49 protein-coding genes and 2 pseudogenes are annotated in these 54,295 nt (G+C 28.9%); 13 read left to right on the top strand and 38 right to left on the bottom strand.

The features are described from left to right. On the bottom strand, positions 1-438 hold a 438-nt coding region (locus tag IPM32_18725), incomplete at its 3' end, for a hypothetical protein (GenBank protein MBK8947279.1). 156 nt (positions 439-594) lie between these two features. Here IPM32_18725 and IPM32_18720 point away from each other — a divergent pair. Both IPM32_18720 and IPM32_18715 read left to right on the top strand, forming a co-directional pair. Then, positions 595-1,263: a response regulator transcription factor gene (locus IPM32_18720; GenBank protein MBK8947278.1), complete on the top strand. Its 669-nt coding sequence runs from the start codon at positions 595-597 to the stop codon at positions 1,261-1,263. A 1-nt stretch (position 1,264) separates the two neighbouring features. Then, the gene (locus tag IPM32_18715; protein MBK8947277.1) at positions 1,265-2,665 is read left to right on the top strand and encodes a HAMP domain-containing histidine kinase; all 1,401 of its coding nucleotides are present in this window, start codon (positions 1,265-1,267) and stop codon (positions 2,663-2,665) included. Between the two features lie 2 nt (positions 2,666-2,667). Here IPM32_18715 and IPM32_18710 read toward each other — a convergent pair whose 3' ends face one another. From IPM32_18710 to IPM32_18700, 3 genes are all read right to left on the bottom strand, one after another. Beyond that, on the bottom strand, positions 2,668-5,562 hold the full coding sequence (locus IPM32_18710; protein ID MBK8947276.1) for an N-6 DNA methylase: 2,895 nt from the start codon (positions 5,560-5,562) through the stop codon (positions 2,668-2,670). Beyond that, entirely contained in the window at positions 5,537-5,746 is a 210-nt protein-coding gene (locus tag IPM32_18705; GenBank protein MBK8947275.1) for a hypothetical protein, read from the bottom strand. Before IPM32_18705 ends, IPM32_18710 begins: the two co-directional genes overlap by 26 nt. A 173-nt stretch (positions 5,747-5,919) precedes the next feature. Then, a complete protein-coding gene (locus IPM32_18700) occupies positions 5,920-6,273 on the bottom strand; it encodes a DsrE family protein (protein ID MBK8947274.1) in 354 nt (117 codons plus the stop codon). A 235-nt stretch (positions 6,274-6,508) separates the two neighbouring features. Here IPM32_18700 and IPM32_18695 point away from each other — a divergent pair, with 235 nt between their 5' ends. Further along, on the top strand, positions 6,509-7,618 hold the full coding sequence (locus tag IPM32_18695) for a T9SS type A sorting domain-containing protein (GenBank protein MBK8947273.1): 1,110 nt from the start codon (positions 6,509-6,511) through the stop codon (positions 7,616-7,618). A 147-nt stretch (positions 7,619-7,765) separates the two neighbouring features. Here IPM32_18695 and IPM32_18690 read toward each other — a convergent pair whose 3' ends face one another. The 6 genes and pseudogenes from IPM32_18690 to IPM32_18665 form a co-directional block, all read right to left on the bottom strand. Next, positions 7,766-9,040, bottom strand: coding sequence for an OmpA family protein (locus tag IPM32_18690; GenBank protein MBK8947272.1), 1,275 nt, complete (start codon positions 9,038-9,040; stop codon positions 7,766-7,768). A gap of 373 nt (positions 9,041-9,413) precedes the next feature. Beyond that, complete coding sequence (locus IPM32_18685) at positions 9,414-10,340, bottom strand: cytochrome c (protein ID MBK8947271.1); 927 nt, start codon at positions 10,338-10,340, stop codon at positions 9,414-9,416. A gap of 80 nt (positions 10,341-10,420) precedes the next feature. Continuing rightward, entirely contained in the window at positions 10,421-11,233 is an 813-nt protein-coding gene (locus IPM32_18680) for a helix-turn-helix transcriptional regulator (GenBank protein MBK8947270.1), read from the bottom strand. A gap of 277 nt (positions 11,234-11,510) precedes the next feature. Continuing rightward, positions 11,511-11,888: an endonuclease domain-containing protein gene (locus IPM32_18675; protein MBK8947269.1), complete on the bottom strand. Its 378-nt coding sequence runs from the start codon at positions 11,886-11,888 to the stop codon at positions 11,511-11,513. A 280-nt stretch (positions 11,889-12,168) separates the two neighbouring features. Next, a pseudogene (locus IPM32_18670) lies at positions 12,169-12,585 on the bottom strand (restriction endonuclease subunit M). Positions 12,586-13,761: 1,176 nt separating this feature from the next. After that, positions 13,762-14,909, bottom strand: a pseudogene (locus IPM32_18665) (restriction endonuclease subunit M). A gap of 282 nt (positions 14,910-15,191) precedes the next feature. Here IPM32_18665 and IPM32_18660 point away from each other — a divergent pair. The 7 genes from IPM32_18660 (at position 15,192) to IPM32_18630 (ending at position 22,726) form a co-directional block, all read left to right on the top strand. Continuing rightward, positions 15,192-15,773, top strand: coding sequence for a TetR/AcrR family transcriptional regulator (locus IPM32_18660; GenBank protein ID MBK8947268.1), 582 nt, complete (start codon positions 15,192-15,194; stop codon positions 15,771-15,773). Positions 15,774-15,784: 11 nt separating this feature from the next. Beyond that, a complete protein-coding gene (locus IPM32_18655; protein ID MBK8947267.1) occupies positions 15,785-16,381 on the top strand; it encodes a TetR/AcrR family transcriptional regulator in 597 nt (198 codons plus the stop codon). 26 nt (positions 16,382-16,407) lie between these two features. Beyond that, complete coding sequence (locus IPM32_18650) at positions 16,408-18,699, top strand: MMPL family transporter (GenBank protein ID MBK8947266.1); 2,292 nt, start codon at positions 16,408-16,410, stop codon at positions 18,697-18,699. A gap of 25 nt (positions 18,700-18,724) precedes the next feature. Beyond that, entirely contained in the window at positions 18,725-19,483 is a 759-nt protein-coding gene (locus tag IPM32_18645) for an outer membrane lipoprotein-sorting protein (GenBank protein MBK8947265.1), read from the top strand. Between the two features lie 168 nt (positions 19,484-19,651). Continuing rightward, positions 19,652-20,890 (top strand): hypothetical protein, encoded by a 1,239-nt coding sequence (locus tag IPM32_18640; GenBank protein MBK8947264.1) that lies wholly within the window; start codon positions 19,652-19,654, stop codon positions 20,888-20,890. An 8-nt stretch (positions 20,891-20,898) separates the two neighbouring features. Next, on the top strand, positions 20,899-22,293 hold the full coding sequence (locus IPM32_18635) for a DUF3943 domain-containing protein (protein MBK8947263.1): 1,395 nt from the start codon (positions 20,899-20,901) through the stop codon (positions 22,291-22,293). A 28-nt stretch (positions 22,294-22,321) separates the two neighbouring features. Beyond that, entirely contained in the window at positions 22,322-22,726 is a 405-nt protein-coding gene (locus IPM32_18630) for a hypothetical protein (GenBank protein MBK8947262.1), read from the top strand. 56 nt (positions 22,727-22,782) lie between these two features. Here the strand turns inward: IPM32_18630 and ccsA are convergent, their stop codons facing one another. The 28 genes from ccsA to IPM32_18490 all read right to left on the bottom strand — a co-directional run bounded on the left by ccsA (position 22,783) and on the right by IPM32_18490 (position 48,359). Next, positions 22,783-23,607 (bottom strand): cytochrome c biogenesis protein CcsA, encoded by an 825-nt coding sequence (gene ccsA, locus IPM32_18625; protein ID MBK8947261.1) that lies wholly within the window; start codon positions 23,605-23,607, stop codon positions 22,783-22,785. A 1-nt stretch (position 23,608) separates the two neighbouring features. Beyond that, entirely contained in the window at positions 23,609-24,271 is a 663-nt protein-coding gene (locus IPM32_18620) for a hypothetical protein (protein ID MBK8947260.1), read from the bottom strand. A gap of 73 nt (positions 24,272-24,344) precedes the next feature. Then, complete coding sequence (locus IPM32_18615) at positions 24,345-24,728, bottom strand: DUF423 domain-containing protein (protein ID MBK8947259.1); 384 nt, start codon at positions 24,726-24,728, stop codon at positions 24,345-24,347. 29 nt (positions 24,729-24,757) lie between these two features. Beyond that, positions 24,758-25,759 (bottom strand): hypothetical protein, encoded by a 1,002-nt coding sequence (locus IPM32_18610; GenBank protein MBK8947258.1) that lies wholly within the window; start codon positions 25,757-25,759, stop codon positions 24,758-24,760. Further along, positions 25,756-26,199, bottom strand: coding sequence for a hypothetical protein (locus IPM32_18605; protein MBK8947257.1), 444 nt, complete (start codon positions 26,197-26,199; stop codon positions 25,756-25,758). The genes IPM32_18610 and IPM32_18605 overlap by 4 nt, the downstream gene beginning before the upstream one ends. A gap of 23 nt (positions 26,200-26,222) precedes the next feature. Then, positions 26,223-26,957 (bottom strand): hypothetical protein, encoded by a 735-nt coding sequence (locus IPM32_18600; GenBank protein MBK8947256.1) that lies wholly within the window; start codon positions 26,955-26,957, stop codon positions 26,223-26,225. Between the two features lie 74 nt (positions 26,958-27,031). Further along, positions 27,032-28,237 (bottom strand): outer membrane protein transport protein, encoded by a 1,206-nt coding sequence (locus IPM32_18595; GenBank protein ID MBK8947255.1) that lies wholly within the window; start codon positions 28,235-28,237, stop codon positions 27,032-27,034. Between the two features lie 115 nt (positions 28,238-28,352). After that, complete coding sequence (locus IPM32_18590) at positions 28,353-29,345, bottom strand: hypothetical protein (protein ID MBK8947254.1); 993 nt, start codon at positions 29,343-29,345, stop codon at positions 28,353-28,355. 164 nt (positions 29,346-29,509) lie between these two features. Further along, positions 29,510-30,115 carry a hypothetical protein gene (locus tag IPM32_18585; protein MBK8947253.1) on the bottom strand — a complete coding sequence of 202 codons (606 nt, stop codon included), beginning with the start codon at positions 30,113-30,115 and terminating at the stop codon, positions 29,510-29,512. After that, positions 30,112-30,984 (bottom strand): protoheme IX farnesyltransferase, encoded by an 873-nt coding sequence (gene cyoE, locus IPM32_18580; protein MBK8947252.1) that lies wholly within the window; start codon positions 30,982-30,984, stop codon positions 30,112-30,114. Before cyoE ends, IPM32_18585 begins: the two co-directional genes overlap by 4 nt. A 28-nt stretch (positions 30,985-31,012) precedes the next feature. Further along, positions 31,013-31,987 (bottom strand): SUMF1/EgtB/PvdO family nonheme iron enzyme, encoded by a 975-nt coding sequence (locus IPM32_18575; protein ID MBK8947251.1) that lies wholly within the window; start codon positions 31,985-31,987, stop codon positions 31,013-31,015. Then, positions 31,984-33,519: a hypothetical protein gene (locus IPM32_18570; protein ID MBK8947250.1), complete on the bottom strand. Its 1,536-nt coding sequence runs from the start codon at positions 33,517-33,519 to the stop codon at positions 31,984-31,986. Before IPM32_18570 ends, IPM32_18575 begins: the two co-directional genes overlap by 4 nt. Positions 33,520-33,699: 180 nt before the next feature. Next, positions 33,700-34,284 (bottom strand): TetR/AcrR family transcriptional regulator, encoded by a 585-nt coding sequence (locus IPM32_18565; GenBank protein ID MBK8947249.1) that lies wholly within the window; start codon positions 34,282-34,284, stop codon positions 33,700-33,702. Between the two features lie 177 nt (positions 34,285-34,461). After that, positions 34,462-34,755 (bottom strand): helix-turn-helix domain-containing protein, encoded by a 294-nt coding sequence (locus IPM32_18560; GenBank protein MBK8947248.1) that lies wholly within the window; start codon positions 34,753-34,755, stop codon positions 34,462-34,464. Between the two features lie 50 nt (positions 34,756-34,805). Continuing rightward, positions 34,806-35,798, bottom strand: coding sequence for a hypothetical protein (locus IPM32_18555; GenBank protein MBK8947247.1), 993 nt, complete (start codon positions 35,796-35,798; stop codon positions 34,806-34,808). Positions 35,799-35,851: 53 nt separating this feature from the next. Next, positions 35,852-36,415 (bottom strand): hypothetical protein, encoded by a 564-nt coding sequence (locus tag IPM32_18550; GenBank protein ID MBK8947246.1) that lies wholly within the window; start codon positions 36,413-36,415, stop codon positions 35,852-35,854. Then, complete coding sequence (locus IPM32_18545; protein MBK8947245.1) at positions 36,408-38,876, bottom strand: ATP-binding protein; 2,469 nt, start codon at positions 38,874-38,876, stop codon at positions 36,408-36,410. The genes IPM32_18550 and IPM32_18545 overlap by 8 nt, the downstream gene beginning before the upstream one ends. Before the next feature lie 61 nt (positions 38,877-38,937). Continuing rightward, positions 38,938-39,522 (bottom strand): hypothetical protein, encoded by a 585-nt coding sequence (locus IPM32_18540; GenBank protein MBK8947244.1) that lies wholly within the window; start codon positions 39,520-39,522, stop codon positions 38,938-38,940. Between the two features lie 2 nt (positions 39,523-39,524). Next, positions 39,525-40,100, bottom strand: a complete 576-nt coding sequence (locus tag IPM32_18535; GenBank protein MBK8947243.1) for a hypothetical protein — start codon at positions 40,098-40,100, stop codon at positions 39,525-39,527. Between the two features lie 12 nt (positions 40,101-40,112). Beyond that, positions 40,113-41,777 (bottom strand): hypothetical protein, encoded by a 1,665-nt coding sequence (locus IPM32_18530; protein MBK8947242.1) that lies wholly within the window; start codon positions 41,775-41,777, stop codon positions 40,113-40,115. A 2-nt stretch (positions 41,778-41,779) separates the two neighbouring features. After that, positions 41,780-42,442: a hypothetical protein gene (locus IPM32_18525; GenBank protein MBK8947241.1), complete on the bottom strand. Its 663-nt coding sequence runs from the start codon at positions 42,440-42,442 to the stop codon at positions 41,780-41,782. Positions 42,443-42,450: 8 nt separating this feature from the next. Further along, positions 42,451-43,530 (bottom strand): hypothetical protein, encoded by a 1,080-nt coding sequence (locus tag IPM32_18520; protein MBK8947240.1) that lies wholly within the window; start codon positions 43,528-43,530, stop codon positions 42,451-42,453. 538 nt (positions 43,531-44,068) lie between these two features. Beyond that, entirely contained in the window at positions 44,069-44,896 is an 828-nt protein-coding gene (locus tag IPM32_18515) for a T9SS type A sorting domain-containing protein (GenBank protein MBK8947239.1), read from the bottom strand. Between the two features lie 94 nt (positions 44,897-44,990). After that, a complete protein-coding gene (locus IPM32_18510; GenBank protein MBK8947238.1) occupies positions 44,991-46,319 on the bottom strand; it encodes a right-handed parallel beta-helix repeat-containing protein in 1,329 nt (442 codons plus the stop codon). A gap of 183 nt (positions 46,320-46,502) precedes the next feature. After that, complete coding sequence (locus tag IPM32_18505; GenBank protein ID MBK8947237.1) at positions 46,503-46,784, bottom strand: hypothetical protein; 282 nt, start codon at positions 46,782-46,784, stop codon at positions 46,503-46,505. A gap of 117 nt (positions 46,785-46,901) precedes the next feature. Beyond that, the gene (locus IPM32_18500) at positions 46,902-47,066 is read right to left on the bottom strand and encodes a hypothetical protein (protein MBK8947236.1); all 165 of its coding nucleotides are present in this window, start codon (positions 47,064-47,066) and stop codon (positions 46,902-46,904) included. A 428-nt stretch (positions 47,067-47,494) separates the two neighbouring features. Then, the gene (locus tag IPM32_18495; protein MBK8947235.1) at positions 47,495-48,058 is read right to left on the bottom strand and encodes a hypothetical protein; all 564 of its coding nucleotides are present in this window, start codon (positions 48,056-48,058) and stop codon (positions 47,495-47,497) included. A gap of 85 nt (positions 48,059-48,143) precedes the next feature. Beyond that, entirely contained in the window at positions 48,144-48,359 is a 216-nt protein-coding gene (locus IPM32_18490) for a hypothetical protein (protein MBK8947234.1), read from the bottom strand. 1,032 nt (positions 48,360-49,391) lie between these two features. On the opposite strand from IPM32_18490, the gene IPM32_18485 reads away from it, so the two are divergent. From IPM32_18485 to IPM32_18475, 3 genes are all read left to right on the top strand, one after another. Further along, positions 49,392-49,682, top strand: coding sequence for a hypothetical protein (locus tag IPM32_18485; protein MBK8947233.1), 291 nt, complete (start codon positions 49,392-49,394; stop codon positions 49,680-49,682). Between the two features lie 210 nt (positions 49,683-49,892). Beyond that, positions 49,893-50,096 carry a hypothetical protein gene (locus IPM32_18480; GenBank protein ID MBK8947232.1) on the top strand — a complete coding sequence of 68 codons (204 nt, stop codon included), beginning with the start codon at positions 49,893-49,895 and terminating at the stop codon, positions 50,094-50,096. Between the two features lie 3,755 nt (positions 50,097-53,851). Further along, positions 53,852-54,049, top strand: a complete 198-nt coding sequence (locus IPM32_18475; GenBank protein MBK8947231.1) for a hypothetical protein — start codon at positions 53,852-53,854, stop codon at positions 54,047-54,049. Positions 54,050-54,295 lie beyond the last annotated feature (246 nt).

Genomic DNA, 54,295 nt, shown 5'->3' with positions numbered 1-54,295 from the left:
ATAGCAGCTATAAGGATAGGTGCTTTTACCTGGATCAGCTTGAACATAATTGACCCATTTGTTTGTAGGTAAATTATATTGTCGGTTTGCTCCTAAAATCAAATACCCTTCTTTATCCAAAAATCTTGCATTTGAATGATATCCGCCTAAAACAAAACCTATATCACTCCAAGCTAATCCATCAGGTACATTTGGGATTCCGGAATTTAATGTATAATCAACTTGTGAACCCACTTTTTTGTGTGCTGATAATATTGGGTAAACTGGTGGATTTCCATCGCTTATTTTTTGTATTTTATATGGGTGACCTGATTGTTTCCAATCATTATGTTGTGCGGAATGACAAGTTTTACAAGCTTCACTTCCGGCATATTCTTGCGCAATTAAAGCAAATGGTAAAACCACTATTATGTAAAAAAAGGTAAAGAATTTTTTCATATTTTCTCCCAAAAAAGTGAAATGAAATTTCTGTAAGTAAAAGTAACGTTTATGTCCTATTTAGTCACCAAAACAATTATTAATAATTTTTCATAATTTCCAAAAAGGATTCTCTATTGAAAAACAGTAATTTTAGGTATAATAATTTGAGATACTATGAAAATTCTAATTGTGGAAGATGAAGAAAGCATTGCAAAATCACTTGTTAAAAACTTTTTAGATGAGGGTTTTGAAACTTCTCTTGCGATTGATGGCGAAGAGGCTTTAGATGTAATTTCTAAAAATAATTTTGACACGATATTACTCGATTGGAGAATTCCAAAAATTAGCGGTATTCAAGTATGTAAAACTTTAAGAGAAAGCGGATTTAATAAACCAATAATTTTAGTTACGGCACTTACGGATATTTCTAATAAAGTTGAAGCTTTAAATTTAGGTGCAGATGATTATATTACTAAACCATTTTCTTTTGATGAAGTTTTGGCAAGAATATTAGCCGTTAATCGAAGATATAACTCAGCGATAAAATCTGTTTTTATTGATGATATTGAATTTGATTTACTTAACAGAGAATTGAAAACTGATAAAAATATAATTAAGCTTTCAGATAAAGAATTCGAACTGTTAAAATATTTTATGGATAATAAAGGAAAAATTCTAAATAAGGAAATTTTATGTAAGGATGTTTGGGAACTTCCATTTATTCCCGAAACAAATATTGTTGAAGTAACAGTAAAAAATTTAAGAAAGAAATTAGAATCTAATTCAGATAAAAAAATTATTCAAACAATTTACGGCGAAGGTTATATTTTTCTAATTGATTAAAATGAAAAAAATCGTACTTACAAAAACTGTTAAACGCACTGCTGTTTGGTATGGTGTTGTTTTAATTTCCTTTTATTTACTTTTTAGTTTATTCACACTTTTTGAACTAGATTATATTTTGGTTGAAGATTTAGATTCAAGATTAACTCATGAACTTGAACATATTTTAAATACAATTTCTGTTGAAAACGATTCTATAAAAATTTTACATAGAAGAGAATTAGAAGAACCGGACTTAAAATTCAAAACCGATAATCCATATTTTCTGCAAGTTTATAATTTGAAAGGTGTACTTTTTCTTAAAAGCGAAAATGTAAATCTTTTAGGAAATATTGATTTAGGTTTTCCTAATAAATTTACACCATATTACTTTGAAGATTTAAAATTTGGGAATGAGCAATTAAGAACAATTTACAAGCAGCTTATAAATCAAAATGGTAAAAGTATTGGTGTTATTCAGTTATCGGCATTTCAATCAAGTTTTAACTCTGTTGTAAAAAGTGTAATTATAGTAAACTTAATTTCATTCCCGGTAATTGTTATAATTGTAACATTGTTAAGTATATTTCTTGCTCAAAAAAGTTACAAACCGATTAACAAAATAATTGAAACTGCAAATTCTATTTCTGCAACAAATCTAAGTGGAAGATTAGATTATTCAGCAGATTCAGAGGATGAACTTGGCAAATTAAAAAATACTCTAAATTCACTTTTTGAAAGATTAGAAAATCAAATTAAAGAAATATCACAATTTACTGATAACGCATCTCATCAACTTATGACACCGCTAACTTCAATTAAAACCGAATTGGATTATATTTTAAAAAGAGATCATGAAATAAATGAGTATAAAGAAACATGTAAAATATTAAAAGATCAAACAGATAGAATGATTGAAATGATTAGAACAATGCTCATTATGTCAAGAGATTGTAATTCTTGTGAAGATAACCAAAGTGTTTTTAATATATCAAGTTTGCTTAAAAATGATATTGCAAAAATTTTTGATTTACCAAGAGTTAATTTTAACATTCAAGAAAATATTTATGTTAGAGGCAAATCCGAATATTTTTCTATTGCCGTTCAGAATCTTATTAATAACGCAATTAAATATTCACCGCAGAATTCAATTGTTGAAGTAGTTTTGCATAAGGAAAACAATAAAATTATTTTGAAAATTATTGATGATGGAATTGGAATAAAAGGTGAAGAAAAAAATAAAGTTTTCCAAAGGTTTTATAGAATTGAATCAGTGAATTCCACTAAAATTAGTGGTTATGGTTTAGGATTAAGTTTAGTGAAATCCGTTATTGAAAGAATGTCCGGTGAAATTGAAATTCTGGATAATAAACCCAAGGGTTCAATTTTTAAAATTAGCTTACCAATGTTAAATATGGACTAATATCATCTATAATACTCTTCCTCTCTCATCCAAAATTGAGGATCTACAATTTTTACTTCTTCATAGGTAAGGTTGTAAAGTTTGTAAACCATTACATCTATTTCATTATCTGTTTTGGTTATTTCTTCTTGAAGCTGATTTATTTTAGTTTTGTACTCGTTAAAATATTCTTCCCATTCGTCCTGTTGTTTTAAAGAAATCTCTACTTTTTGTTTTTTAAGTTCAGTTCGGAATTTCCTAAAATCATAGTCATAAAATGATTGAAGATTTTGACTGATTTTCTCTAAAATAAATGTGTCTTTAATTCTATGAGCAAATTTATTTACTGCTTCTTGAAATTGAATATTAAGTAATAACATTTTGTCAGTTTTATAAATAAATGGCTTTTGGTTTTCTGAGCTAATTAATTTTATTGGGAACAAACGTAAATCATTTAAAATGATTTTTGGGAATAATTTTCTAACTGACTTTGCGGTATTTTTCATGAAATAATAGGAAAGTAAAAAACTATTCAACAAAGCTAAAACATATTTTAATTCAACTTTTTTTTCATCCCTTTCAACTATTGCAATATTGCTCATATTAAATAAATATTCTTCACTTGTAAATGTTGCTATAATTGAATGGGGATATTTTCCCGTAATTTCTCTAATAATTATTTTTTGTCCAGAAAACTTTCTTGGTTCGGCTAAATGTTCGCCAAATCTTAAATATGTGCCAGACCAATTAATACAAAATCTTAATAGATCCTTTCCTTCTAAATATTTGAATGTGTTATTATCATATTTATATTTATAATCAAAGGGTCTATTTTTAACATCTTCTATAGTCTGCTTTGGTTTTCCTTTTCCAGTTTGATAAGCCTTTAATCCAGCTTTAACTTGCAATAATGAGTCAAGAGGAAAAGAGTTATGTTTAATTTTATTTATAATTTTTGAACTTTCTTCATCTGCAAAAACATTGAATTCATAAGCTTCATTTTGTAAAAAACTTTTTTGGTTTTTTGAATGAGAGTATTTAAACTCAGCATTAACACTTATAAACACTTTAAACTCATTTTCAAAACACATTTGTTTATTTGCAATTAGGATAATAGTTTCAACACCAATTCCTTCAAATGAAAAGCCTTCAAGATTTATTATTTGATTTAGTTTACAATTTTCTATTATATATTTTCTTAATCCTTCACCCGAAAAAACCATTAACCAAGAATTTGGTATAATTAAACCATAAGTTCCATTTTTATGAATTAAATCAATTGTCTTTTCAATAAATAACAAATATGTATTTACTTGGTATTTCGCAGAATTATATTTTTGATTAAAGAAATCTTTGTCGGATTGAGAAATTTTTTCTCGAGCAAAAACATAAGGCGGATTTCCAATTACAACATCAAAACCGCCATTGCTCATTATTTCCTTAAATTCTTCATTCCAATTAAATGCTTTATTTCCGGCAACTTTCGGATCATCAATTAATGAATTTCCGCATTTTATATTATTGCTTAGTGTAGAAAGTTTTCTTCCTTTTTTTGCAGTTCTCAGCCACAAAGAAAGTTTTGCAATTTCAACGGCTTCCTCATTTATATCAACACCATAAATATTATTTTCAACAATATCTTTTTCATATTCGGAAATTGTAAACGCTTCTTTCAGCAAAGAGCTTTTATGTTCATCAATCCATTTATGCTCTTTTATTAAAAATTCCAGCGCTTGATTTAAGAATGCTCCGCTTCCGCAAGCCGGATCAAGTATTTTCAGCGATAAAATATATTCTCTGTATTTATCAAGATTATCAAATAATATTTTTGCTTTCTGGTTTAACTTCCCTTTTTGCGTTCTGCTGCTTTCTAAAATTGTTTCGTCAATTTCATCAAGATTTAATTCTTTTTTCTTTTCGGTACACAAAGAGCCAATCGTATTATCAACAATATATTTTGTAATGTATTTTGGAGTGTAAAAAATTCCATCTTTTTTGCGTTTGGATTTTTCACGCTCAACTAAATTGCCTTCCAGTTCTGCGGTTAGTTCTTCAATTTCCGATAAGCTGTGTTCAAAAATATGTCCTAAAATATTTACATCAACTTCACTGCTGAAATCATAAGAAGAAAGTTTTATAATATCGGTAAGTAAAATTTCATCATCGATTTTTACATTATCCAGAATTTCATCTTCTTGAAATAATCCGCCGTTATATGCCGGAAGCGAATATTCTTCGTAAGTATGCCCAACATTTAAATGATTGAAAAATTTTACAAATCTTGTGTAAAGCGGTTTCGCTTCATCCAGAGATTTTAATTGTTTCCATTGATCAACTATTCTGGTTATTGAGTTTGGCGGAACTAATAAACTATCTTCTGCAAAGAGTATGAATAAAATTCTATCTAATAATTTTTGCGAACTTTTGAACAAGCTAAGTTTATCAAATTGCGGATTATTTTTTACAAGGTTATTATAGATTTTATGTTTGAATTGCGAGTAATCTTTGTATAGTTTATCGGAAATATTTTCTTCATGTAATCTTGATTCTTCTTTTACTTTTAACGGAATTCCGTTAAGAATATTTTTACTGTTTAGCAGAAAGTAAAAAAGTTTGAAATCATTTTCTGTTAATGTAAATAGATTGAATTCTTCCCACTCAGTTGCATTATCAATATAAAAATTGAGTTTTTCAAAGTTTGATGTTATTACAAATCTGCATTTGTTTTGATGATTTTTATAATTAAATGCTTGTGTTGTGATTGATTCCAGATTAACCGTTTTTGTTGATTTAAGCTCGATTACGCCGATTGCATTTCCATCTTGAAGAATTGCACCATCCGCTTTTTTAGAATCAGTTTCGTTCTTAAATTCAGTTGTAAGATTGTAATTTTTATCGGGATTTATCGTATATCCCAAAACTTGAACGAATATTTCCCGTAAAAAATCCTTCTTGATAGTTTTCTTCCTTTAAGAGTTTAATGTTTTCTATTCGTTCGGAATCACCGTAAAATTCTCTGAATTTATTATAAGCAGAAGTAACTTCTTTGGAATCTAAATTGGAAAGGTATTTCTTAATTACAGATTTTTGAAAAAGGGACATAAACAAATCTCAAGTTTAACATCAAACTATTTAATAATCAAAAATAAAAAATAGCATTAGAAAAATCATTTACTTCTAAAAGTACACAAATAATTTTTTCAATAATATTCTATATTTTTATTTCACTGTAGCTGTCCCAAAAGTAACCGGTCTGCCATCGGATTCATAACATATTAAAATGTTATAACTTTTTCACTATCAAGAGTCAATCGAACAAGTTCTTTCATATCACTTCTCGCAACACCGTCAAGTAATTTTAATTCAGCAAAACCTCTTGCATCCATGCACGTTCCGCATGCTTTAATTTTCCCTCCTTTTAGAACAACGGCTTTCATCATTCTCTCAATATTATAATATCCTTGAGGAGTTATCTGGTTTGGAATTCCGCAACCAACAGCATCTGCCATTAAAAATATTGCAACTTCTGTTTCAGGACTTTCTTTTTGAATGTTCATTGCAAGACGTAAGGCATTATAAGCTTTTTCGGTTCCGTATGGTGCATCGTTAATAATGATTAGTATTTTCATAAAAACCTTTTTTGTTTTATAAGTTAATTGTAAAAATAGTAAATACATTTTTATAATTGTGAATAAATAAGCTTTTAATTATAGAAGATTAGCTTGAATTTCTAACTTAGAGGATAGTTAAGATTACCTAGTAAAAGTAAAATTAAAATATTAATGGGAAAATTAAATTGATATACGCTTGAAAAAATAAATAAAACTTGTTATCTTTTTTATTTAACATATAGAAAGGAGTAATATGAAATATTTGATACAATATTCTTTTTTCTTCTTAAGTTCTTCATTTCTATTTTCACAAATTACTATTACTCAAAATGATTATACATCATTATATCAAATTGGAAAAACAAATACCGTTTTTGTTGATACACTTTCGGAATCTATTAATATTGGTCAGACTGGCGGAAACAATCAGTGGGATTATTCAAACTTAACCCCTCATTCATTTCGTGAACTTAGCAATATATTAACATCAACCACTCCCTATGCAGATTCTTTTGCTAATTCCGATATAGCAACATATTTCACGATGGATATTAATTTGGGACAAGGACAAACGGGGAAAAGTGAATCATGGACATTTTATGATTTGACAAATGCCGCTGAATTAGGAAGTGTATCTTTAAATACTTTTACTGAAGATGGAAATACTTCAGTAAACGAGTCTGTTTCAAGAAATTTTCCTCCGTTCAAGCAATATGACTTTCCACTCACTTTTGATAAAACTTGGTCTGTAACTGACTCAGTTGTCGACAAATCCTTTTCAGATGGTGAACAATATTTAACTGGTGAGAGTGTTACAACTTATAATATACACATAGATGCATGGGGAACTATGAAATTGCCAAGTGGTAAGGAAGTTGATGCTTTGAGATCAAGGGAGCAAGAAATAAAAACTTCTTTCATTTTTGGTATCCCAATGGGGACAGATATAACTGTTACTTACTTCTTTATAGCAAAGACGGGTGAATCACTATCAATCTTAGCTGATGTTGAGGATCCTCCACATTCAGGTGTAATTAGCGGAAGTATAGGTTGGGGTAATGATGATTTAACAAGTGTCGAAAAATTAGAGTCAATTTCGAATGAATTTTATTTGAAGCAAAATTATCCCAATCCATTTAATCCTTCAACTAAAATAGAATACAGTATATCAAGTCCTTCTTATGTTAAATTAATAGTATATGATGTTCTTGGAAACGAAGTTGCAAGATTAGTTAATGAATTTCAAACATCTGGAAATTACAAATCAGAATTTGACGGATCTAGTTTATCGAGTGGAATATATTTTGCAAAATTAAGTACAGATGTTTTTTTTGATGTAAAAAAAATGACTTTAATAAAGTAGCTATATAAGAAAAATGCTGTCTCAGAAGTGTCATTCTGAACTTGTTTCAGAATCAAGACCTTCGAAATTTTAACAAAAACAGATGCTGAAATAAATTCCATGACAATTTTTTACTTTTGAGACAGCTTCTTTAAAATTTTGGTTTGATTAGAATTTTATAAATTCAACTCTTCTATTATTAGCTTTACCTTCAGGCGTTGAGTTATTATCTACCGGAACTGATTCACCAAAACCTTTGGATTTTAATCTGTCTTCACTAATATTTAATTCGATAATTGCTTTTTTTACAGCTTCAGCTCTTTCTTCAGAAAGTTTTTGATTTGAAAAATCATCACCATCGCTATCCGTATGTCCTTCAATACTAAAATTTAGATATTGATGTTCATTCATCATTTCAACAATTGCATTAATTATTCCCATTGATTCTGGTTTAATTAAGGATTTGTTCACATCGAATAAAATTCCTCTAGTTAAAAATTTACCTTCGGAAATTACTCTGTTATACAGTTTTTTCCCACCTTCCGCTAAACGAATATTTTTAATTGCGGTAACATCAATATTTTTTTTATCATAAAAAGCTTCAATTGAAAACATTTTTGGTTTATAATCTGAGTTTGGAATGTTTAATAGTCTTGATTCATTCAGATACAATTTTAAAGATCTTTTATTAAATGCTAAAGCAATATGTTTCCATTGTCCTTTCCAATTACTACGTACCTCAGATGTTTCTTCTTCAATTTTGCCATTATACTTATACATATTTGCAGAATTCCAATCAATAATAATCGGATCAATTAACCTAGAATCCTTATCTCTTTCTCTTGTTCGTGGTTGTGTCCAAAATTTAATCAAATATCTTTGTTGTCTCGTACTAGCCTTATCGTGAAAGAATGCATCAAATTCTAGGGTAAAAACTTCGGGTAGATATTCATCTTTATCCATTATTGGAGTAATAGTTGTACTTGGTTGTGCAAAATTAATAACTTTATCATTTCCATATTCTGCATTTTCTGCATTACCCGAAATAAGATCCCATCTTGACGGGAATTCACCATTTTCTTCATTAAAAAGATTATCTTCAAATATTATATTATCACCCGATACAAAATCATATTTTGACCATAATTTTAACTTCTTATCATTTTCATTCTTTGTATTAGAGGTTGTTTCCGTATTTAAAGTGATTTTTTCCTCTTTTACACTTTCATTTCCAGCGTCACTTTTTTCATTATTATTTGTTGAACCTTCTTTTATTTCCTTTTCTGTGTTGTCCAGTGTTTTATCAATTGATTCGTTAACATTTTTATCAATTTTCTTTTCCACTTTCTTTTTAACTTTTTCGAGTACATTAAATTGGGCTTGAGTTTTGATTGCAAATGTGAATATTAAAAGTAGAGTAATTATTTGATAATTCAATTTCATTTTTCTTACTCCTATAAATATTAGTTAAAGAATTTTTTTTACAATAATCAATTAAGTTCAATTTTTATAAAAGTTTGGACAAATAACAAAATAATTATTTTGTTAAAACATTGGCACATTCTTACATCGGATAAATATTTGTCAATGGATCATTCTCAAACAAAGTTATAATTATATCTTCACGAAAATTTGGTATCTATCAAAATAAATTGAGAAATACAATTTGTATTGCATATATATGATTAACTTATACAGTGAGTTGAAACCCTCTTCAATTTGGTTAACTGTGTAATTAAATGATTATTTGTCATTTCAATTATTTCATATTCATTTTCAGTACCTATTAAACAATAAAAATGCTATTCGACAAATGTTATTTGATTTTGGGAATAGAATTTAAATAAGACCAAATAGCATTTATTTCTGAATCTGTTAATAGGTTATATGCACTCATCGGATATTTGAATTTAGAACCATTTAAATTATTTCCACTCTTTAAAACTTTTGTAAATAATTCTAAATTCCAATTGCCTAAACCAGATTCATCCATTGTTAAATTTTTGGAATAACTTATTGTTCCATCTTCTGGATTGATAAATTGATTACCTCCGCCAAAGTATCCTTCGGATTTTTCTGGTTCTAAAATATTAACTGTTGAAAAATCTTTACTGTGACAACCAAAACACTCATATTTTGCTGTGGCAAGATATTTACCGTAAGCAATAATATTATCTATTGATGGTGCGATAATTTTTTCTTTGGGATATGGTATGGGTTTAAATGCGACATTCATCAATATTTTAAATAATAGAGTCGGTTCACTTTCACCTGGCGTAGACTTAACAGCATCAACCAATGAATCATCAGATTTCAAAAATGCAACTATAGAAAAAATATCTTCATCTGAGAGATTTGGAAAACGAGACATCCATGGAGGAGTAAGTTTCCCTTCTTTTGTTATTCCGGTTCTTAATAAATAGATAAGTTCGCCATCAGTATAGCGCCCAATACCATTTTTAAAATCCTTTGTGATATTTGGGGCGTAATGTGTTCCTACTGGACTATCTTTATCAAGGATTTTACCACTTAATTTTCCATCCTCAGATTTATGACATAAAGCACAAGTCATTGAAACAATTTTTTTCCCTTCAGCAATTCTTTCACTATTTAATTCTACTGTAATATTTGGGGCTTTGTTTTCATAATGAGGAGGAAAGCTTGCATTAAAATAAACAATTGCGATGATTACTAATGAGACAATTAATCCAATAATGAGAGCCAGTATTTTCAATATTTTCATTTTTATCTCCTTAAAAAAATTTGAAAATTCTTTAAAAAATAGTTAACCGGAATGAAGAAAAATTGTATGTATCGGACATATTAATAATAAAAATGACCCTTTGTGCCATTAAATTCTTGTATTTTCTTCCTAAAAAAAAATGGTGTAATTCCTGCAAATTCAGTAAAATCCTTTGTAAAATGTGATTGATCAAAATAATTACAGGAATATGCAATTTCAGTCAATGTGTATTGATTTTGATAAATTAGTTTAATGGACTTTAAAAATCTCTGATACTTAATAAAAAATTCCGGATTAGTACCAAGAAAGTCTAATGCCTTTCTATGTAATTGTCTTGAAGAAATATTAAGCATCTTATTCATTTCCAGAATTGTAAGATTTTCAAAATAAAGTGATTCGAGAGCCTTAATAAAACACAGTATTTCATTTTTCTTCTTATTATTTTCCATTAAACATAATAATTCAAAAAGTATAATTTGTTTTCTTTCATTAAAATTATTTGCTTCCATCAGCTTGTACCATACATATTCTGAATTTGGAAAAATTTCACTTAACTCAATAGCTTCATTTGTTAGTTTGTATGCCGGTATGTTAAATAAACACTTTACAGCCATAGGTGAAAGTTGAATCCCCAAAAAAGTATGATGTCCTTGTGGAATTATACATACCGTATGTGTATTTATTCCATTTATAAAGAATTTTGGTAATAGAGATATTTTTTCAGTTTTTCTATTGATAAATTTGACATCGTCAGATAAATTGAAAATTATTTCTACATAACCACTAGGAAGTATTATTTCTTTTTGATAAAAAGGAATGCCATTAACTTGCCAAATTGTATTGCAAATTTTACTAAGTTCAATATTACATGGGCGAGATATTTCTGTTTTCATATCTAATTATTATTTTACAAATGTAAAATTTTATGAAAAATTAAGACATGATATCATAAAAAGCAAATTATATTTTATTCGAAAAATTATTTTCTCTTTCCTTACGATCAAATGGAGAGGAAAATTAGGTGAGATTTTATTACACACTTTCTTCTACAATCTTTATTTCTTCTTTGGTCAAACTAAGAAGTTTATAATCAAGTTGATCTATTTTATTGTCTCTCACATTAATTTCTCTATTGAAGTTCTTCTTTTATTAAATGAGATTTGGATTTGACTATGATTTGCCTTTAATGAGAAAATTAATTTCACTTTCTAGCCGATCAAATGTTTTGTTGGGATTGCCCAAATAATCATCATTTGTAATGCGTATAAATTTAACGCCGAATGATTCTAAATATTTTTGACGTACTTCATCATGCAATTTTACATCTTGAAGTTCGTGAATATCACCATCCAATTCAATTGCAATTTTGTATACCGGGCAATAAAAATCAATTATAAAATTATCAATTGAATATTGTCTTTTAAATTTTAAACCAAGAAATTTTCTGTTCCGGAGTTGAGCCCACATATTTTGTTCTGCAAAGGTTTGATCGCGACGTAGTTTTCGACGGATTTCTTTTAGCTGGGGTTTGTTATAATGTTTTGTCATTTCTCTTTTCGACCTCTCCCATAATCCCTCTCCTTACTAAAGGAGAGGGAAATAGGGTGAGGATTTATTTCACACTTTCTTCTACAATTTTTATTTCTTCTTCTGTTAAACCGTAAAGCTCATAAACCAATTGGTCTATTTGTTTATCCGTTGCATCTATTTGTCTTTGAAGTGCAGTTTTTTCTTGGGGAGTTTTGGAAGCATTAAATAATAAAATGAGCTCTTGGATTTTTTCAACTTTTTCTCTTATAAGAATTTTTTCATTTTTAATAATATCTACAATTGGTAGTTTATTTAATTGCCACATAAGTATTTGCGGATAACCTTGTGCGTTTGTCAGCAATCCATTTCTTAGGAAAAAAGTAAATAGTTTAGAATTAAGAATGCCGGTTAATGAAAGTAAATCCATTTCATTTGACCATAACAAATAAACTGTACTTTCAATTAATGCTTTGGTCTCTGAATAACAACAACATAGTTTATTCCCAGTTCTCCTAATTAAAATTCTAGGAACTTTTAAATGTTTATTTAAATCTCTTGTTCCCCCGATTATTTTCAATTCATCATAATTTGTAAACTGTTTCGTCTCTACAAAATATCTATCAAGATTTTTTCCCAACAGGAAAGGTAAATCATGTTGTTGTTTATCCAATCTTAAATGATCTATTCTATTCTGCACAACCATACCTTTTGACATGACAGCTATCTGACTAAGTAATTTATTTTTACTAATAATTTTTGAAATAATTTTAAGATTTGGATTGTATCTTAAAACCCACTCGTTTTCACATAAACTTAAATCAATTTTTCCTTTTTTCTTACATTCTCTAATTTCATTAATAGTTTTTAATTCATAATTGTTATTTTGTGATTGACTACTCAGAATAAATACAATTGTTCCAATATTTGCATCCCTAAATACAAAGTAATCAAAATAACAAATCGAATCTAAGTTAAAACCTTGAATCATTAGTTTTCTCAAAACCCCATTGCTTGATGTCGTAGCTAAAGCTTCTGGAACAATAAATGAAAACTCATTTTTTGTCAAACTCAACATTTTTTCAATGAATAATTGAAATAGGTTTTTTGAACTTCCTCCAAATATTGATTTATATTTTCTCTCATAATAGCTCAAAATATTATTGTCGATATTATTTTTAGTAATTTTTAGATACGGCGGATTCCCAATCACAACATCAAAACCGCCATAATTCATTATTCCTTCAAACTCACTTTGCCAATCAAATACATTTATTCTGTATCGTTCTTCATCATCAAGAGCAAGTTCTGTTTGGTTGTAAAAATCGGGTCCAATTAAAGAATTACCGCATTTAATATTATTGCTTAAATCGGGCAAAGCTCTTTGTCGGAAAAAACTTATTTGTGTATTTAAACTTTCATCAGTTTCGCCTTCCAAAACTTTTAGTAGAAGAGAAAGTTTTGTTACTTCTACTGCTTGGTTATCAATATCAACTCCAAAAATGTTATTAAGCAAAATTCTCTTTTTTTCCGTAGTGGTTAAGCGGTATTCGTTTTCTTTTGTCTGATAAAGAGGCGCATCTTTTTTCAAAGATTTTGCATAAGATAAATCTGTTGACGTATAAATTCTTAAATGCCAATCCAATAAAAACTGATACGCTCCAATTAAGAAAGAGCCGGAACCGCATGCAGGGTCAAGAATTTTTAGTGCCGATACTTCATCAACAGCTTTTTTAATTTTATTGCTAATTGATTTAATAGATTCTTCACTTTTTTCAGAATGATGGTTTATTTCTTTAGATTCCGGATCAAGTCCGGAATGACAATTCCCTTCTTTAAACTGCTCAGAATGACCGTTAGTTAAATCAAATTTCCGTTCAATTTCTTCCAACTTTTTCCCGAGTGTATTTTTAATGATATAATCCACAATGTAGGTTGGCGTATAATAAACTCCGCCGGCTTTTTTAACTTCGGGTTTTGCTTCAACAACTGCACGGTGACCGGTGGTTAAACGAATTACTTTACCAAGAAATTGTTCATAAACGTGACCTAAAATATCCGAAGGTAAAACAGAAAATTCGTAAGGGCTGTCCGGGTAATAAAGATTTTTAATAATTTCCTTAAGTACTTTATCGTCAATTGATATTACCGGTGTAATTTTATCGGGTTCTTCGGTTCTATTTTTTTCTTTTTCAAAATGAAACAAGCCGGAATTATATTTTTCATCGGCACGTGTAAAAATTTGAAGAAGTCTTTTATAAACATTTACACCGTTTTGAAGAGACATAAGTTGACCGTAATCTTCAATTCCACGGTCTTCGCAAATTCGCAAGAAAATAATTCTATCAATAGTTTTCTGTACTGCAAAATTTAATTCGCGGTTGCTTAGGGTTTCATTACGCAGAGCAATATTTCGGGCTAAAATTTCGCGCCAGTTTTCAATTTCATTTAAGAATGCATCATCAACTTCGGCTGTTCCCTTTTTGCCTTTGCTGGTTTCGGCATATTTGTCAAAAGATCCTTTTAAAATTGCTTCGCGGGAAAAGATGCTTTCAATTTCATCCCAGCTATTAACATAATCTTTATAAGTGAAATATTTAATTCTTCCGGTTGAAGATTTATCTGTTTTCTTTGGTTGAATTCGGCAATCGTAAATTACGAGTTCTTCAAAATCAGATAAAATACTAAGCGGTAATTTTGCCGACCAAGCATAACGTCTTAATTGAAATGCGGGAGAAATATCTTCCTTTAAATTAACACTTGGCTTTTTCGCTTCGACAAAAAATTTTTTAATTCCTCCAATTCTAAATAGATAATCCGGCGCTTCGGCTTTATCTTTTGTTTTAAGTGAAAATTCATGAATTACATCTTTATAAGCTTCTGCATAACCTTTTTCGTTGCCAACATCCCAGCCAAGTGCTTTAAAAAAAGATCGATAAATTCACGTCTAACTTGTGTTTCGTTATACTTATTATTTTTATAAGCTTCTATATTTCTTTCAAAGCGTTCAACTAAATCACTAATTATTGAAGGAGCAGACATTTTTATTTCCAAATTAGAATTTATTAAGATTAAAATAATAATTTTTTAGTATAGAAATGATGGTTCTGTGATTTCTTCATTAAAAATTAGGCAATTCATTTTATTTTATAATCAATTTTAGTATTTCTATTATTAAAGCATAATAAAAATCAATAATTGTTGGCTGCGTTTGTATTTTTATTTCAATAAAGAAATAAATATGATAAACTTTTCACTTGACAAATCGATAATTTTATCATATTTTAGTTAGTGAATGTTAACAAACTTATTTGGATTTAAGAAATGGCAAAATTTACAACCGAAGAAAGACAAAAAACAATTATTGATGAAGCATTAAATATAATTCACGAAGGCGGATATGAATCATTATCCATTAGAGAATTGGCTTCGCGTGTAAAAATAAGTGAACCGGCAATTTATCGTCACTTCTTAAATAAAGAAGATATTGTGTTGGGAATTCTTTCAAGAATCAGCAATTTTGATCAAAAATTAATTGAAAGTGTTAATAAGAAAAATAATCCCAAAGATAAATTGAACGAATTTATTCTATTTCATTTTAATTTTCTCGATAAAAACAAAGCTATGACTTCTGTGATTTTTTCGGAAGAAATGTTTACGCAAAGTAAAATTTTGAAGGAAAAATTAATGCAGATAATGGGTTTAAGATTAAAAATAATTGTTGAAATAATTAATGAAATTAAAAGTAATCAAAAAGTAAAAGATATTGATGCGGCAGAACTTGCCAAAATTATTATGGGATTTATAAGAATATGCGTGCTTGAGTGGAAGCTGAGTAATTTCAGTTTTTCACTTAAAGATAAAGGCGAAAACATAACAAAAACTTTTGAAAAGTTGATTTTTTAACTCAAAATAAAATGATTGCAAAAGACAAAAAATATAAACTTTATGCACAAACCGGAGAAATCATTCTTTCCAAAGGGATAAATAGATTCAACATCTCATATTTGTGTAAAAATACAAGTATCAGTAAAAAGACATTTTATAAAGATTTCTCATCAAAGCAAGATTTTTTAGCAAAATTTTATTTGGATTTACTTCATAAATCATATTTTGAAATTATAAGTACAATTCAAAATAATAATACATTTTTTGAGAAATTTGAAAATATTGCAAAAATTGTTCAAAAACGATCTGTTTACTTCAACGTAAATATTTTATCAGTTATTGAAGAAAAATTTCCCGAGGTTTTAGTTCAAATAAATAATTTTAAACAAAATAGAATTTTACCGCTTTTTACATTATTGATCGAAAATGCACAAAAGCATAATATGATAAATAATTTTGATCCAAAAACTATTTTGAATTTATTCTTCTCAATTATTTCATCACATTCAATAATTGATACTAAAAGAGAAATTAGCGATACAAAAACTGAATTTACTGAAATTTTCCAAATTCTGTTAAAGGGTGTATTAACAAAAAAGGGCAAAAATTTTTTAAACAAATGTTAGTTAACATTAACTAAGGATAACATAAAATGAACAAACTACTAATTAAATTTCTAAACTTTCCATATTTGATATTAGCGGTAATCTTAATTTTCTCCGCAGTATTTTTTTCTAAAATGATTGAAAACTCACGAATGGAAACCGATCTTGATGAATACATGCCGCAAGATCATCCGGCGTTTGTTTACAGCGATAAAGCCGAAGAATGGTTCAATATTAAAGACGGAATTATTGTTGCCGTTGAAAATAAAAATGGTGTTTACAATAAAGAAACTTTACAGATTATTAAAAATCTTACAAAGAAATTTCAAAAAATGCCGCAGATTGAAAAGGAAGATGTTACATCTCTCTACACTGCTGATAATATTGTTGGAACTGAAGACGGTATGGATGTAAAAGCTTTTTTCACAAAAGTTCCGGAGAGTGAAAATGAATTGCTCGAATTACAAGAAAAAGTAAAATCAAATGATATGGTTTACGGAAGATTGGTTTCGGAAGATGAAACTGTTTCCATAATTATTGCAGCAATTAATGATGATGTTTTCACACAAGAATTTTATGAAGAAATTCTTGATGTTGCAAAACAAGCAGAAACAGAAAATGTTAAACTTCATGTTGCCGGAAGACCAATAGTAGAAGGTACAATGGCGCTTCTCGGTCCAGCAGATATGAAGAAAATGGTCCCGATTGTTTTAATTGTAATTATTCTAGTTTTGTACATCACAATGCGAAGCCTAAGAAGCACGGCTTTAACAATGCTTGTAGTTTTGTTCAGCACACTTTGGGCTTTTGGTTTAATGGCGTTAGTCAATATTCCAATTTATGCGGTTTCCACCATGATTCCCGTTATGCTTATTGCAATTGGTGTTGCCGATGGAATTCATCTTTACAGCCATTTGCAGCTTTTTGTTTATAAAATTCCCAATGCAACAAAAAAAGAAGCTGTTTCCGATATGCTGATTAAAATGTGGAAACCGGTTGTAATGACATCAGTAACAACTGCAATTGGATTTATTTCATTGTTAACTTCACAAGTTTATCCAATAAAATATTTTGGAATTTTTACTGCTTTCGGAGTAATGGTTGCAATGGTATTCTCATTAGTTTTAATTCCAGCCGGCATCATGATTTTTGGTTTACCAAAAAGAAAGTTTAAAGAAAAAAAGCAAGAGAATAATCACTTTGCATTTTCTTTAACGGAAAAAATAATAAAACACAAAAGTGTATCAATTATTGCAACTATAATTATTGTTGCTGTTTCTATTGTTGGAATTACAAAAGTTTGGATTAACTCAAGCTTTCTCGATAAGTTTGAAAAGGATAGCGATATAGTTCTTACTGATGAATTTATCAACGAACATTTCGGCGGAACTTCAACAATAAATTTAATTCTTGATAGTAAAGAAAAAGACGCATTTAAAAATCCAAATGTATTAAAACTTGTTTCAACAATGCAGAATGATGTTGTTAAAACCCAAGCACTGGTTGGCAATTCTTTTTCTCTTACTGATTACATTGAAAGAATGAATAAAGTAATGCATGCCGATAGAGAAGAGTTTAATTCAATTCCCGATCAAAAAGATTTAATTGCTCAATACTTACTTTTATATGAAATGTCCGGCGATCCGGAAAATCTTTGGAAAGTTGTCGATTACAATTACAACAAACTTAATGTAAACTTCCAGCTAAAAAGTGATAATTCAAGAGCAATAAACTCTGCAATTTCTGAAATAGAAAAATTTAAAGACGATTTCAAAAAACTTGGAATTGAAATGAACTACGCCGGTTCCGGTTACAAAGGTTTGGTATTTACGGATTTAATTCTCGAAGGTCAAATAATGAGTTTAATAATGTCACTTTTCATTGTAATTATTTTAATCGCCATAATGTTTAAGAGCATAAATCTTGGATTGATCGGTTCCGTTCCAATAATCATAACAGCAGTTTTAGGCTTTGGAATAATGGGTTGGATGGATATTCCGTTAAACACAACTACAGCTTTACTTTCAAGTATTGCAATTGGAATTGGAATTGATTATGCAATTCACTTTTTAGAGCAGTATAAATTTTATTCGCAAAATAACAACAAACTTTTAACAGCACAAAATACAATGTCACATTCCGGAAGAGCAATTTTATTCAATGCTGTTGTGGTTATTGCGGGATTTCTTGTATTGCTTTTTTCAGTATTTCCTCCAAACAGAGAATTGGGTGCGTTGGTTTCAATAAATATGTTTATCAGTTTTATCGGTACAATAACAATTATGATGATTTTATTAAACATGTCAAACATTTACTTTAAAAATAAAAAGGAGAACTAAAATGAAAACCTTAAAAATAATGGCAATGCTTTTTGCAGTAATTTTAATTTTAAACAATGAAAATTATGCACAAAAATTAACCGGTTTAGAAATAGTTGAAAATGTTTATAACAGATCTGTTGGTGAAGATATGACAGCAGATTTAACAATGACATTAACAAATTCATCCGGCGATAGCAGAGTGAGAAAGATCAAACAATTTTCTAAAGACTTTGGAAAAGTTGAAAAGAAGATTATGTTTTTCGTAACACCGGCGGATGTAAAAAATACTTCATTTATGAATTGGAGTTATGATGAAGAAGGAAAGGATGACGATCAATGGATTTACTTACCGGCATTGAAGAAAACCAAACGAATTTCAAGTGATAGCAAAAGTGATTACTTCATGGGTTCTGATTTTACTTATGATGATCTTGGCGATCGTCAGCCGAAACAAGATAATCACAAATTATTGCGAGAAGAAAATGTAAATGGTGAAAATTGTTTCGTTGTTGAAAGTACACCAAAAGATAAAGATTATATGTATTCCAAAACAATTACTTGGATTATTAAAGACAAATGGATTGGATTGAAAAAAGAGTTTTATGATGAGGATGGTGAATTATTAAAAACATTAAATGTTGATAAATACGAAAACATAAACGGATTTTTAATTATTACAAACACAGCAATGAATAATAAACAAAATGATCACAAAACAATTATGGAATTGAAAAACGTTAAAATCAATACCGGCATTGATGATGGAAAGTTTACCGAAAGAATTATGATAAAAGGAATGTAAAAAATAGTATTCAGAAAACAGAATGCAGAATGCAGAATAAAAAAGTTGAACAAAAATAATTGTCATTCCCGGATGTTTTTAGCGGGAATCTATTATTCTTATAATTTGCAAGCTCAATTGTGAATTAACAAAAGCTTTTAAGAATTAAAAATGATTAGGAAACAAAAAATGAAAACGAAAATAATTTTAATAATGCTAATTATTGCAAACGGATTGTTTGCGCAATCTGTTGATTTTTCCGGATATGTCAGAAATTATTCGGGAATGCTTGCCGGAAATGGAAACACAGATTTTGTAATTCAGCAAAATACTTTCAATCTAAATATTGAAAAAAATCTTGGTGTTTCATCGTTCAAAGTAAATCCAATGCTTTATCATAATAATCATGATAGTTTAACGCTTAAACTGCGCGAGATTTATCTCGATCTAAATTTTGATAATATTGACATTCGTTTGGGAAAGCAGCAAATAGTTTGGGGAAAAGCGGATGGAGTTTTTATAACTGATATAATTTCGCCAAAAGATTTGTATGAATTTCTTCTTCCGGATTTTGATGAAATTAGAATTGGTGTAATCGGCGCAAAACTAAATTACTATTTGGGAAATAATACTTTTGAATTCGTTTGGCTTCCGGTTTTTACTCCGACAAATTTACCAAACGATAATTCAATTTGGGCGCCGCAAATGAATTTTGCAATTCCGCCAACTTTTGATAATTCGAAAAAAGAAATTATTCCTTCTTTAGAGAATAGTGAAATTTTCATGAAATATTCTGCACTTACAGAAATTGTTGATTTTGAATTAATGGGCGGATATATGTTTGATGACGATGCGGTAATGTTCAGCACAATTTTGCCGAATAATCTTGGCGGAATGAATTTAACAATTACTCCGGAATATAAAAGATTATCTGTTGCCGGCGGAAGTTTCAGCACAACTCTTGGTCCCTTTGTTTTGCGGGGTGAAGGAGCTTATTACTTCGGTAAATATTTTAATACAAATAATCTAGCAGTAGATAATGGAACGATTAAAAAGGATTATGTTCAATATATGTTCGGCACAGATTTCACTTTATTCGATATAAATATTAGTACGCAATTTATTCAAAAAGCAATTTTAGATTATGAAGAAATTATTCAGCCGAATAATTTATTTAGTGATGAATATAATAATATGCTAACCTTTCTCGCAAAATATTCTATGTTGAATGAAACATTGGATTTAGAACTTTTCACTTATTACGATTTTGAATTTGACGATGCGTTAATTAGACCAAGAATTTTATACGATTTTTCAGATGCAATTAATCTACAATTTGGAGCAAATATTTTTACCGGCTCAAGCGGACAATTTGGTCAATACAATTATAACGATATGATTTACGGAAAAGTGATTTATAGTTTTTGAGGTTTAACATGAAATTAAGATTTGAACAAATTATAGTCGCAGCCTTGGTTTTATTGATGTATCAAGATTTTTATTCACAAAAAAATGTTACAAATAGCGATAGCTTGATTTCTGAAAACAATAGCAATTATAAAATCTCTTCATACACAGAAGAAAAAAAATATCTGCTGCCGGCAATTGAAGTAGTCGGACTAAATTTAACTGTTTGGTCGTATAGCAAATATATTACACAAAGAGGTTTTGCTGATATTAGCTGGAATTCCGTAAAGAATAATTTTAAAACCGGTTTTGTTTGGGATAATGACAGATTTTTAATGAATCAATTTATGCATCCATTTCATGGAGCAAATTATTTTAATACTGCAAGATCAAACGGATTGAGTTTTTGGGAATCAATTCCTTACGCAATTAGCGGAAGTTTAATGTGGGAAATGTTTATGGAAAAAGAACTGCCTTCATACAACGATCTTGCCAATACTTCTATAAGCGGAATTACTCTTGGCGAAATATCAAATAGAATTGCGAATTTAATTATTGATGAAAGTACTATTGGTGCCGAAAGAGTTTTAAGAGAAATTTCATCTACGATTATAAATCCAATGAATGGATTTAACCGACTAATACGAGGCGATATGTGGAAAGTTGGAAATAAAAAAAAGAATGAGAAACTACATTTTACTTTTGCTGCTGGAACACATAATGTATTTATAAATAAAAATATTGATGAGAATGAACAATATCTTTCATTGCGTGGCAACTTAGATTATGGAAAACAATTTGATGTTAAGAATCACAAAAATCCTTTTGATTATTTCACCTTACAAATAGAAGCAAATTTTAGAAACGGTAGCGATATTTTGGCAATAAGTGCAAGCGGTGTAATTACAGACTCAAAATTAAATTTGTTCGATGTTTCAAATAATATTTTCGGAGTTTATAAAGAGATTGATATTTTCTATAACGATGTCTATAAATTTTCCTCAACAAGTATTTCATCTCAATTGGTTAATACAACAAAACTTTCACCAGATTTAAGTTTGCAGAATTATTTAGGTATTTCAATTATTATAATGGGAGCAACAAACTCGGCTTACGCAAATGAAGTTGATAAAGATTATAATCTTGGTCCGGGAGTTAGCGGAAAAATAGGTGTAAACTTAAAGTTTGATGAAAATTCATCTATCTACTTAAACTATAAACGAAATTGGATTTATACTTTAAGCGGTGCTGAAAGTGAAGAATTTATAGGTTTACTGAACTCTGGTATCAACTACAATTTATTTGCTCAAAGTCATATTGGAATTGAATATTTATTATATGAACGTTTTGGAGATTATAAAAATTTTCCTAATACAAAAGATTCTAATTCGGCATTAAGATTTTATATCAAACAAACATTTTAAATTATGCTTAATAAAACTAAGGAGTAAAATGAAATTTAAATATTTAGTTATAGCAATAAGTCATTTTATTGTTTTAAATATTTCAGCCCAAGGGAAATTTTCTCTTTTGGAAATGGAAAAATTAAAGGAGTTTTTAAATTTTAATAATGAGCAAGAAATATTTGTAAGTGAAAAAATAAATCAAATTAATCTAATTATAAAAAAAGATGAAAATATAATTTCTGAAATAAAACAGCGTGTAAAAAATGATGATGAACCGGGATTCTTTGAGAAAATTGAAATAAAACTTGGGCATGATAAACGTGCTTCACAAATTGAAAATTTAATTGATGAAATTGAAAACGAACTTACTCCGCAACAGAAAATAAAATTTCAACAAATTGAAAAACCAAAATTAAGAGAAATTAAAAAGGAAGATGTGTTTGGTAAATAAAATAATCTAAAGAAATTTAAAACAAGCTAATTCATAAATATCCAATTGGATAACTTTTATATAAAAATATGAAAACTGTTCATAAAATTATTTGGTATAAATAAAGAGATTAGAATTAAACAAAAGATAATTAGAACTATTTTAATTATTCCCTTGCCAAATAACTTTTTGAAAATTTTCAGTGAAATACCTACAATAAAAATAAACCATATCATCATTGAGATAATAAATTTTGGATCGAATATTTGAAAATTAGGCAGCCCTGTATATGCATATCTTAATCCAACAATAATAGAAATTGAATGGAACATAAAAGCTATAACAAATGAATTGTAAATAAGTTTTTCAAGAACTTCCAAATTTGGCATTTTTCTGTATATCAAACTAAACTTATTGTTTTTCAGATTATAGTATTGTAATAAATAAACAATACTATAGATTGCAGCAATAGTAATACTTGAATATCCCAAAACAGAACCAATAACATGTGCACCTAATACAGTGCTGCTAAGTATTGCCGGAATATTAATTTGATCTGAAATAAATATTGAAGAGATTAATTGAAAAAGAAACGAAAATATTAAAGGTAATAAACCAGTTCGGCTAAAATCAGTTAATAGTTCCAAGATAAAGTAAGAAATGGAAAGACAAAGCGATATAAGTGTTAAGATTTCAAATTTGTTTGTAATTGGAGCATGTTGAAACTCTATAATTCTTAGTGATAAATAGATTATGTGAATAAACACAGTAATAAATAAAAAAACTCTTTTTGAATTATAAAATTTACTTCCTTCAAATATGAGGTCATAAAAGTAAACTATTGCTGTTGATAAATATAACAGAGGCATTAAAGAATTTAGGAAATGAATTTCAGTAATCATTTTAATTATTCTGATTGTTAGAAAAGTTATTAAATTTTATTTTTTTCATAAAGCCCCAAGTAAAAGCCAAAGTCATCAATAAAAGCAGAGCAGCTAAAATCATCATAACAAATTCCGGAGAAAAAAATAATAATTGTTTATCAGACTTTAGAAATGTCAACGCAATTCCACCGAGACCAATTAATATTTCGCCAATAGTTACAAAGATAAATCCATTTGGAGCTTTGCCCATTCTTATTGCAATTATTGGAATAAGAAACACAGTTAATCCAAAAATAGAATGAACAGAGGCAATTGCAAAAACTTGTAAACCTCTTGGAACATCTGGAATAAATCTTGTGAGAATAATTGAGATTAAACCAAACAATGCAATAATTTTATAAGATTTACCTAATTTTTCTTTGTGGAATTCACAAACTAATCCAACTGCAAGCCCCATTGGAATTAGAGTTGTAACAACAATTATTTCCGGTTGTGGTAAAATATCCCAACCAAAAATGATAAGCAGTAATCCTGAAATTAATAATACAGTGAAAGAAACAATGTATGGAATATTGTGTCTTGGCTTTAATTCCTTTGAATTAAAATCTTGGTATAATCTTACAATAAGATAAATAGCTGAAAAACCTGTTAGTAGAAGAACAGTTTTGTCAAATAGATTCATATTATCTCCTCAATTAGGAAAATTGTGTATAAACATAATTTCTATTTTTGTTAAAGTTATTTTAAACAAATATTTATTTAAGTTTCACTTTGTATCCAGCATATGCTAAAGTGAACCATCCGCCAACCAATGCTGTTCCGCCAATTGGAGTTATATAACCCATTTTTAAACCTGTAAATGAAATTAAGAATAGACTACCTGAAAAAAATATTATTCCAAGTAGGAATAATATTCCAGAAATATTAAGAGACTTGGTTTGCGATTTACAAATGCCTAAAGCAAAAGAAACAACAAAAAGAACTAATGAATGGTACATTTGGTAGCGTACAGCTTTGCCAAAAGTTACCAAAGCATTATTTTGAACTAAAATATCAGCACCGCCATGAGCACCAAAAGCACTAATTGCTACAGCTAAACCGCCTAAAATTGCAGCGGATATAAAAAATATTTTCTGCATTTAATTTCCCAAATAATTTATTCAAAATTCTAAAAGCTAACAACCGCTTGTAATATTGCTTTATGCTCTCGTTTATAGTTTTCTAATTGACTTGATAAAATTTCTATCTTGAAAGAAAGATTATCATGTATTCTATATCCAAAAGTTGCTGTATATCTATTTTGACAATCATCAGCACCATCAAAATCTCTATCCAATTCAGATTGCCAAGCGTCAAATCTTAAGCTTAGATAAATTGGCATTAAAGTCCATTCTATGAGTTCTGTTATAAGTTGAAAATAAACCCCATGATGAATATCATCAATTATCATAGTATCTTTGGTTCCTTCATAGATTCCTTTCGTCCATAAGTATTCGAATTGAAATTGGAATAGCTTTGAGTTTAACTGTAAATCAATTCCATTTATCCATTTATTTGAATTGTTCAATTTTATTATTTCGGAAGAATGTGAAGCTCCAATTTCAATAGATGGGAATATTGTATATCTAACATTACCGCCTAAATTTACACCGTCAGAAAAACCATTAATAGCCCAAATATCAAATTTGAAATTGCCATGAAAAATATGGAAATCAATACCGATATCGTTCCATCCCCCAATGGTTTTTTCTATAACAAGCGGTTGGGTAATAGTTAATCTATCTGATGAGGCAAAAGACAAATAATCTAATCCAAAAGGTATATCAAATTTACCAAACAATAATGCAGTATGATCATAAGTTTCTTTTCTTCTTGGATGCAAAGCTGGTCCATCATTAAAACTATAATGAACAAATGCCATAGCCAATTCCATTTTTTCTGATTCATTGTTAAGAGCAACAGCGGTTCCAACAGAAAAATTTGTTTGGTGTGCATAGCTTACATCAAGCTCAAATTGGTTTATTTGAAATTGGTGTGAACTTTTTGAAGCAAAATTTTGAGTACTAATTACATCAAAAAAACCAGTTAATTCTGTTTGAGCTTTTACAGAAATATTTACTATAAGAAGAACGGAAATTTTAAGTAATAGAAAATTATTAATTGTTTTCATACTTTATTGCCGATATGTTTTACAAAATTATAATAATAAACAAAGCTGGAAATGAATAATGCTGTACCAATACCAACATAAATCGGAAGAAGTAGATATTTAGGAATTAATGATGTTGTGCGCATGAAAATTCCTAAACTCATCATAAATACTATTAGGAAGTACATTTTCCATCTTTGAAATGCAAAAACACAAACTGTTTCTGAATATGAATTGATTCTTATTATATTTTTTTTTGCAAGTTTGCTGAAACCAAATTTTGAAATTGAAAGTCCAAGAAAAATGCCAACAACATAAGAAGTGAAAATCTGCATCTTAGATAATTGCGTTATCCATCTTAGTGCAATCACATTTAGAAAAATCCCAGCACAATTCCATAATAATCCAGAGATTAATATTAGATACTTTTTTTTAATTGATGGTTTGAATTTATTTAGCACTTATCTACACTTTTGATTTTATATTATTCTAACTTTTTTATAATAAATGCTTCGTTAGGTGTTTCTAACAATACAATACGTACTTTTTCTTGCCAAAGATCACCAAAATTTATTATTTCTTCGGTTGAAGCCTTACCGCTAATAATCAATGGTGTTAATTTTGTCATTTCCGGATTTGTGGGAATTGCGCTTGCTTTATAGGAAACACAAACTTTTTGTTTTGTATCAATTCGTTCAAAAATTATTTCTGCTAGTACATCTTCAGTTGGTTTATTATTTAAATCGTACTCTAATAAATTATATCGACTAAACTTTCCTTTCATTCCTTTAAATCCAGTATTTCCAGCCGCCCCGGTAATAAATGAAATAACTTGAGAAATCGGTCCATTTACATTGTCATCTGGTGCACCCTTAATGGTAACTCTTATCGCACCACGTTCGGGAGTTTTATCTTTGTAAAGCTCATTCAATGCTAATTGTGTCATTTTATAAGCACCAGCAACTGCGGCACATGAATGACCGCTATATTCAATTATATCCGTATAATAATACACATATACTTCTTCAGCATTTGTAGCTCCAAGTGTATATGCCATTGGGTCTATTAACTTAATTGGTTCAACCTGATTAAAGAAATCCCGCTTAAAATTTGTATCACTTTTATTTATTTCACGCTGTGCATGGAATGTATTAGCAATAAAAATTCCAATTAACAAAATAAATTTGAATCTATTAAATATTTTTATATTTGATGACATCTGTTTCTCCTAATAAACTTCAAATTAATATGATAAGAGCCAGTTATTACTGACTCTTATTTAACAAATTAATATTACATCCTATAACCAAATTGGAAGAAAACTATATTTTGACTTGCCGCAATATTTAATGGTGCTACACTCGATTCTAATTCATTATACAAGCCGTGAGTGAAAGAAATGGTTGAAGACAAATTGTCATTCCATGCCCGTTTTAGACCAATTGAAATATGATGTTCAACAACAGCAATTGATCCAAGATTGTTTCCAACATTTTCATCTGTAATTGGAGTTGCCCCATAAGAATAACCAGCCATAATTGTCATACATTCGTTAGCATTTAATTTTGCTCCAATTGAATAAACCATTTGATCTTCCCAACCAAAGTTAACTGGAATCACCAAACCGGATGGAGTAGTTAAATCTATTTTATCTAATACAGAAGAGAAATTATACCACTTTAAATCAGCTTCAACTTGTAATTTAGACATTGGTTTAAACGCTATACCGAATGCAACATTTTGCGGACTATCCATATCAAAAAGATATACACCATCGCCACCAGCCATTGGGTGTAAGCTTGTACCATTGAATTCATATTCGCTAATATTTATTTCAGATGTATATGATAATCCTAATTGTAAATTAGGAAGTGCTTTGTATATTAAACCAAAGCTGCCACCAAAACCATAATTTTCTGTTTGTGGAAGAATGAATGCTGGAGTTTTTAATGATAAGGATTGTTGTGCAATTTGAATAGATGCAGCAATTGTTAGATCGTTATTAATTTTGTAAGCAATAGTAGGTACAATTTTAAGCAGCCCTTTTTTTGAAACTACAGAAACATTTTCGGGAAAAGGAGTGGTTGGATTATCAACTAAAGTTGAAGAAGGAAAATCTACTCCCATTCCGGAAACACCACCGGCTGCAACCCCAACAATTATTTTATCAGTAATTTTTGCAGCAAAACCATTTCCCATTCCCAAATAATAATTTGAATTACTTTCCGTGTTTTTTTCAAGTGGCGTACCTATTGCACTTTTGATTTCTCTTGGTGGATTTACAAATCCCAAACTAACATCAAATCCAATTTTATTAATTTCCAAAACACCAATTGCAGCAGGATTATATAGCATTGAAGGAGCATCTATCGGATCAGCAACTACGCTTCCACCAAGCGCCAACTGTCCTGCTGTAACTCCAATCATTTGATCTGCTTTTTGAGCAAAAATATTTGAAGTAATTAACAATAAGGTTGAAATGATTATAATTTTTCTCATACTAAACTCCATAAAAAGACTGTTTAGAATTTGAACAAAGATATAGAAGGAGCCTTTTCTTTCTATTATGTTCTCATTGCTAAACAGTCTCATATTATTTAAGAATTAATTAGTTTTATTTTTCACGAACATTGGAATCAATAAATAAATTTTTAAATATTGGAAGCAAAAACATTCCAAATAATGCTAATGACATAAGTCCACCGACTAACCATTCAAAAGAATTTCTTACAAAATACCCATCAAATCCAATTAGAGCCGTTGCCAAAGCTGTTGTAAGCACTGTGTAATATCCAAATTTTTTCTTCATTGCTAAAAATGGTATTGCAATTATCATTAAATATGAAGATGCATAGTTCATAAACCCACCAAGAAGCAAAGTAAGTGTGTTTGGATTATATATAGCCTCTTTTGTTTTTGCTAATTCTCCTGCATTAATTTGAGCTTGTGAAGTTGTTACTAAAGCAAGTGCATCATAGTGATCTAAATTTGTAAAGAAATTGCCAAGCGGATCAAACGAAGATGTATGAGTTAAATATTCTGGTATAAAGATAAAATAGCGAACCCCGTGTTGGCCATTCATAAAAACCATACCTGCCACAACACCCAAAAATGTATAAGGAATAATCTTAATAATTTTGTTTTTTATTGTATCATTATCTGCTAATAAAAATATATAATAGAATAAAAGCCCAAATACCATTGTCCACAAAACTGGTGCTGCTGGTGATATGCCAGCTGGTGGAGGTAAAATACCTGCAACAGGACCTTTTGAATAATCTGAGACTACCAATACCATCCAAGGTATCCACATTGTCATTCCAGCAACTGAAGGAATAGCAGCAAGTCCTAACATAGTACTTCTTGCCCATTCCTTACCATCATACACATTTTTTGCAATTACAATAGCCAAAGCACCGCCTAACCACAATACTACCATCCAAATACTATAAGTTGCTCCTAAAATTGGCACAGCAGGGTAAAAATCTGGATCAAAAGGAATTAACCTTTCCATAACATTTTCCAATGCAAATTTTAATGTTCGCATGCCTTGTGTTGGCATAATATACATCATAAAAATGCCGGCAATTACAGCGGTAACTGCCATAATTGTTCGTTGTGTTTTTGTTGTTTCATTGAACATCATTGTTCTCCTGAGTTATTTAATGAAAAAGAGCTTATGAAATAATTTCATTGTACTCTATTATTTAAGTTTTTAACTAAATTTTGAAAAGAATATTTTGTTCATTTCCATGTTGCATTATTAAAATTTTAATTGGCCCTTAAACCAATAACAAAAGCTAAAGTTGAAAAAAAGAGAACAGTTGGAAACAACAATTCAAAATATTTTCTATTAAAAATTGGTTTACCATTTTTAATAAAAACTATTTGAAGTCCAGCAAAACTTATTAGCAAACTACCAATACTTATGAAAATGTATGTTGTTGATATTTCACTTTGTAGTATAAATGCAACTGGAAGTAATAAGATAACAATACCCGAAACTCCATAAATTAAACCCAAAGAAAGAGACGCGAACCTACCATTACCATAAAATCTAAAATATATTGATATAAGAAAACCAATTATTATAAAGACTAAATATGGCGTATGATATTCTTGAATTTTATCGTCAATCATACCTAAGGAAAAGGTTAACGGTATCAAGGATGTAATTACTGCTACAAAACTATTTTCCATAATTTCGAAACCCATCAAAAGCAATAAGATGCATGCTAATAATAAAATTCCGAATGATACTGTAAAGTAAAATGTTGTCAAATTTGAATAGAAATCCATTCCACTTATTATTTGATATCCAGAAATATGCCCTGTTAATAAAAATAATATCCGATTTATTATACGGATTCGTTTCATAATGTTCCCAAAACCACCAATATCATAGCACCAAGCATATAAAATGATGCATATTTGAATAATCCGAAATTAATTATTTCAGAAGGTTTGTAAATACTTACACCAGCAAGTCCGATTATTCCAAATGTTAAAACAGAAAACAATCTTAGGTAGCCCCAAGAGAGTCCGAGACCAAATGCAACAGTTGCAATGGATACTGCTGCACCAAAACTTGAGATTGCAATAATTACTCTTGTTTTTTGTTTTCCATAAGTGGAGGGGAAAGTAGGTATCCCTGCTAAATTATAATCTTCAAAATATTTTATACTAAACGTAAGTATATGGGTTGGTATCCAAAGTAGTATTGAAACTGAAAATAATACTCCAATAAAATCTATTTCACCTATTCCTAAAGCACGTCCAGCTAATATTGGCATTCCTCCAGAAATTCCACCCCAGACAATTGACCAAGCAGTTTTTCTTTTAAGCCACATTGTATATATAACTACATCAATAAATAAACCAGCAAATATAATTAGACCGTATAAAGGCGACATACTTAAAGCAATTACCACACCAATAGTTGAAATTATTAGCCCAATTTTAAAAACCTCATTTGAATCAATTGTGCCGGAAGGAAGTGGACGGTTTTTAGTTCTATCCATTTTAGCATCAATGTCTCTATCATACCACATATTTAGAATTGTACTACCGCTAATTGTTAAGAATAGGCTTACTAATAATCCAACAAATGTTTTCCATGACATTATTGGACATCGGGCGCTTATATATCCTGTAATACCAGTAATTAGCAAAAGCATTGTTTGAAGACTCTTGATTAAAGGTAAATAAATCTTTAGGTTTTTTGAAATCAGTGTTTTTGTATTCATTCCTAATCTCCTCATATAAAAACATGATTTAATTATTTTTTTCTACTTTTTTAACACACCTGAAACCAACTTGCGGACTGTAATATGTTGGATGTGCACTATTATTTTTCCAAACTCTTAAATCAACTTCGTAAGTGTAGTAACTGCCGCCTCGTAAATAGCGGTAGTGTTGATCTTGATAATCGTCTCCCATCCACTGCCAAACGTTTCCTGCCATATCATATAAACCATAGGGGCTTTTAGATTCTAAAGTTTTGTAACCGCTATATGTTTTCCCATTATAAAAACCAACAGGTGTTGTATTGCCCAACTTATCGGAGATTTTTTCCAATAGATCAAATGAGGAATAATAGTTAGCATTATTTCTGAAAATTTCTTTTCCCCAAGGAAAAGGTAATCCATGTCCATCTATGATGTTAACGCCTCTCGCGGATTTCTCCCATTCTTTTTCAGTTGGTAATCTAAATCCATAAAATTGACAATAGGCATTTGCTCCATACCAAGTTATCATTGTGACAGGATGGTTGGCATATTCAGGGATGGCTTTAAATTTCTCATTTTCTAAAACTAAACGTAATCCTTCAATTTCAAGCGGCATGAGAAGTTTATTACCTGATTTCATTTCTTCTTCGTGCTTAAAGTTATTAAAAGGTTCTCCTTTATAGTTTCCCAAAACACCTTTTACTAATTCTGTTTTGTGTCCAGCTTCGACTTCTACATTACCAATATTAACTTTCCCGGCTGATATAGCTTCATTTAGAAAATTTGCATATTGAGAGTTAGTAACATCAGTAATCATAATTTCAAAATCATAATCAATATTTGTCATATGATCGTGCTGACCAAAAGGGAATTCACCAGATTTAACAATTGCCCAAGTGTCCGAATCTATACCAGTTTCTATGAATGGTGGTTTAACCGAACCAACATTTGTATCTGATTGACAACTAACAAATGACAGAGATATCAAAATAAAAGTAAATATTGACAGTATGATTTTCATTCTGTTACCTCCTTCAAGATATTATTCAATTCCTCTAACTTTCTTTTTTGTTCTTCAATCTCCTCTTCGGCACACTTTTTCTTTTCACTTGAAAACTCTTTTAACCAATATCCTTTTGTTTGGAATAAATCATATAGTCTCCAACCCATAAATATTGCAAGTATTATTAGAACAATTGCTAGCCCAAAATCCATTAATAACATTGTTGTATTAACAACTCCTTGTTGATTTGTTTCATCAACAAACAATCTTTTCATTGAAAAAATTGTTGCTGCTCCAAATGCCAAATCTGATAGAATAATTACAGACCATCCAAACCACTTGCGAACTTTTCCTTTTAGACCGGACAAATCAGCAAAATACATAATAATTATTGTTGCAATTAGGGCTGCCAAAATGTGCCAGTGACCAGTTAAAGTTATTCTTTCCTCTCTGTGGGGCCAAACACGAAAAATCTTTTCGAGTTTAATAGCTAGAAAAATTCCAACACCACTTACCGTAAAGTTCATAAATACCATTTGCCAGCCAGGTCCAAATTTTAATGGATCGCTCAAGAGTGCTTTAATTTTTTGAAATACGCTTGGTTTTTCTAATTTCTCGGTACCTTGCTTTATTAACATTCCCCAGCTATAGATTACAAACAGAAGTGCTGCAAACATTACGAATACAGAACCGACATAAATTGTAGTATGAGCCCATTCAATCCAGACAACAGAAAGAGCTCCAAATGTTATGGTTATTGTTCCAACAATCATTAATGGCATTGCGATTTTATGTAATTTACCACTAAATTTTAACCAGTGACCTACAATAAGTGTAATTGCAACAGCAACAAGTGTAAGCATTATGTGTAAATGACCAATAATTGCTTTTTGCAAGTAAGTTTTATGCGGATTTCTAATTAAATCCTCGCCAAGAAAAGTTTCATGTCCATTTCCCCAAAAAGATCCAGTAACAGCACCAAATGATGCGGAAACAAGCATACAAATTGCCATTACAAAAAATGCCATTCTTTCAAAATCAATACCTTTTTTTGAATGTGCAAAAGATGAGTTTTGATCCAATAAATATTCTTTTCTCCAAGGATTTAATGCCACAACAAGTAGAATTCCAGCAAAAAAGACTAATGATTGACCGAGAAGAAAAAGACCGTGAAAAATGAAGTTATGTCCCCAATATGCAAATGCCATCCCAAAAATTACAGCAATTAAATACCCAATTGTAATTGTTCCATTAATTATGGTTTGTTCATGCTTTTTCATGCTTACAATTTCAGTTATGAAATAGACTTCAATTGCTACAATTGTCATCGCAATTGTGTGATAAAGCATTATTATGCGACCTTCTCTTTCGGCTTGAATTAACTTTAGACCAAGCAAGTTTACAGTAATGTCTTTTATACCCCATTCAACCATTGGTCCAGAAAGCGTTCCAAATATGGCAGTTATTAAAGATACTACAGCAATGGCTACAAGTGTCAATCCACGCGTACTGCGAAAGAGGTAATCAAATCTTTTTACAGAAGATGCCATAGTTTTTTACCCTATTTTTTTGAAAAATATTTATATGTATGTGAATATTCACTTACATTTAATGTAAAAAATTTTGTGTATTAAAAAATTATTATTTTTTGGATTTTGTCATTTTCACAAGTTTCAAAATTGATTATTAATTTTCAAATTAAAGAATTTTAATAAACGTTAATCTAACATTTATGCTTTTAGTAGTTCTTTAAGACTCTCTAAAAGAATTTTACCTTCACTTTTTATGTCAAATTTATAATTAGATAATCTCCATTTTGTAACAGTATAACGAATTGATCCAATTATTATTTTAACAATCTGTTCTATTTTAATATTATTAAGTTTTATTTCACCATTCTCTTGTCCACGTTTAATTATACAAGTAAGAGAATCCTCATGCATTTTTAATAATTTATAAACTTCTATTGAAAGTAAACTATCATTCTGAAAAATTGATTCTGAAAATATGACTGCTGATACGGCGGGTTTACCAGCAAAATAATTAAAATGATGTTTGAATATATTCTCCATATCAGCTAATGCAGAAATCTCTGAAGAACAAGCAATTTTTAAGGTGGGTTTACACTCTTCTTGAAAATTTTTAAGTATTCCAAGTAAAATTTCTATCTTACCAGTAAAATGGCGGTAAATAGCTCCCTCGGTTACCCCAAGTTTTTGAGCCAAATTTTTAATTGTAAATTCTTGAATGCTTTTCTCAGCAATTAATTCGATTGAAGCATCAATTATTTTATTTTGTTTAATTGTATATATCATTTTACAAAAGTAAGTAAACGCATACATACAATATAATTTAATTGGACATTCTTGTCAATAAAAAAAATATTAAGATTTATAAAATTGATGGCATAATCGAGAATTTATAGTGCGTGATTGAAAAATTAAATTATTTTTCTTTTATTTTAGAATTTCGAAATAAATATTATTTTAAGTTTAATTGTGTATCAACTGATGAATTTTACTATATTTTGACTCCTTAAGAGCAGCTTGAATTCCCTTTCTTTCAAAAAATATTCTCTTCCCTAATCGTTTGTATGGTATTTTGTTTTGAGCTTTCCACTTGTTCAGTGTCGATGGATGGATTCCTAGAAATTCGCATGTTTCTTTAAAATTCATTATCTCCTTTTGCTGGTCTTCGTCATCTTTTTTCTTGATTACTTCTAAAATTGCTTGCTTTATGATAGCATAAAGTTGATCGATTTCTATTAAAACTAATTTGTTTTCCATTTTCAATTAGAGTTATTGGTTTTCAAACTTATTTTACAAGAAATTAAATTTTATAGTTTATTTATTTTGCACTTTGAATCGCAGAAACTTTTTATTATTGGACATTCACACCCAAATCCTTTGTAATCTTTTGAGTAAGCCCATTTGACTTGTTCTATTATTTCTTTTTTTGTGATTATTCCTTTTCCATTTATTGGCTTATTTTTTTGCTTCCATGAATTTAGTATGTCAATTGTTTTTTCCTTTGGTGTTCCTATTTTTTTAAGATTTATTGCTAATCTGAAACATGCGATTCTTTGATCAAATGTAACTCCATCTTGTAATATTTTTTGTGCACAAATAGGTAATCCGAATTTTGAATTTACATTGTTTATTGTATTTGATTCCTTTGATTTATGTTCATTTTTTATATCATTGTTAGATATTATTGAGTCTAATAATTGTTCTGTATTTATTTTAATAGAGTTTAGAAATTCCCATTGATCTTGGTAAGGTTTTAAGGAATAGTTTGGTTCAATAAAAATTGTCTTATTTTTTGAAATTTGTTTTCCAAATAATGGTGCATTGATAAAATTTCCATATGATCCGCTATCTGTGATTGAATCTTGTTTGGGAAAAACTTCAGTATTAATTGAATCAATTTCTATTAAAATAAATTTTATAACTTGCCTTACTTTTTTAGCATTTATTCCATCCTTTGGGAAGAACAACCATATATGATATCCTTTTGATTTGCTTTTTTCCAGATATGCAGATAATCCATAGTGTTCCGCTCTTTTTATGAACTCGATAGGTGGTCTTGGATCAAGATTATCAAAGTCAGCAACTGCAACAGAAGTTTTATCACCAATAAGCGGATAAAATCCATATGACTGTTTTCCCTTCAGATGGTTTTCGATTACCTTTTCTGTGACTTTCCCTTTGATCTGCCAGTGTTTTCCGCTTTGTGTACTATATGTACCATATACGTTTTCTAATCCATGGAAGAGTGAAAAGAATAATCTTATTTTTTCTGTATCTGATAATTTTTTGTTATCAATCATTTTATTCAATTGTTTTATTGATGTGTGGTTTCTTTGTCTAAATCGTTTCACTGTTAAAACGATTTGGGCTTCAGCATTAATTTTATGGATTGATTTGTTTCAAGTTGTTGTTGTATAATTTCTTTTAGATATAGCGCTTGTTGAATGTTAGTTAGGCCATTTGGTTCTGAATAATTTTGCGTGGTTTTATTTATTTGTTCTACAATTTTAAGTTTCGATTCCCAATCAGTGTGTTCAATTTTAGTTGTGTAAATCCATTGTAAATATTTTTCTTTTTGTTCTTTTTTGAGTGATTCAGATGTAGTTTCTAGTATTAGAAATATTCCTTCTTTTTTGTAATTATTTATGTCAAATATTGCTCTTTCAAAACCTTGTGATCCTTCCTCTGAATAATATTGGTTTAAGAACCAAACTAAATCCGAGTATTTATTATTCGTTGTTAAAATTATTTTATTCTTCTTTAATTTTCGTATAAAGAAATAAATTATTCTTTTTAGTTTCCTTTGTGAATTTACTAGTTCAGTTAACGAATAAACTTGATTGAATATTTCATCGATTGGTTTATCAATTTTTTGTTTAATTAAATCTTCATCCAGAAGTTGTAGTATTTCAGTCAAATTCATCATATTCAAATTTAAAGTCTGATTTTTCTAATTCTAATTCTTCAGTTATTCTTATTGGTTCCGTATCTATTCCGAATCTCTTTAATCTCTCATTTACATTTTTCTTAACTGTACTTATTGGTTTGTAATATTTTTCAATGGATTTTTTGATTATATCATTTTTAAAATTTTCCTTAAGTATTTGTTTTGGTTTATTAGTCTCAAATTTTATTATTTGTGTTCCGATTCTTGAGAATGCTTCGCCAGTCTTTAACGTTAGAATATCTTTTACTTCTACTTTTGATTGTAAATTATTTATTAGGTTTTTTGCATCGAATAAATCTACATTAAATATTATGGATGAACCCATACTTAATAACGCATCTCTTTGATCAGTATTGAATTGATTTAGAAACTGATGTGCAAAAGTTAGATTTATTCCGAATTTGCGAGCATCGGTTATCATATCTTCCAATGTATCCGGTGTGAATTTGTGGGCTTCATCGCAATAAATACTAAATGGATTTCTGTTATTCATATCAATGCTATTTCTTGAAATTGAATAATTATGTAAAGTTGACAGCAAATATGATCCTAATATTTTTCTTGTATCCGGTCCTACATTTGATAGATCAAGCAGTAATACTTTATTTTGTTCAATTATCTCGTTAAAATTTAATTTGTTGTCTGGTTGTGAGAGCATTAATGAAACAGTTTCATCTGAGTTTAGCAGCATACTTAATTTGTGATGTGATGGTGCAAAATCATCCCGTTTATAGCTTGGAAAATCTTTTTGCCAAAACCTTTTTGCCACCTCATTTTCAACTGCATTTTTAATTATGTCGGTTAATATTCTTTTTTCTCTGCTCATGTTTCTTGATTGTTCAAATATTATAAGAAGATCAAATAATGTTGAATCTTCTATGTGCAGTAATCCGTTAAATCCGTTTCTTAACAGATGTTCAAGTCTATGTCCCCACATATTGGTTTTAATTATACTTTTAAATGAAGCAAGTAAATCGTCTGCTGTTCTGCCGATACTTTGATTATTTATTCTCTTTAGGGGATTCCAAATGGGGATAAATTCTGTATTTCCGAAGTCGATATAAATTGTTGATTCGATTTTATTTTCCGGAATAAGAGATAATATTCTCTGTATTGTATCGCCGTGCGGATCAATTAGTGCAATTCCAATATTGTTGTCAATATCTTGCAGTATTAGATTTTCCATTAGTGTGCTTTTTCCACTTCCGGATCTGCCGATTATATGTATTCCGGTTTTTCTTATTTGATCTGTTATTCTTACCGGAATTTCTTTATTTGAGTATTTGCTGTAACCAATTATTATTCCTTCTTCTTGTTCTTTTTCTATTGGTATTGTTTCAATATTTGCCAAATAATCCATATAAATGTTTTTATCTGTGAAATGACTGATTGCTGGAATATGTACCAAGCCGGATAGTTCTGAAGAGTTTAATAGAAATCCGGAGCGATATGTCAAATTATTTTCAATCATATCTATAATTTGTTTGTTATCAATTTTTTCTAAATATTCATTTTGTGTTATGTAGTTGAGTTTGTTTCCTCCGTGTTGAAATAAATTCATAAAAGATGTTAATCCGCTTAAATTAAAATTATCATATTCTGTTGTTACTCCAACTCTGATTGAAACTGAAAAGAATGGTTTGTCATTATGCGCTTTTGTTTCTATATCACGAGCCATATTTCTAATGTCGCCAGAAGGTAACTGCTGCTTAATACGTTGATATGATCTAGGATCATTTATTGTCTTGCTCATGAATTCCAAATCATTAAGTATTTCTACATTTTGATGCCAATCGTTTTTAACCGGTATAAATAATATTTGCAGAAATCCTTTTATTTCATTTGGCAAATTTGTAAGCGCATATATATACGTATCGTAAGGTGAATTTACTATTTCACTTGGTCTTGTAAATAAATGATGATAAGGCGGTTGCGGGTAGAAATCTCTGAAGTATATCTTATTAAATTGTAATTGATCTTTATCATTCTGTGTAATAAAACAATTTGGATATTCCGACATAATTGCGAGTTTCAGTATTTCCGAATCATTTCTTGCAGTATGGAAATTAATATTGATTTTTTCTTTATTTCCATTTATTTCAAAACAAATTCTGCTTTCAATGGTGTTTAATAATTTTATAAATCTTTCGGCTTTTATCCAATCCAGTGTGTGTTCTTTTGATATCCAGCAATTAAAACTTTCATATTCATTTGAGGAATGATTTTCTAATTTCTTATAATTCTGATAGCTCTGTATTTGACTTACATTTGTCCAATTTATTGGATTTAGATATGTTGGTTCTAATTCAACCGGAAAGTCATAAATTATTGGCGAACAGCCTTTTTCTGCTTCAATACTTATTATACTTTTTGCTATTGTTGAAATAGTATTAGCTTGTGATCTATTTATTATCGTTCGTTCAATTGACATTTGAAAATTAGTTTTTTAAAGTAATTGTGGTGTTTTGAATGGTTTTGTTGCAGTGGGGGTTTTATGAATTTAAATTTGATAATTCATTTATACGTTTAATCATTTTGGGATGTTCAATCAAAATGTTTTTTAATGATATTGCCAATTGCAAAGGATCATTTACATAATTGCTAGGAAGTATATCTTTGAATTCATTCAAGTATTCGCTTGCTGTGGTTTCTCTTTCTTGCCAAGTTAGTTTTTCCACAAATTCGCTGACCTTTAATCTAATGTGTTGGTTATATAAATTATTTATCCAATTTTTTGCCAGTGTCTTTAATACTTGATATACTCCTCCTTCTGCTCCGGTATTCATTATTTTAAATACTACTAAATCTGTATCATCGTGATAAGTATTTTTTAATGTTTCTAATGCTTTATTTATTAAAATACCTTCATCAATTTGATTTATTGAATTTGGATTATCAAAGAAAGCCGCCCATATTTGTTTCATAAAATTTGCGAGCAGTTTTCTATATTCAGCATATGTTTTTACAGTATTTTCCCGCAGATTGTAATTTGAAATTACTTCTTCGATTTTTAGTTCATAGGTTTTCCAGTTATTGCCATATTCAATTTCATTTAATAATATTTTTAGCTTCGTCATTTTTACATTCTTCTGAATAATCTTGATTCTGTTTTAATTTGTTCTACAAGTAATTTAATCAGTTCTTCGTAGTTTCTGGCATATCTTTCCGGATTATTTCTATCCAAATAAGGTGAGTCATTTATTTTTTTTAATATTTCTTTAATTATATCTACTTGTTCATTCCAACTGCTTGGGGTTATGTATTTGTCTATTACATCTCTGAAATGTCTTTCGACTGCTTCTTCTTTCATCGCTTCCATGATGATATCCAGTATTAGTCTCATGCCTCCGTTCATTCCGGTTCTTCCATCGGAATATGCATTGAGTTTATCAAGTCCTTTTCTTTTATATTGTTTTTCTATTATTTCTTTTGCCCTTCCGGCTGATTCTGCTCTTGGTAATGACCCGCCGTTTGATATGCATTTTGTAAAATGATAGTTATAATAATCTGCTATTAAGTTATCAAATGTGAAGTCGTTTGGTACGGTTATGCTTGATATCCGGTATTGTATTCTTGCTTCGTCGTGTTTTTTTGTTACATGTTCCAGTATATATGTTTCGTCTAATTCTTCAAGTATATTTTTTAAGATGCTCACTTCATCCTCCTTTTATAATCTTGCAAATATTTTGTTTAGTTGTTCTTTGCTTTGTGAATATGTTCTGATTATTTCAATATAATCATCAATATATTTATCCGGGATTAGTAATTCTGAGTTGATTTTTAAGTCACCTTTTTCCCTACTCATTATTTCTAGTATTAAAGATTTTTTGATTTCATAATTCGTGGGATCAATTTCATTTATCACTGCGTTAACATAATTTTCTTTAGTATCTGTTTTAATATACTTTGTAATATCATCAAGTATAGTTCTAATCCCTCCTTCAAACCCATTTAATGCGTTTATTATTGCTTGTTGGTATTCATGTTTGTACTTGTATGTTTTCCGGAATAAATTAAGTGCTTCAATTTGAAGTTTTTCTTCATCGATATTCATATTTGAGTTATTGGTTTCTTTTAATACAAAAAGGTAAAAACTGCTTATCGTTTCAATTAGTTCTTCATATGTTTCAACTTGATTTTTGTCTAATGTATATTTTGCCCTTGCTTCATCTATTCTTGATAATAAATTTGTGTCAATGTTATATGGGTTTATTTTTTCAAGTACGTAATCTATTATTTGTTTTTCTCTTTTTTCTTTAGTCCAATTTTCATCTAATTTATTCACCAATGAATTAGTTTTTATTTTATCGTAAAAAGCTATTTCATGAAGTTTTGTTATATCTTCAAATTCATCTTCTTCTGCGTACTGTATGAGTTCCAAGTATTTTGATTTAGGTACTATTGGAAATAGTTTCGCCATCTTTTTTGTCGATAAAGGTAATGATCTGATAATTTTATTTAACTGTATTCCAAAATTATTGGGATACTTTTTATTATTTATAAAATATTTCAAATATTTATTTATCAAATGATGTACTTGATTTATTCTTTTTGAAAACATCAACTCTTCAATCACATTCCAGAATCTTTTATTGTTTTCATCTACTAGGTAATTAAATATTTGATCTGAATATTCTTCGCCCGTTATTTTTTGTTTTTCGAAATAATTCATATCAAGAGAACTATTAACTATTGATTCTGTTGCGACTGCTTTTTGTATTAGTTCAAACGTATTTTTTACTTCAATGAGATTTATATTTGTTCTTTCCTTTCTTAGTTTTGTGTTGGACGTATCATATTCTTTTGGTTTTAATATTTTTAATGAATTGTCCCCATCCATTGCCGGGTATATAAAATTCTTATATTTATTTTCAAATACTACTGTCTCAAGTTTTTCTGAAAGTCCTTTGACTTGGGATATATCTCCTTTTTCTGATGATATATGCCCGGTAATTACAGTTTGATAATCAATTTTTAGTTTTAATGAAGCTGATAGCAATGCTAAGAATAGTGTTGCATCGGCTGAGTATCCGTTTATTACAAACTCCGTATCACTCGAAGATGTTGCACTTATATTTTTTACCGATAATGAATATGTTTGTTTTTCTATTCCGAATTTTTGAAGTATATCATCTAAGTGTGGTATTATTATTTGTATTATGTGGTTTTGTATTTTAGGATCAAATTCAACTAACCCGGTGAATTTTATTCTTTCACTTAGATTTGTTTCTAATATGCCGGCAATTATAGATGTAATAATTGCTTTGCCTTCATTGGCAACTAAGACTGTATTAACTCTGCCTATTGATTCCGGTCCAATATTATCATTCATTTCTATTCTGTTCGAATTTTAATTTTTCCGTATTCTAATCCGGCGTATACTTCTAATTTTATTTCATCTTTTATTAGTTCAAAAACTAGACTTGGCTTTTGTTCAATTTCATCAGTTTCTGCGGCTAAATTATATTTGAACTTTTGTCCTTTAAAATCTAATACTAATTGTTCGTTAGTTAATTGTTCTTTTAGTAATATTCTTCCGTTAGATAATTTAATATCATAGTCTCCGGGTTCTATATTCGTAATGTTATACTCTTTTATTTTTTCATTAATTGAGATTTGATTAAATAACTGTCCGTCTTTATAAATCTCAATCTCAATTGCGTCTTTATTTTTAAATGCTTCAAATATTTTCTCATATTCTAATTTATATTCTTTTTTAATTTTTGAGAGTATTGTTATTTTATTTGTTTCTGATAAATTAATTTCATTTGTAACTATTTTTACAACTAACTCTCTTAAATCTGATGCTGTTATATTTTTATTTTGATCATAACCGCTTAAAAGAAATTGATTAAACTGCTCATATCCTTCTTTATAACTGTCTTGCTTGCCTAAGTTTTGTATCTCAATTAATGCTTTTTTAATTGCTTCTATTTGATTTTCCTTTTCCATTGCATTTATTAAAATCGGTATAAAATATAAATTATTATTACTCATAATTTAACCTATACACTCTTTTCTAAAATTCTGTTTACAACTGCTTTTATTCCTAGGGAAACTGTTAGTTCCGTAAGTATCGGATTTTGCATTATTATTTTGGCAATGTTTTTCCAAAGATCCGGCACTTCCCCACGTTCATTCTTTTTCCAATCACTTCCCGCAAATCTGCTATAAGTTGCTTTTGTAATTCCAAATTCTTGTGCGATTTTTATATCGCTTTTCTTATCATATAAAATATCTTCTAAAATTCTTACAACTAAGTCTTTAATTTTCTCTTTCCCTAGGTTTCTGATTGCCGGTCTTTGCTGATCCGCTGATTTTGATTTTTCATCCGCAATTAGTTCTGTAAAGTTTTCCGGATACTTTTCTGATTCCGAATAAATACTTTCATTTTTATTATGATTGTTTTCTACATCTGAATAATCAACTTCTAAGTAATGTCCGAACCAATCGTCTATTTCTTTTTGAACCCGGTATTTTTCATTTTTTTGCAATGGATTTGGATCTTTAATATTTTTGTTCAACCAATTGGTAAATTCACGGCCATCAATTCCTTGTGGTTTTTTTAGTTCAATTGTTCCAGTTGGTAACTCCCATCTGTATCTTTGATACAATCTATTTGACATTCTGCATACTTCCAGCCAAGAATATTTTATATGTCTAATTATCATTCTTTTTAGAAGTTCTTCTATTTTAAGTTCTATATCAATCTGGGTTGTTTCCTTTTTTTGCTTTTGGTATTCCAATATTTGATTTAGCAGTTCTTGGTATTGGTTATTGCAGTACGGCCCTTCTATTTTTTCTTGATTCGTTTGTAATACCGAAAACTTTTGCAGTGTTCTGTTATAGGTTAAATCTAATTTTTCTTCCAGATGCTGTTCATTGCGTGATATTGTAATTATTGCATAGAAATTATTGTCTCTTAGTTTTTTAAGGAATTCCGGGAGAAGGATTCGTTTATTATTATAAGCAATAACTTTTCTATTGGATAAAAAATAATTTAGTGCAATTTCATTATTGTCCAAAACAATGTTTTTAATTAATTCTAATGTAGCTTTTGAGCCATATGTATCTTTAACATTCATTTTATAACCATTTTAATTGATTATTCAGAATCATTAAATAGTTAATTAAAGAATTAATTTTTATTCCAATTAAAATAATATAATTAGTAAATGAAAAAGCTACAATAGATAAAATCGTTTTAATGCCGTTTTTTTTCGATTTAAAGTTATATTTATTTTTGTTGAGGATAAGACCTTTATTAAATAATTGTTGAGTATAACCTAAATTTTAGCGCTTTAAATGATGTTTTATCCTTTCTTTGCATTTAAATCACAATATATGATCAAATCAAAATCTTTATTAAAGTAAATTTTATTTAATAATAACTTTTTAATTGTCCATTTTGATGTAGTACGGGAGCAACGATTATTATAGTTCTTTAGGTGATATCTCAAATAGTGAAAACAAAGTCAAAACATTCTAAATTATTGTAAGATAAACTTAATGTAATTTACTAGCTTTCTTGGGGGTATTTCAAAAAAATGAATAATCAAAAAATATTAAGTTCTATGCTACCACATTTAATTTTATGATAGCATAGATTAATTTTAACGAGTTTTACTTTAATAGCATAAGTTTTAATGTTTTTGAAAGGTTCTTATTGTTTCCTTCAACAGAATTAGCATTGAATTTCAAGAGATAAATTCCGCTTGAGACTTGTTCACCATAATTATTTGTTCCATTCCACTCAAGTTCATAAACACCGGAAGCATTTGAAATATCACTAAAACACTTTACTTCTCTTCCCATAATATCGTAAATCGTTACCTCCACTTTTGAATTAAATGGTAAATTGTATTTTATCTTTGTCGTGGGATTGAAAGGATTTGGATAATTGCCCAGTAGTTCGTAAGAATCTAACACAATTTCATTATTATTGCTTTCGTCTTCTTTATTTTCAAATAGTTTCTTGTTAACAATATTTGCTGTATTAAATTCAGTTAAACATGTGTTAATAAATTGCGAAACATGCTCATCGTTATTTTTGCTTAACAATTCTGAAAATAATGCTTCTGCTTTTTTCTTATCACCAAGTCTGTCTAAGTAAATCAAAGCTTCATTCATTTTTGCATTTGACCAGACTTCTTTATTATCAATAAATTCATTTTGAAGTTTATTATATGTTTCTATTGCCTCTGAATAATTACCTTCCTTTTCTGACCAATAAGCATCTAATTCGAGACTGATTGTAAGTTTGCTATCATTCTTATCTTGTATTTTATTTTGAACATTATTTTTTAAGTATTCTTTAAATCCTTTTTTATTCGATTTATCATAACACTTACTAAGACCAATAGTTGCATAAACAGAATTATTCTGATTAAATTCTTCCTCAATTATTTTCTTGAATATCTTTTCTGCTTCTACATAATTTTTCTCATCCATATAAGAATAAGCAAGATTTATATCATTTTCGTTAAATACTGTTTTTGGTAATGTTGAACCAGCTCCGTTATCACTGGAAAAATAGTAAGTGTTGTTATAACTGCTTGTTCCATCTGCATAAAATTCTCCCTGCGGGCGGTGAAGAAGCTCCCCAATAATTTGTCATCATCGATGCATTGCTGCTGCTAATTGCAGAAACCTCATAACCGGTATTAGAGTAGATACTATTATAACCTGGACCAGGACTAGGTATTGCGCCTGAATAAGTTGTTGAACCATAGGCGATCTTTATACCACCTGAATTATTTGTTATTAAATTTTTACCACCGCCGCTTTTATAAAAATCTAAATCACTATATAAATATCCATAAATGGCATCATTGATGTTTGATCTAATTGTGTTTTTTGTTATTTCCGGATCACTATAGGTCTCTGCATAAATTCCCTTTGAGCCGTTACTTTCTATTTTATTATTATCTATTGTGGGTGATGACCTATACAAGTAAATACCATAATTTGTGTTATTTTGAATATAGGTATTTGTTACAATTGGATTTGAAGAAGCAGTATTTGTATTTAGAAAATATAAACCATAGAAACAATGGTGAATATTACTATTATTTATATTTACATCGCTTTGATTTGAATAAACACCATATCTTGCATTATAAATATTTGCATGTTGAATATCAACTGAACCCGATGAATTTACTTTAATCCCATTTGTTGGACTTGAGCTTTGCGCGATGAAATTAAAATTCACTTTGCTGGAAGTTGCACCATTTACATCCAAAATACCATTTATTGTTAATGACGCATTATTGTTAAAATTTAATGTTGTACCAGAATTTATTGTTAAAGTAACACCAGGCATTACTGTTAAATTCCAATTATAATAATCAGTATCAGAAAATGTTTCGTTTGTTATTAAATTGCCCCCGTATAAAAAAGAAACAGCATCAATATCATCAAATTTCAAAGTTCGTCTATCACTTGATGGCAAACAAGATTTTGTCATTACTGGAATTGGGTTTAATCCAATGTCTGCATGTGCAATTCCTAAAGAATGGCCTATTTCATGTATAGCAACAGACTGAACTTCATTCCACCATATTAAATGATTATTGCCTAACCATTCTTTATTTCCATTGTAAACAATATCAACATCTGTTATAATATAATTATTGTCTTCAATAATTGTAAGAGCTGAAGCTGCTTCATTATTAGGTGTATTGGGATCGTCATAAAAAATCCCATTTATATTAAATAGAGCATCGGGTGGATAAATCCAATAATGACCATTAATTCCATCGGATGGAGATCTATTCCCAGTTACAGAGCCATCATCTATAAATGTAACTGTACTTGATGAGACATTTTCCCAAGTGGAATATCCTGCATTAATTAGGGTTACGAGTGGCATTATAGTCTAAACCATTATCAACAGCACCATTTAAATCTACTCTATAATGTATGCTCTGGGAATTCCAGTGTAATAAAGTGTTAGAACCTTTTTGTGCCTCCCAAATAATTTTCACAATAAATTATTTGTATAAAGTTAAATATTCAAAAAAAATGCAAACAATATTTTTTCATTTTGCCCTCTCTAGTTATTAATTAGCAATTCTAAATAAGTTTCAAATTCATCAATAAATACTTTCTCATCATTATTAAAACTTTTTGTTTTATTATTAATTTTAATATCCAAATCAAAATTGCAATTTTTATCTCTTGTTAAATAAATCTTATTATTTTCATACCGAAAGTCTAACTTCCCTTGAGTTAAACCAACTGGCATAAATGCATTTTTAGCACTATTATCAGCATTAAAATTTTTAAGAAATAGCATTGATTCTACATCATTTTCATAATGGGGATATTCAAGCACTGTGGTTCCCCTTGTTCCAATTCTTCCACCAAGAAAACTAAACTTTAAATTCTTAAATCCTTCTTGTTTTCCTTATATACTTTTGTTATTTTTAAGCTTATATCGCTATATATTCTATCATCTGCGCCAAACCAGGGTAATAGATATTACTTTTGCATTTACAATTAAATCACTTTGCTTAACTAATTCATCAAGTTTATATATTTTTTCTTGAGCAAACGTTTTATTAAACAAAAAAAATGTGATTATTACTACATTACTAATTATTATCAGATTTCTCATTTTCTCTCCTTTTAAATATTCACTTTAAAAGTAACATTTTTGATTTTTTAATTATGTCATTATTATTTTTTCGAATAAACGTAATTTGATAAAAATAGACTCCTGATGAGATATGTAAATTGTTACTTATATCCCAACTGAACGTTTGAATTCCAGGTGTTTGATTATAAAAAACAAATTCATTAATAATTTCCCCTATAACATTAAAAATCTTTATTTCGATATCTGTGTATATAGGCAAAAGTAACTTATAATAGTTGTTGGATTAAATGGATTGGGATAATTTGGAAATAATTTATAACTATTATTACAATATTCATGCTTATCAATTGATGAAATAATTTCTTTCCTTTTCATAATTAAACCGTTTTGACCAACTATCCATATATATCCATCTTTTTGAACGATATCAATTACTCCACTTATAGTTAGATCTTTTTTCCATGTTTCCCTCTATCATAAGTGTATAACAAGGCACTTCTATTTTGATTATTTATATCATTAAAAAAAGCCCACCCTATAGCTCCACTAATTGGCGATATTTTGCCAATATATTTGTATTCATTTTTATACGTCATCCATGTAAGTCCACCATCGGTAGATGTTGAAAGCGGTCCAATTCCATATCCATCAATCCATAGTGTATCAATATTCGCAATTTCAAGGTTACAGCCAACTCTATCAATGGAGGATGATTTATTCCATACCTTCCCCCCATCAACGGTTTTATAAATAAATGTTGGTGAAAAATTATCAAAATAGTCACCACCCAATGCCCAACCTTCTTGGGTATTCTTCATTCGGATAGATTTAAAGAATATCATATTAAATCTTTCCGTTGACATAGTATCATATTGTATTTCCCAGTTTATACCTCCATCTGAAGTGTGAACAATCATACCTCTTCCAAAATCTTCACCCCATCTTTCGCCAACTGCCCAACCATGATTTTCATCAACAAAATAAATATCTTGGAAATCTATTTCAAAAATATTTCACATCTCAACCAAGTTTTACCACCATCTTTTGTTGAAAATAATCTACCAAGTACTCCACAAGCAAAACCAATTTCTTTAGTTATAAAAAATATTTTTTAAAACCAATTTCTTCTTCTATTTTTTCTAGTTTCCAATTTTCACCTCCATCGTTTGTTGGCAAGTATAGTTGAACTATCTCAATTACCCATCCATTTAACGAATCGACAAAACATACATCAATTAAGTCAACGGTTACCCTGCTTTCTTGGGTTTCCCACTGTGCATTTAATTTTTCATGCAAGTTTATTATTAACAATACTACCAAAAATATTTTTTCATAAATTCCTCAAGAAATTGTTTAACGTAATAAAATATTGGTTTTATCATAAACCCACAAAAATAACAATCCAAGTTTAACATTATTCCACCTATTTATAAAAATAATTGCTCGTTGTTGCAATAGTAAAATTGGTGTTAAAGATAAAAGGAGATTTTCTATCCGGAATATCAGAGAGAGAGAGAGAAAGTAAAAAACTGTGCCAAATATTATTATTTAACATTGTTTTATTTTTAAAGTTAATCGTATATACAAAATATTTTAATTTAAAACATCAGTATAACTACTTACTTTCAAAAATTTTTAAATAATTGAAAATTTAATTAAATGGTTGTTTTTTTTAATTTTAGTAACTGTTTAGTAATAATTTGTAAGTACAAATACTTTACATTTTTAATTTACTTTAAATTCTCCTATAGACGCTAGAATTAATTAATGGTGAGTTAAAGAGAATTAGAGTGTAAATGTTCTCGGTTTTGAACTATTCAAAGATTTTTCAAAATCTAACGTTTGAGAAATATTATTTTAATATTTTATTTTAATGGAGGATAAACTTATTATTAATAATTATTGCAATATATATCATTATATTCAAAATGAATTTATAATACAGATTCATTTTATAATTAATATTTAATACTTATTTATTTTTAAAAAAGGTTTTATTTAACTTAATTTTGATATCTTTTATAAATTTCTTTTCTTACCGGGCACATACAGAAATTGCTGTCACCATATTTTGCAAAATAATTACATTTTCTTTTTGATATGTTATGAATAAAAGTTCATCGTTAATACATTTTTCAATAAAGTAAAAGCTATGACTTTCCTTTTTTAGACAAGCATAATAAATATCACATTTATCTGCACATTCAACAATTCAATTATTGATTTTTTAACATAATTTAAATTTAATAAAATTAAATAATATTTTTCAAGAATATTAATATTTTTAATTTATTTTAACTTAAAATAGAAATATTTATATACTTGAATGATTTTAGGTCACTTATGATCGTCAATAAATATTTCATAATTGGTTCTTTTATAATTTTTTCAATATTAATAAACTCGTCATTCGCTAGTGGTAATTTACTCACAGAAATACTCTCCCCTTTTGAAACAACCAACTTTTCAGAAATTTATGATTCCTATTCTTCAATAATTGATTTTATTATATACGTAATACTTTTTGTTGGTCTCTCTCAAGTAACTATTGGTAAAATCTTCGACCCCAGAGGCGGTAAAGCTATGGTTGTTGCTATTGGCTTGGTGCTGGCAATAGGATTAGTTATAAGCTAAATCTATTATAGGTTTTAATTTGATCCTTTGTGGCCCTTTAGCAGCAACCATTTTTTATCTTCTTAGTCGGATTTGTAATTTATCACGGTATTAAATCTACCGGTATGGAAGCAATTGGAGCAATTTCAATATCTCTTGTTGTAACTTATTTTCTATTAGATCTATTGCTCCAAGTTACTTTGACTGGATGAAAGATAATGAGTACATGGGATGGCTGCATTCTGTTATTTAATTGCTGTGGTAATATCTATTTATAAGATTATTAAGCTATTCTTTTCTAACAAAGATGAACCTTCTGAATCTGAAAAGAAATCTCCTAAAATCTTAAAAATTATCTCCAAACCCACTGAATTCTTTAGCCAAGTTAAAGAAGAAAAGGAAGAAGAAAATTATATCAAAAGAAATTGGCAATAATATCAAACGAAACCGGAAAGACTCAAAACAACTAATTGAAGATTTCCAAAACTTAAAAAAATCATCACGGAATTTAAGGATTCGGAAAAAGGTCAATTCTTAATTGCAGAAAAATTAAAGCAATAATTCCAAAGAAAGGCAAATTAGCTCAAAAAATACTAACACTTAGAGAAATGGTAAGAAAAGTATCAGATTTTGATATCAAGAATTTTGAAAATCTACAACAAGAATTTAAAACCTTGCCCTTTGGAAGAAAAAAAAATAAAAATCGAAAAACAACTAAGAATTGAATGGAAAAAATTAGATATCGAAAACAACTACTAAATCTTGAATTAGCAGTAAACAAATATGATCAACTAGTCAAATACCACCTTGATTTACTATACGAATCCTAAAAACAAACAACATCAATAACGCAATAACACAAATTAATGAAACAATAAAGTTTGAAAAAAATCTACATTCTGCAGTAAATCAAATTGAACACTTAGAGAAAAAAATTAACGAGATTTACACAAAAAAGAATTGAATCAAATAATGAATTAAATGAATGATTACTTAATTTTTCTGCTTTTATAAATTACTTACATGTATGTCCATGATTGTCTTCTGGATCAAAAAAATATATGGGTTTACCATCGTTGCAATAGTGTTTGCGATAAATTTTTCTCCGCATTTTTCACAATAATAAGGTTCGGGATGTTTCCTTCCACAATTAGGACAATATTTATAAATATCTTCAACAAGATAAAAATTATTGTATTTAGGATAACATTTGTGAGAATCAGGAATAATGAAATTATCATCCGTACTGCAAAAATGAATTTCATCTCCACAATCTTTGCAATAATATTTACTTCTTCCACATTTACTACATCTAATATTCCCAGTAAACATTTGCATCCTTTCTTAGTTTTGTTCTTGGAATATGGCAATTGTTATTTTAACTTAATTACAATTTGTATTTTGAAAAGAGTGTTGAGTTTATACGTTTAAAATTTTAAAATTATTTGAGGAAATATTTCACTGTTCAGTAGTAATTAAATTCGAGTTCGGTTTTAAAGAACTATTTATTTACGTATAAACTATACACACCGAAAGAATATTTATCATCTTAGAATTAATTATTCAAAATTACATCGGTACAAATAAAACATTTTAAATAGAAAAGTCAAGGTAAATATTATTCAAATATAACGAACTTTATAAATTTGATGCACAATTTTCTCATTGCATAGAATTGTAATTCTATTTGTATATGTTTTATTTACTTTAGTTGAGAGCATCATAATTAGTCCTAATGATTGAAGATATGATAATTGATTATAAAAATGTACGTAGGAGCACTTTGTTCTTGATTGCTTTTCCCAAATCCACATAGTTCGTGTGTAATTTTTTGGCAAATTTATCCACAATCTGACAAGCTGCTTTGAGAAATTAGGAAGATTAGTATCCGGAAAGATCTCCAATCAGATCAACATATATTCCTGTCTGGCATTTTCAAACATTGCTCAACATTTTCTTCGTCTTTTGTTGCCCAGTAAAACAAAGACTTGAGTGCAATCCGAACATCTGAATTTGCTTCTTACTGTATAAGCTGATATTTTTGAATTTATTCCGTCTTCAATTGTTTTTAATCCGGTTTTTGTTCTTTCATTTAGAATTTTTCTATCTCATCTGCATCATAATTTGGAAGTGAACTAACTCTGGTTGAAGTGTTGATTTTACGCTTTGATCAATTTCATTCGGCATCTGGGATCATTACTCAACATTAAAATCATATAGTTTCTGTTATCCCTTGAAAGAAAATAAGGTAATTCTCTTGACGTTCTTTTGGTGCCCTTCAATGAACTTCATCAAGTATGATTATTGTTTTTGAATTGTACTTTTCTCTAAACCGGTTAGTATAATTCAGAAAGAGATAATCCTCTTTGAACTTACATTTAAGGATGCGCAAGAATTTCAATTAAGTTGAATAATATCTGACATTAGCATATAATATATTAAGTGAAGATTCTTCACTAAAATTTTGATGCAAATATTTGATCATTAATGTTTTACTGTGCCACGTGATCCAAAACAACCTAGTTAACCTGCAATATTTGTTTTCTTGCACTTTAGAAAATGCATCAATAATTTGCTTGGTTTCTTCCCCTTATGAGTGGATTTCGTGAAATAATAGTTAAAATCAAAAATTGAATAGTTCAAATCTTACTTGATTGGTTATTAATATTACTTCGCCTCTCAAGCATATATGATTTAATATCCATTACCTACCACGTATAAACTCCACTTAACGTATTAAACGAACTGCTGGTATATAAATATTTTGACTCAGTTTTTTTATTAAATGAATTTTGGTTATTTTTTTTGAAATAGAAATTAATGCGAGTCCATCGGTGCTTTTGACTTCAGTTCTAATTTTAGTTAAAAGAATTTTAATAGATTTAGTTCAAAATATTAATCATTTCATAATTATTTTATGAACAAGGTTTGCACACATCTCATTATGTCAGTTCCAAACAACGTTAATTAAGTACACACTATAATTATATCTCTAACGCTCTCCTTTTAACAAAATACAATTTTAGTTTAAAAATCATTTTCTTGGTCTGGCACAGAAAGTGTATAGTTTCTACTAAAAAGTAACTTAATCTTTAGAAAATCTAAATCATTTGTTATTTTAATAAATCTTTTAATAAACTAAGGTTTGAATTAGTGTCAATAAGCAAACTTTAATTCTTGAAAGAAGTATACCTGAATTAGCAACCTTGGTGACTTTGCAGAACAGTATGTCTATGCTGGATCCTCTACGCTTGCAAAACTAGATTGTTTATGGAGAAAGTAGTAGTCGTTATTTCAACGATTTCAAATCTTCAAAATGATTTCTGAAGAATCCAATCTGGTACAATATTATAACTACTGATTTAATTAAAATTCTCTGCCACAAACCGTAATTCATTACCTGCATTCCACTAGAATTACTGGAAATAGAGGTGCACACGGCTCTGCTGTTGATAGTATTTTTATTCTTAGAAGTTATCAAACAAGCACATCAAATCGCCAAATGGATTTATGCTTCTTATCTCGGTGGTAATGTAAAGGAACTCTCTGATTATATAACTCCGTAACTAAACTTGGATGAAAAATCATTTGAGATTCAAAAAGACTTTATGATAAAGAAAGAGAACTATTTGAACTGAAAGATCAGTTGGAAAAAATTAAAAATGAGAACATAGAATTATCTAAAAGTAAGTTTAATCCTGAGCAATTTAAGGAACATTCCTCAAGAAGTTGCAAATGAACTTTAGTTTAATGAAGAACAAACACGCAGGTTGATTATTGATTCCATGATTTCACCAGCTGGATGGAAAGTTGGAGCCAACGGTGAAGGGACAGATGAAGTTAAAACAAGTGTGGCCCACTGAATATGTGTATGATGAAGGGATTGTTAAGGGTAAATCTGATTATGTTTTGTTCGATCCGGAAAATGAAAACCACTTGCTGTAATTGAAGCAAAAAACTTCTGCAGATGTAATTGATCGAAAACAAGCTGAGCTTTATGCAGATGGATTAGGAAAAATATGTCAAAGACCGATCTTATTTTTGGTACGAATGGATACAAAGCATTTATTTTGAATGATAGAGCAGGTGAACCGCCTAGAGAAATTTTGGAATGTACTCAAAAGATAGCTTGCATTATTTAATCTATCAAAGGAATAGTGCTAAACAGCCAACAACAATTAGCATAAATAATGATATTACAAATCGTTTATATCAAAAGAAGCGATAAAAAGAGTTTTAGGAAAATTTTGAATCTAAAGGGAAGAAAAGCTTTAATTGTTCCTTGCAACAGAACCGGTAAAACTAGAGTTGCAGTTTCTTTAGTTGATGTTATGATGAAATCTGATAGAGTTAAAAGAGTTTTATTTTTATGCGACCGAAGAGAATAAGAAAACAAGCTAAAAATGTATTTCGAGAATTTATCGATGGTGCACCATTAACTATTTTAAAATGCCAATTCAGCAAATGATAGCAGTAGAATTTATCTTACACTATCCAAAGAATCAATAACATTTTCAAAATTTTACGTTGGCTTTTTGATCTGATAATTGCGGACTAACTCACATAGAAGTATTTACAAAGTTTATAGTGAATTGTTCAAATATTTTGACGTACACAAACTGGATTAACAGCAA

The sequence above is a fragment of the Ignavibacteriota bacterium genome (genome assembly GCA_016716225.1).
Taxonomy (GTDB): Bacteria; Bacteroidota; Ignavibacteria; order Ignavibacteriales; family Melioribacteraceae.
This window is presented reverse-complemented; position numbering and strand designations above follow the sequence as displayed.

Excerpts from the sequence above, each read along its gene's own strand:
- IPM32_18720 (MBK8947278.1), top strand. The coding sequence starts at position 595 with ATGAAAATTCTAATTGTGGAAGATGAAGAAAGCATTGCAAAATCACTT.
- IPM32_18715 (MBK8947277.1), top strand. The coding sequence starts at position 1,265 with ATGAAAAAAATCGTACTTACAAAAACTGTTAAACGCACTGCTGTTTGG.
- IPM32_18705 (MBK8947275.1), bottom strand. The coding sequence starts at position 5,746 with ATGTCCCTTTTTCAAAAATCTGTAATTAAGAAATACCTTTCCAATTTA.
- IPM32_18700 (MBK8947274.1), bottom strand. The coding sequence starts at position 6,273 with ATGAAAATACTAATCATTATTAACGATGCACCATACGGAACCGAAAAA.
- IPM32_18695 (MBK8947273.1), top strand. The coding sequence starts at position 6,509 with ATGAAATATTTGATACAATATTCTTTTTTCTTCTTAAGTTCTTCATTT.
- IPM32_18690 (MBK8947272.1), bottom strand. The coding sequence starts at position 9,040 with ATGAAATTGAATTATCAAATAATTACTCTACTTTTAATATTCACATTT.
- IPM32_18685 (MBK8947271.1), bottom strand. The coding sequence starts at position 10,340 with ATGAAAATATTGAAAATACTGGCTCTCATTATTGGATTAATTGTCTCA.
- IPM32_18680 (MBK8947270.1), bottom strand. The coding sequence starts at position 11,233 with ATGAAAACAGAAATATCTCGCCCATGTAATATTGAACTTAGTAAAATT.
- IPM32_18675 (MBK8947269.1), bottom strand. The coding sequence starts at position 11,888 with ATGACAAAACATTATAACAAACCCCAGCTAAAAGAAATCCGTCGAAAA.
- IPM32_18660 (MBK8947268.1), top strand. The coding sequence starts at position 15,192 with ATGGCAAAATTTACAACCGAAGAAAGACAAAAAACAATTATTGATGAA.
- IPM32_18655 (MBK8947267.1), top strand. The coding sequence starts at position 15,785 with ATGATTGCAAAAGACAAAAAATATAAACTTTATGCACAAACCGGAGAA.
- IPM32_18650 (MBK8947266.1), top strand. The coding sequence starts at position 16,408 with ATGAACAAACTACTAATTAAATTTCTAAACTTTCCATATTTGATATTA.
- IPM32_18645 (MBK8947265.1), top strand. The coding sequence starts at position 18,725 with ATGCTTTTTGCAGTAATTTTAATTTTAAACAATGAAAATTATGCACAA.
- IPM32_18640 (MBK8947264.1), top strand. The coding sequence starts at position 19,652 with ATGAAAACGAAAATAATTTTAATAATGCTAATTATTGCAAACGGATTG.
- IPM32_18635 (MBK8947263.1), top strand. The coding sequence starts at position 20,899 with ATGAAATTAAGATTTGAACAAATTATAGTCGCAGCCTTGGTTTTATTG.
- IPM32_18630 (MBK8947262.1), top strand. The coding sequence starts at position 22,322 with ATGAAATTTAAATATTTAGTTATAGCAATAAGTCATTTTATTGTTTTA.
- ccsA (MBK8947261.1), bottom strand. The coding sequence starts at position 23,607 with ATGATTACTGAAATTCATTTCCTAAATTCTTTAATGCCTCTGTTATAT.
- IPM32_18620 (MBK8947260.1), bottom strand. The coding sequence starts at position 24,271 with ATGAATCTATTTGACAAAACTGTTCTTCTACTAACAGGTTTTTCAGCT.
- IPM32_18615 (MBK8947259.1), bottom strand. The coding sequence starts at position 24,728 with ATGCAGAAAATATTTTTTATATCCGCTGCAATTTTAGGCGGTTTAGCT.
- IPM32_18610 (MBK8947258.1), bottom strand. The coding sequence starts at position 25,759 with ATGAAAACAATTAATAATTTTCTATTACTTAAAATTTCCGTTCTTCTT.
- IPM32_18600 (MBK8947256.1), bottom strand. The coding sequence starts at position 26,957 with ATGTCATCAAATATAAAAATATTTAATAGATTCAAATTTATTTTGTTA.
- IPM32_18595 (MBK8947255.1), bottom strand. The coding sequence starts at position 28,237 with ATGAGAAAAATTATAATCATTTCAACCTTATTGTTAATTACTTCAAAT.
- IPM32_18590 (MBK8947254.1), bottom strand. The coding sequence starts at position 29,345 with ATGGCAGTTACCGCTGTAATTGCCGGCATTTTTATGATGTATATTATG.
- IPM32_18585 (MBK8947253.1), bottom strand. The coding sequence starts at position 30,115 with ATGAAACGAATCCGTATAATAAATCGGATATTATTTTTATTAACAGGG.
- cyoE (MBK8947252.1), bottom strand. The coding sequence starts at position 30,984 with ATGAATACAAAAACACTGATTTCAAAAAACCTAAAGATTTATTTACCT.
- IPM32_18575 (MBK8947251.1), bottom strand. The coding sequence starts at position 31,987 with ATGAAAATCATACTGTCAATATTTACTTTTATTTTGATATCTCTGTCA.
- IPM32_18570 (MBK8947250.1), bottom strand. The coding sequence starts at position 33,519 with ATGGCATCTTCTGTAAAAAGATTTGATTACCTCTTTCGCAGTACGCGT.
- IPM32_18565 (MBK8947249.1), bottom strand. The coding sequence starts at position 34,284 with ATGATATATACAATTAAACAAAATAAAATAATTGATGCTTCAATCGAA.
- IPM32_18560 (MBK8947248.1), bottom strand. The coding sequence starts at position 34,755 with ATGGAAAACAAATTAGTTTTAATAGAAATCGATCAACTTTATGCTATC.
- IPM32_18555 (MBK8947247.1), bottom strand. The coding sequence starts at position 35,798 with ATGATTGATAACAAAAAATTATCAGATACAGAAAAAATAAGATTATTC.
- IPM32_18545 (MBK8947245.1), bottom strand. The coding sequence starts at position 38,876 with ATGTCAATTGAACGAACGATAATAAATAGATCACAAGCTAATACTATT.
- IPM32_18540 (MBK8947244.1), bottom strand. The coding sequence starts at position 39,522 with ATGACGAAGCTAAAAATATTATTAAATGAAATTGAATATGGCAATAAC.
- IPM32_18530 (MBK8947242.1), bottom strand. The coding sequence starts at position 41,777 with ATGAATGATAATATTGGACCGGAATCAATAGGCAGAGTTAATACAGTC.
- IPM32_18525 (MBK8947241.1), bottom strand. The coding sequence starts at position 42,442 with ATGAGTAATAATAATTTATATTTTATACCGATTTTAATAAATGCAATG.
- IPM32_18520 (MBK8947240.1), bottom strand. The coding sequence starts at position 43,530 with ATGAATGTTAAAGATACATATGGCTCAAAAGCTACATTAGAATTAATT.
- IPM32_18515 (MBK8947239.1), bottom strand. The coding sequence starts at position 44,896 with ATGGATGAGAAAAATTATGTAGAAGCAGAAAAGATATTCAAGAAAATA.
- IPM32_18510 (MBK8947238.1), bottom strand. The coding sequence starts at position 46,319 with ATGCCACTCGTAACCCTAATTAATGCAGGATATTCCACTTGGGAAAAT.
- IPM32_18500 (MBK8947236.1), bottom strand. The coding sequence starts at position 47,066 with ATGAGAAATCTGATAATAATTAGTAATGTAGTAATAATCACATTTTTT.
- IPM32_18485 (MBK8947233.1), top strand. The coding sequence starts at position 49,392 with ATGATCGTCAATAAATATTTCATAATTGGTTCTTTTATAATTTTTTCA.
- IPM32_18480 (MBK8947232.1), top strand. The coding sequence starts at position 49,893 with ATGGCTGCATTCTGTTATTTAATTGCTGTGGTAATATCTATTTATAAG.
- IPM32_18475 (MBK8947231.1), top strand. The coding sequence starts at position 53,852 with ATGATATTACAAATCGTTTATATCAAAAGAAGCGATAAAAAGAGTTTT.